General features: G+C 72.0%; 44 protein-coding genes, 1 pseudogene and 1 riboswitch. Of the genes and pseudogenes, 27 read left to right on the plus strand and 18 right to left on the minus strand.

All coding sequences use genetic code 11. From position 1 onward, the window contains the following. Positions 1–172: 172 nt before the first annotated feature. The 5 genes from AB0J36_RS08795 to AB0J36_RS08815 all read left to right on the plus strand — a co-directional run bounded on the left by AB0J36_RS08795 (position 173) and on the right by AB0J36_RS08815 (position 4,035). Positions 173–637: a bifunctional nuclease family protein gene (locus AB0J36_RS08795; RefSeq protein ID WP_007460347.1), complete on the plus strand. Its 465-nt coding sequence runs from the start codon at positions 173–175 to the stop codon at positions 635–637. A 192-nt stretch (positions 638–829) separates the two neighbouring features. Continuing rightward, complete coding sequence (locus AB0J36_RS08800; protein WP_355051042.1) at positions 830–1,411, plus strand: MerR family transcriptional regulator; 582 nt, start codon at positions 830–832, stop codon at positions 1,409–1,411. A gap of 364 nt (positions 1,412–1,775) precedes the next feature. Then, on the plus strand, positions 1,776–2,174 hold the full coding sequence (locus tag AB0J36_RS08805) for a group 1 truncated hemoglobin (RefSeq protein WP_357118765.1): 399 nt from the start codon (positions 1,776–1,778) through the stop codon (positions 2,172–2,174). Between the two features lie 2 nt (positions 2,175–2,176). Beyond that, entirely contained in the window at positions 2,177–3,343 is a 1,167-nt protein-coding gene (locus AB0J36_RS08810) for a globin domain-containing protein (protein WP_357118762.1), read from the plus strand. Continuing rightward, on the plus strand, positions 3,340–4,035 hold the full coding sequence (locus AB0J36_RS08815) for a DivIVA domain-containing protein (RefSeq protein ID WP_357118759.1): 696 nt from the start codon (positions 3,340–3,342) through the stop codon (positions 4,033–4,035). The genes AB0J36_RS08810 and AB0J36_RS08815 overlap by 4 nt, the downstream gene beginning before the upstream one ends. Positions 4,036–4,086: 51 nt before the next feature. On the opposite strand, the gene AB0J36_RS08820 is transcribed toward AB0J36_RS08815, so the two are convergent. Beyond that, positions 4,087–4,743: an NAD(P)H-binding protein gene (locus tag AB0J36_RS08820; RefSeq protein ID WP_363660367.1), complete on the minus strand. Its 657-nt coding sequence runs from the start codon at positions 4,741–4,743 to the stop codon at positions 4,087–4,089. A 102-nt stretch (positions 4,744–4,845) separates the two neighbouring features. Between AB0J36_RS08820 and AB0J36_RS08825 the strand changes: the two genes are divergently transcribed. The 3 genes from AB0J36_RS08825 to gcvP all read left to right on the plus strand — a co-directional run bounded on the left by AB0J36_RS08825 (position 4,846) and on the right by gcvP (position 9,847). After that, positions 4,846–5,901, plus strand: a complete 1,056-nt coding sequence (locus AB0J36_RS08825; RefSeq protein WP_357170171.1) for a MerR family transcriptional regulator — start codon at positions 4,846–4,848, stop codon at positions 5,899–5,901. A 44-nt stretch (positions 5,902–5,945) separates the two neighbouring features. Further along, positions 5,946–6,791, plus strand: coding sequence for an NAD-dependent protein deacetylase (locus AB0J36_RS08830; RefSeq protein ID WP_357170168.1), 846 nt, complete (start codon positions 5,946–5,948; stop codon positions 6,789–6,791). Between the two features lie 63 nt (positions 6,792–6,854). Beyond that, a riboswitch (glycine riboswitch) is annotated at positions 6,855–6,951 on the plus strand. Between the two features lie 73 nt (positions 6,952–7,024). Continuing rightward, positions 7,025–9,847, plus strand: coding sequence for an aminomethyl-transferring glycine dehydrogenase (gene gcvP, locus AB0J36_RS08835; RefSeq protein WP_357394942.1), 2,823 nt, complete (start codon positions 7,025–7,027; stop codon positions 9,845–9,847). 91 nt (positions 9,848–9,938) lie between these two features. Here gcvP and AB0J36_RS08840 read toward each other — a convergent pair whose 3' ends face one another. Next, positions 9,939–10,139, minus strand: coding sequence for a DUF5999 family protein (locus tag AB0J36_RS08840; RefSeq protein WP_234586185.1), 201 nt, complete (start codon positions 10,137–10,139; stop codon positions 9,939–9,941). Between the two features lie 96 nt (positions 10,140–10,235). Between AB0J36_RS08840 and AB0J36_RS08845 the strand changes: the two genes are divergently transcribed. Together AB0J36_RS08845 and def are read left to right on the plus strand one after the other, a co-directional pair. Further along, positions 10,236–11,450: a chorismate-binding protein gene (locus AB0J36_RS08845; protein ID WP_357170163.1), complete on the plus strand. Its 1,215-nt coding sequence runs from the start codon at positions 10,236–10,238 to the stop codon at positions 11,448–11,450. Positions 11,451–11,481: 31 nt separating this feature from the next. Further along, positions 11,482–11,991, plus strand: coding sequence for a peptide deformylase (def, locus tag AB0J36_RS08850; RefSeq protein ID WP_357118740.1), 510 nt, complete (start codon positions 11,482–11,484; stop codon positions 11,989–11,991). A 10-nt stretch (positions 11,992–12,001) separates the two neighbouring features. On the opposite strand, the gene AB0J36_RS08855 is transcribed toward def, so the two are convergent. Further along, entirely contained in the window at positions 12,002–12,775 is a 774-nt protein-coding gene (locus AB0J36_RS08855) for a TSUP family transporter (protein ID WP_357394946.1), read from the minus strand. A gap of 183 nt (positions 12,776–12,958) precedes the next feature. Here AB0J36_RS08855 and AB0J36_RS08860 point away from each other — a divergent pair, with 183 nt between their 5' ends. Further along, positions 12,959–13,738 (plus strand): endonuclease/exonuclease/phosphatase family protein, encoded by a 780-nt coding sequence (locus AB0J36_RS08860; protein ID WP_357394949.1) that lies wholly within the window; start codon positions 12,959–12,961, stop codon positions 13,736–13,738. 8 nt (positions 13,739–13,746) lie between these two features. Here AB0J36_RS08860 and AB0J36_RS08865 read toward each other — a convergent pair whose 3' ends face one another. Next, positions 13,747–14,757, minus strand: a complete 1,011-nt coding sequence (locus tag AB0J36_RS08865; protein WP_357170150.1) for a tyrosine-type recombinase/integrase — start codon at positions 14,755–14,757, stop codon at positions 13,747–13,749. A gap of 540 nt (positions 14,758–15,297) precedes the next feature. On the opposite strand from AB0J36_RS08865, the gene AB0J36_RS08870 reads away from it, so the two are divergent. Beyond that, the gene (locus AB0J36_RS08870) at positions 15,298–16,137 is read left to right on the plus strand and encodes a hypothetical protein (protein ID WP_363660368.1); all 840 of its coding nucleotides are present in this window, start codon (positions 15,298–15,300) and stop codon (positions 16,135–16,137) included. Positions 16,138–16,220: 83 nt separating this feature from the next. Here AB0J36_RS08870 and AB0J36_RS08875 read toward each other — a convergent pair whose 3' ends face one another. Beyond that, complete coding sequence (locus AB0J36_RS08875) at positions 16,221–16,811, minus strand: DinB family protein (protein WP_357118725.1); 591 nt, start codon at positions 16,809–16,811, stop codon at positions 16,221–16,223. 5 nt (positions 16,812–16,816) lie between these two features. Continuing rightward, the gene (locus tag AB0J36_RS08880; protein WP_363660369.1) at positions 16,817–17,620 is read right to left on the minus strand and encodes an alpha/beta hydrolase; all 804 of its coding nucleotides are present in this window, start codon (positions 17,618–17,620) and stop codon (positions 16,817–16,819) included. 156 nt (positions 17,621–17,776) lie between these two features. Between AB0J36_RS08880 and zwf the strand changes: the two genes are divergently transcribed. The 3 genes from zwf to AB0J36_RS08895 all read left to right on the plus strand — a co-directional run bounded on the left by zwf (position 17,777) and on the right by AB0J36_RS08895 (position 20,816). Further along, the gene (zwf, locus tag AB0J36_RS08885) at positions 17,777–19,156 is read left to right on the plus strand and encodes a glucose-6-phosphate dehydrogenase (RefSeq protein WP_357394955.1); all 1,380 of its coding nucleotides are present in this window, start codon (positions 17,777–17,779) and stop codon (positions 19,154–19,156) included. Positions 19,157–19,284: 128 nt separating this feature from the next. Then, a complete protein-coding gene (locus AB0J36_RS08890; protein ID WP_357394957.1) occupies positions 19,285–20,694 on the plus strand; it encodes an OFA family MFS transporter in 1,410 nt (469 codons plus the stop codon). Further along, entirely contained in the window at positions 20,691–20,816 is a 126-nt protein-coding gene (locus tag AB0J36_RS08895; protein WP_357118713.1) for a hypothetical protein, read from the plus strand. The genes AB0J36_RS08890 and AB0J36_RS08895 overlap by 4 nt, the downstream gene beginning before the upstream one ends. A 36-nt stretch (positions 20,817–20,852) precedes the next feature. Here the strand turns inward: AB0J36_RS08895 and AB0J36_RS08900 are convergent, their stop codons facing one another. Beyond that, positions 20,853–21,581 (minus strand): SDR family oxidoreductase, encoded by a 729-nt coding sequence (locus tag AB0J36_RS08900; RefSeq protein ID WP_357170141.1) that lies wholly within the window; start codon positions 21,579–21,581, stop codon positions 20,853–20,855. Between the two features lie 171 nt (positions 21,582–21,752). On the opposite strand from AB0J36_RS08900, the gene AB0J36_RS08905 reads away from it, so the two are divergent. Then, positions 21,753–22,214 carry a peroxiredoxin gene (locus tag AB0J36_RS08905; RefSeq protein WP_357170138.1) on the plus strand — a complete coding sequence of 154 codons (462 nt, stop codon included), beginning with the start codon at positions 21,753–21,755 and terminating at the stop codon, positions 22,212–22,214. A gap of 150 nt (positions 22,215–22,364) precedes the next feature. Continuing rightward, complete coding sequence (locus AB0J36_RS08910; protein WP_357170135.1) at positions 22,365–23,048, plus strand: hypothetical protein; 684 nt, start codon at positions 22,365–22,367, stop codon at positions 23,046–23,048. Between the two features lie 35 nt (positions 23,049–23,083). Here AB0J36_RS08910 and AB0J36_RS08915 read toward each other — a convergent pair whose 3' ends face one another. Continuing rightward, positions 23,084–23,536: a MarR family transcriptional regulator gene (locus tag AB0J36_RS08915; RefSeq protein ID WP_357170132.1), complete on the minus strand. Its 453-nt coding sequence runs from the start codon at positions 23,534–23,536 to the stop codon at positions 23,084–23,086. A 96-nt stretch (positions 23,537–23,632) separates the two neighbouring features. Between AB0J36_RS08915 and AB0J36_RS08920 the strand changes: the two genes are divergently transcribed. Beyond that, on the plus strand, positions 23,633–24,064 hold the full coding sequence (locus AB0J36_RS08920; protein ID WP_357394963.1) for a hypothetical protein: 432 nt from the start codon (positions 23,633–23,635) through the stop codon (positions 24,062–24,064). A 49-nt stretch (positions 24,065–24,113) separates the two neighbouring features. Here AB0J36_RS08920 and AB0J36_RS08925 read toward each other — a convergent pair whose 3' ends face one another. From AB0J36_RS08925 to AB0J36_RS08940, 4 genes are all read right to left on the minus strand, one after another. Beyond that, on the minus strand, positions 24,114–25,307 hold the full coding sequence (locus AB0J36_RS08925; protein ID WP_357170126.1) for a hypothetical protein: 1,194 nt from the start codon (positions 25,305–25,307) through the stop codon (positions 24,114–24,116). Between the two features lie 50 nt (positions 25,308–25,357). Further along, positions 25,358–26,536, minus strand: coding sequence for a GNAT family N-acetyltransferase (locus AB0J36_RS08930; protein WP_357394965.1), 1,179 nt, complete (start codon positions 26,534–26,536; stop codon positions 25,358–25,360). A 156-nt stretch (positions 26,537–26,692) separates the two neighbouring features. After that, positions 26,693–27,691, minus strand: a complete 999-nt coding sequence (gene cydB / locus AB0J36_RS08935) for a cytochrome d ubiquinol oxidase subunit II (RefSeq protein WP_357118690.1) — start codon at positions 27,689–27,691, stop codon at positions 26,693–26,695. A gap of 14 nt (positions 27,692–27,705) precedes the next feature. Further along, entirely contained in the window at positions 27,706–29,118 is a 1,413-nt protein-coding gene (locus AB0J36_RS08940) for a cytochrome ubiquinol oxidase subunit I (protein ID WP_357394968.1), read from the minus strand. Positions 29,119–29,282: 164 nt separating this feature from the next. Between AB0J36_RS08940 and AB0J36_RS08945 the strand changes: the two genes are divergently transcribed. From AB0J36_RS08945 to AB0J36_RS08965, 5 genes are all read left to right on the plus strand, one after another. After that, on the plus strand, positions 29,283–30,047 hold the full coding sequence (locus AB0J36_RS08945) for a lysophospholipid acyltransferase family protein (protein WP_357170116.1): 765 nt from the start codon (positions 29,283–29,285) through the stop codon (positions 30,045–30,047). 270 nt (positions 30,048–30,317) lie between these two features. Continuing rightward, a complete protein-coding gene (locus AB0J36_RS08950) occupies positions 30,318–30,875 on the plus strand; it encodes a hypothetical protein (protein ID WP_357394972.1) in 558 nt (185 codons plus the stop codon). Positions 30,876–30,985: 110 nt separating this feature from the next. Then, positions 30,986–31,753, plus strand: a complete 768-nt coding sequence (locus AB0J36_RS08955) for a glycerophosphodiester phosphodiesterase (protein ID WP_357170110.1) — start codon at positions 30,986–30,988, stop codon at positions 31,751–31,753. A 21-nt stretch (positions 31,754–31,774) separates the two neighbouring features. Beyond that, a complete protein-coding gene (locus AB0J36_RS08960) occupies positions 31,775–33,166 on the plus strand; it encodes an MFS transporter (protein WP_363660370.1) in 1,392 nt (463 codons plus the stop codon). 164 nt (positions 33,167–33,330) lie between these two features. Then, positions 33,331–33,939: a thymidine kinase gene (locus AB0J36_RS08965; RefSeq protein ID WP_357119446.1), complete on the plus strand. Its 609-nt coding sequence runs from the start codon at positions 33,331–33,333 to the stop codon at positions 33,937–33,939. Between the two features lie 52 nt (positions 33,940–33,991). On the opposite strand, the gene AB0J36_RS08970 is transcribed toward AB0J36_RS08965, so the two are convergent. Then, positions 33,992–34,840: a hypothetical protein gene (locus AB0J36_RS08970; RefSeq protein ID WP_357118675.1), complete on the minus strand. Its 849-nt coding sequence runs from the start codon at positions 34,838–34,840 to the stop codon at positions 33,992–33,994. Between the two features lie 198 nt (positions 34,841–35,038). On the opposite strand from AB0J36_RS08970, the gene AB0J36_RS08975 reads away from it, so the two are divergent. Beyond that, on the plus strand, positions 35,039–35,575 hold the full coding sequence (locus AB0J36_RS08975; RefSeq protein WP_357394974.1) for a hypothetical protein: 537 nt from the start codon (positions 35,039–35,041) through the stop codon (positions 35,573–35,575). Here AB0J36_RS08975 and AB0J36_RS08980 read toward each other — a convergent pair. After that, complete coding sequence (locus AB0J36_RS08980; protein ID WP_357394976.1) at positions 35,563–38,667, minus strand: BTAD domain-containing putative transcriptional regulator; 3,105 nt, start codon at positions 38,665–38,667, stop codon at positions 35,563–35,565. The two genes, AB0J36_RS08975 and AB0J36_RS08980, sit on opposite strands and share 13 nt — an antisense overlap. Before the next feature lie 127 nt (positions 38,668–38,794). Then, positions 38,795–39,082 (minus strand): low temperature requirement protein A, encoded by a 288-nt coding sequence (locus tag AB0J36_RS08985; RefSeq protein ID WP_357394979.1) that lies wholly within the window; start codon positions 39,080–39,082, stop codon positions 38,795–38,797. Positions 39,083–39,088: 6 nt separating this feature from the next. Here AB0J36_RS08985 and AB0J36_RS08990 point away from each other — a divergent pair. After that, positions 39,089–39,205, plus strand: a pseudogene (locus AB0J36_RS08990) (thymidine kinase); the annotation flags it as partial. On the opposite strand, the gene AB0J36_RS08995 reads toward AB0J36_RS08990, so the two are convergent. Genes AB0J36_RS08995 through AB0J36_RS09005 form a run of 3 tightly spaced genes read right to left on the minus strand, consistent with a single transcriptional unit; the run spans position 39,172 to position 41,955 of the window. Further along, positions 39,172–40,368 carry a low temperature requirement protein A gene (locus AB0J36_RS08995; protein ID WP_357394981.1) on the minus strand — a complete coding sequence of 399 codons (1,197 nt, stop codon included), beginning with the start codon at positions 40,366–40,368 and terminating at the stop codon, positions 39,172–39,174. The pseudogene AB0J36_RS08990 and the gene AB0J36_RS08995 sit on opposite strands and share 34 nt — an antisense overlap. Further along, entirely contained in the window at positions 40,365–41,558 is a 1,194-nt protein-coding gene (locus AB0J36_RS09000; RefSeq protein WP_357170093.1) for a low temperature requirement protein A, read from the minus strand. The genes AB0J36_RS08995 and AB0J36_RS09000 overlap by 4 nt, the downstream gene beginning before the upstream one ends. Beyond that, positions 41,545–41,955 carry a hypothetical protein gene (locus AB0J36_RS09005; protein ID WP_357395015.1) on the minus strand — a complete coding sequence of 137 codons (411 nt, stop codon included), beginning with the start codon at positions 41,953–41,955 and terminating at the stop codon, positions 41,545–41,547. The genes AB0J36_RS09000 and AB0J36_RS09005 overlap by 14 nt, the downstream gene beginning before the upstream one ends. 173 nt (positions 41,956–42,128) lie before the next feature. On the opposite strand from AB0J36_RS09005, the gene AB0J36_RS09010 reads away from it, so the two are divergent. Together AB0J36_RS09010 and AB0J36_RS09015 are read left to right on the plus strand one after the other, a co-directional pair. Then, positions 42,129–43,832 (plus strand): acyl-CoA dehydrogenase family protein, encoded by a 1,704-nt coding sequence (locus tag AB0J36_RS09010; protein ID WP_363660371.1) that lies wholly within the window; start codon positions 42,129–42,131, stop codon positions 43,830–43,832. Between the two features lie 94 nt (positions 43,833–43,926). Then, entirely contained in the window at positions 43,927–44,295 is a 369-nt protein-coding gene (locus AB0J36_RS09015) for a VOC family protein (protein ID WP_357118657.1), read from the plus strand. Positions 44,296–44,425 lie beyond the last annotated feature (130 nt).

The following is a 44,425-nucleotide window of genomic DNA, read 5'->3' on the forward strand; positions in this document are numbered from 1 at the left end:
CAGGTGCGGCGGAGCGGAAAGATCTCTTCTCTGAAGCGTGCCGTAGGCTTGCCGGGGTAACCCCTTTCTGGCGCGGACGTGGTGCTGTAGCGCATGGGACGGCCGTGTTGCGGTCCGTGTACCGTGCAGGGAAGGGCGCGGTGCGTAGGTTGACGACGACACGGAGGCGGCGGTGCGCGAGCTGAGCGTGGTCGGAGTTCGGGTGGAGCTGCCCAGCAACCAGCCGATCGTCCTGCTCAGGGAGGTCGAGGGCGACCGCTATCTGCCGATCTGGATCGGTGCGGTCGAGGCCACGGCTATCGCTTATGAGCAGCAGGGGGTCAAGCCGGCCCGCCCGTTGACGCATGATCTTTTGCGGGATGTGTTGGCGGCGTTGCAGGCGCCGTTGCAGGCGGTGGAGATCACCGAGCTCAAGGAGAACGTGTTCTACGCCGACTTGTTGATCGGTGACGGGGTGCGGGTTTCGGCGCGTCCGAGCGATTCGATCGCGTTGGCGTTGCGGGTTGGTGCGCCGATTCGTTGTGCCGAGCAGGTCCTCAGCGAGGCGGGGATCGTTATCCCTGATGAGCAGGAGGATGAGGTGGAGAAGTTCCGCGAGTTCCTGGAGCAGGTGCGTCCGGAGGACTTCGCGGGCTGAGCGGTTCGGGTGCCCGGCTGGTGTCACGGTGGGTGACGCTGGCGCGCGGTTGGTGATCTTTCTCGGTGGCTGCGCGGCGTGTCGCGCCGGTTCCTCCGCGGTAACCCCTGAAGGTGGCGTTAGGGTTGCCGTGTCGAGGGGTGCGCGTCGCAGGAAACGATGCGTCGCCGCACTGACGGGGAGGTTGTCCGCATGCACGAGCCGCAGGATCCCGATCCGGGTACACAGGTGAACGAGCCGGGTGTGACGCCTGAGGGTGACGGCTCGGTGGGCTACCGAGGTGTGACGGCGTGCCACGCGGTGGGCATCAGTTATCGGCAGTTGGATTACTGGGCTCGGACGACGTTGGTGGTGCCGAGCGTCCGGGACGCGTCGGGTTCGGGGACCCAGCGGTTGTACTCGTTCCGCGATCTGGTGGTGTTGAAGGTCGTGAAGCGGTTGTTGGATGCGGGGGTGTCCCTGCAGAACATCCGTAAGGCGATCGAGGCGCTGCGGTCGCGTGGTGTGGAGGATCTCGCGGGTATCACGCTGATCTCTGACGGGACGACGGTGTACGAGTGCCGGTCCCCGGAGGAGGTGGTCGACCTGTTGCAGGGTGGGCAGGGCGTGTTCGGGATCGCGATCGGTGGGGCCTTCAAGGAGATCCAGGGGTCGTTGTCGCATCTGCCGGCGGAGCCGGCGGCGAGCGGCCCGGCGGAGCCGGTGGTGGGGTCCTCGTCGGATCCGGTGGGGGACGAGTTGGCGGCGCGGCGGGCGCGGCGGCGCGCGGGCTGAGTAGCGCTGCGCGTCTGTCGGTGCGCGGTCCGTTGGTGTGGGTGACTTTTTTGGGCACGCCCGGCTGGTGACTGTGGGTCAGGGCGGTCGACGTTGGGTGGCTGTTCCCCGGTCGATGAATCCATGGTGGACACTGTCTGTGGTGCTCCGGTTGCGGTGGGTGGAATCTCGGGTGGACCGTGGTGACGGTGCGTGTCCACCAGTTGTCGGGAATCGGATAGGGGGGCCCTGACCGGAGGTTGCGGGCACGCTATGGTCCGTCACGGTCCCCGCCGTGGTGCCCCGTGGCACGCGGGTGTCGCGTCGGTGGCCGTAGCCCCTGCGCGTCACCGCGCGCGACCTTTCACCCCCGGAAGGAACGACCGTGACGGTTACGGAAGAGACCGCTGCCGCCTCGCACTATGACCGCATCGGCGGCGCGAGTTCGGTGAAGGCGGCCGTCGAACTGTTCTACGACAAGGTCCTCGCCGATCCCGAGCTGGCGGGCTATTTCGCCACTGTGGACATGGCGACGCAGCGTCGACACCTGGCGTTGATGTTGGCGGTGGTGTTGGGCGGCCCGAACGAGTACGCGGGTCGCGGTTTGGCCGAGACGCACCAGCCGCTGGGCATCCCGGCGGAGCACTACGCGAAGGTGGGCGTGCACCTGATCACGACGCTGACGGAGTTGGGTGTGCCGGCCGACGTCCTGGACCACGTGCGCGTGGTGCTGGGGCAGGTGCAGGACCAGGTGGTGTCCACCGGAGAGCGTCCGGGCGTCTGAGCGTGGACGCGGCCCGACTCAAGCAGAGTTGGTCCCTCGTCGCCGCGCACGGCGACGAGGTGCCGCTCTACTTCTATTCGACGTTGTTCCTGGCCCATCCCGAGACGCGGCAGATGTTCCCGACGAACATGGCGGGGCAGCGGGATCGCCTCGTCACCGCGTTGGGGCACATCGTGTCGCATGTGGACCAGGTCGATCGGCTGGTGGGTTTCCTGCAGGACCTCGGCGCGGACCACCGGAAGTTCGCGGTGCGCGCGGAGCACTACCCGGCGGTCGGTGAGGCGTTGCTGGCGACGTTGCAGCATTTCCTGGCCGAGCAGTGGACCGACGAGCTGGCTCAGGACTGGGCGGGCGCGTACGGGTTGGTCGCGCAGGTGATGACGGAGGCGGCGCAGGCGGCCGAGGCGGTGAACCCGCCGTGGTGGGTGGCGGAGATCGTGGCCCACGAGCGGCGGGCGTTCGACGTCGCGGTGTTGACGGTGCGTCCGCAGTACCTGTTGCCGTTCACTCCGGGTCAGTCGATCGGGGTGTCGCATCCGTCGGTGCGGTCGTGGCGGTACTACTCGCCGGCGAACGCGCCGCGCGCGGACGGCACGTTGGAGTTGCATGTGCGGGCCGCTCCGGGTGGCGCGGTGTCGTCGCGGCTGGTGTACGGCTCGGCGGTGGGTGACCGTGTCAATCTGGCCGCGCCGGTGGGGGAGCGGTTGGCGTTGTGGTCGGCGGGTTCCAGTGACCTGCTGTTGTTGACCTCGGGCACGGGTTGGGCGCCGATGAAGGCGTTGGTGGAGCAGATCGCCGCGGAGGGCTCCCGTCGGCGGGTGGACCTGTATGTGGGTGCGCGGTCGCGCAGCGAGTTCTACGACAGCGACGCGATCGACAAGATGGCGTCGTCGTTCCCGTGGTTGACGGTGACGTACGTGGTGGGCGCGGACGTGAACCGGCCGGGTGAGTTCGTGCAGGCGGTGGACCGGGCGTTGGCCGATGGTGACTGGCGTTCGCGGCACGTGTACGTGTGCGGGTCCGACGAGATGGTGTCGCATGCGGCGCAGACGTTGGCGCGGGCGGGTTACCACGAGGGTCAGGTGCATCACGAGGGTCTGGGCAAGCAGTGGTACGGCCCGGCGTGGCGTACGGCGGTCCAGCAGTCGAGTTCAGGGGGTGACCAATGAGCGCGAGCCCGATCAGCCGGTACGACGGGATTCAGGTGTCCGGCGGTGTGCAGGTGCGGATGACCTCCGACCGGGTTCGGCGGTGGGAGTTCGGTACGGCGCCGTTCGCGCGCCGGGGCTATGACCACGCGGACGTGGACCGGTTCCGGGTGCAGGTCGCCGACGAGTTGGATCTGTTGGCGACGCAGATCGCGCATCTGCGGGCGGAGAACGAGCGGCTGACCGATCGGGTGGAGTTGCACCGCCACGGGGTGATCCCGAGCGCGGGGGCGGCGGCGAAGGTGCCGGCGGCCAAGGAGGTGAACCTGCTGTCGGCGGCGCAGCGGGAGGCGGAGCAGATCATCGCGCAGGCGCACGACTACGCGCGGCGGGTCGCGGAGTACGCCCGGGTGCAGTACGAGAGTTACATGCGGGCGGCGGCGGAGGAGGCGAAGCAGGAGGCCGAGCGTGCGGTGGCGGAGTACCGCAGTTCGGCCGGGTCGAGCTTCGACGACTCGGTGGCGACCCGGGAGGCGTTGCGGATCTTCGGCGAGATGATGGTGTCGCACATGCAGGCGGCGGCGCGGCACCTGGACGACGGCAGTGAGCAGTTGGTGCGCACGATGGACCGGATCGCGAAGGAGACGCCGGGGGCGCCTTTCGTGGGTGGCGCGGCCGGGCAGACGGCGTTGCCGCGTCACCACCAGCGCTGAACACCTGGCGGGTGGGGCCTTACGTGTGAGGCCCCACCCCCGGGTTGAGGTTCAGGTGGTGGCGGCGTGGATCGCGTCGGCGATCGGGGTGGGTCCGTCGACGAGTTCCAGGGTCGCCCCGGCGGTGCGGGGTTCGTCCAGGAGCGCGGCGAGGACGAGGGCGACGTCGGCGCGGCTGATCGCGCCCCGGCCGGCGTGTGGGGTGAGGGTGACGTGCCCGGCGGGTTCGTCGTCGGTGAGCCGGCCGGGGCGCAGGATCGTCCAGGCCAGGTCGCGGGCGCGCAGGTCGTCCTCGGCGGCGCGTTTGGCGCGCAGGTAGGCGGCCCACACGTCGTCGGTGCCGGCGGCGGGCGGCCGGTCCACGCCCATCGAGGAGACCAGCAGGTAGCGGTGGACTCCGGCGCGGGTGGCGGCGTCGGCGAGCAGCGCGGCGGCGGCCCGGTCGACGGTGTCCTTGCGGGCGGCGCCGCTGCCGGGGCCGGCGCCGGCGGCGAAGATGACCGCGTCGGCGTCGTGCAGGTGCGCGGCGACCTCGTCGACGTCGGCGTGTTCCAGGTCGCAGAGGACCGGGGTGGCGCCTACGGCGCGCAGGTCGTCGACGTGGTCGGGGTTGCGGATCAGGCCGACGGCGGCGTCACCGCGCCCGGTGAGGTGCTGCTGCACGAGCAGGGCGATCTTGCCGTGGCCTCCGGCGATGACGACACGCATGGGCCCAACCTACCGGCACCCGCCGGGCTTGACCTTGACCTGTGGGCAACCCCCAGTGTGGGGTGCGCCGGTCACGGTGACCGGTGCGAGGAGGAACCCGACGTGGGGTTGCTGACGATCGGGGCGTTCGCCCGGGCGGCGGGTCTGACGCCGAAGGCGTTGCGCCTGTACGGCCGGGTGGGGGTGCTGGTGCCCGCGGCGGTGGACGCGGAGTCCGGGTACCGGCTCTACGACCCGCGGCAGGTGCCGCTGGCCCGGCTGGTGGCTCAGCTGCGTCGTATCGGCATGCCGCTGGCGCAGATCCGCACCGTGTGTGCTCTGGAGCCGGCGGCGGCGGCCGAGATGGTCACCGCGTACTGGCGGCGGGTGTCGGTCGACACCGCTGCCCGCGCGCGGCTCGCCGCCCTCCTCGTGCGGGACCTGTCCGAGGGGAGCACCACCATGTCGTCGATGAGTGTCCGTTACGCCACCGGCTGTGAGACCGGGATCGCCCGTGACAGCAACGAGGACGCCGCGTACGCCAACGAGCGGTTGCTCGCCGTCGCCGACGGTGTGCGGGGGCCCGGCGGCGCTGCCGCCAGCGCCGCCGCCATCGACGCGCTCGCGTCGCTGGACCTCACCAACGTGTCGGCGGTGGAGGTGGTGACGGCGCTGGCCGGCGCGGTCACCGACGCCGACCGGGCCGTGCGGGGGCTGGCGACCGACGAGCACCAGCCGGCGACGACGCTGACCGCGCTGCTGCACAGCGGCACCCACCTGGCGTTGGCGCACGTCGGGGACACCCGGGCGTACCTGCTGCGCGACGGCGAGCTGTCGGTGTTGACCCGGGACCACACGTGGGTGCAGGCGCAGGTGGATCAGGGCAGGCTCGACCCTGCCGAGGCGGGCGCGCACCCCCAGCGGGCGTTGCTGGTGCGCGCGCTCGGCGGCGGTCGGCAGGTGGAGGCCGATCTGGCGTTGCGGGTGGCGGTGCCCGGTGACCGGTACCTGCTGTGCTCCGACGGGCTGTGGGCGGTCGTCGACCGGGCCGCCCTGGCCTCGACGGTGGGCGCGGGAGCCGACCCGGAGCGCACGGTGCGGGAGCTGATGGCCGCCGCGCGGGCCGCGGGCGCGCCCGACAACATCGCCTGTGTCGTCGCCGACGTCGTCGCGGCGTAGGCGGGTGCTCGGCATCGGGGGGTGCGCTGAGGCAGCATGAAGGGGTGACGACGAGTGTGCAGGAACTGGCCGCGCTGGTGGCCGGCGGTCAGGTGGTCGTGCTCAGCGGGGCGGGCCTGTCCACCGAGTCGGGTATCCCGGACTATCGGGGGCCCAGCGGGGTGGCCCGCCGGCACACCCCGATGACGTTCCAGGCGTTCACCCGGGACGCGGTGGCGCGGCGGCGGTACTGGGCGCGCAGCCACCTGGGGTGGCGGTTGATCGCGCGGGCGACGCCGAACGCGGGGCATCGGGCGGTGGCGCGGTTACAGGACGCCGGCCTGGTCGACGCGGTGATCACGCAGAACGTGGACGGGTTGCACGGCGCGGCGGGCAGCGGGCGGGTGGTGGAGCTGCACGGGCGCCTGGACGAGGTGACGTGCCTGGACTGCGGCAACCTGACCTCGCGCGAGGAGGTGGACCGGCGGCTGCGCGAGGCGAACCCGGACTTCGTGGCCCGGGTCGCCGCAGTCAACCCGGACGGTGATGTTGATCTCCCGGACGAGCAGGTGGCGGGGTTCCGGCCGGTGGACTGCGGGATCTGCGGGACGGGGATGCTGAAACCGGACGTGGTGTTCTTCGGCGAGACGGTGCCGCCGCAGCGGGTGGCGCGGTGTTTCGCGCTGGTGGAACAGGCCCGGGCGGTGGTGGTGCTGGGGTCGTCGTTGACGGTCATGTCGGGCCGGCGGTTCGTGATCCGGGCCGCGAAGCAGGGCATTCCGGTAGCGATCGTCAACCAGGGTCCGACCCGGGGTGACGGGTACGCCACGGTGCGCGTCGACGCGCCGCTGGGGGAGGTGCTGCCGGTGCTCGCCGAGCGGGTCACCGGCGCGTCGGCGGTGCCGGTGTGACAGCCGCCGCGGGGTAGGACATCTGCTGGAAACACCGGCGCTGGTAGCGTTGACCATGCCGGTACCACCCACGTGGGAGAGACCGCCTCGACAGCAGGGGCGGCGCCGAAGGGGCAAATCCTCCCCGGAACCTCTCAGGCAAAAGGACCTCGTGGGCAGGCACTGTGGAGCGCTCCGGTGGGGTGTGACAGAGGGGGAGGCCGACCCGTCGACCTCGCCCGGGAGCGCCCCTGATGTCCGTAGAGCAGTTCGCCACCCGTCACATCGGCCCCGGCCCCGACGACGAGCGCCGCATGTTGGAGGTCGTCGGGCACGACTCCATCGACGAGCTGATGGACGCCGCGATCCCCGAGGTCATCCGCTGGCACGGCACCCTCGACCTGCCGGACGCCGCCACCGAGGCCGAGGCCATCGCCGAGCTGCGGGCCCTGGCGGCCCGCAACACCGTCGCCGTGTCCATGATCGGCCTGGGCTACCACGGCACGCACACCCCGGCGGTGATCCGCCGCAACGTGCTCGAAGACCCGGCCTGGTACACGGCGTACACGCCGTACCAGCCGGAGATCAGCCAGGGCCGGCTCGAGGCGCTGCTGAACTTCCAGACGATGGTCACCGACCTGACCGGCCTGGCCACCGCGAACGCCTCCATGCTCGACGAGGGCACCGCCGCGGCCGAGGCCATGACCCTCGCCCGCCGCGCCTCCAAGAGCAAGAGCGGGGTGTACGTCGTCGACGCCGACGCCCTGCCGCAGACCATCGCGGTGATCACCAGCCGGGCGGTGCCGCTCGGCATCGACGTGCGGGTCGTCGACGTCGCGCGTGACGAGCTGCCGGCCGAGTTCTTCGGCCTGCACCTGCAGTACCCGGGCGCGTCCGGCGCGGTCCGTGACCACGCCGCCCTGGTGCAGGCGGCGCACGCCGCCGGCGCCCTCGTGACGGTCGCGGCGGACCTGTTGGCGTTGACGCTGCTGCGGGCACCGGGGGAGATCGGCGCGGACATCGCCGCCGGCACCACCCAGCGCTTCGGCGTACCCATGGGCTTCGGTGGGCCGCACGCCGGCTACCTGGCGGTGCGCGCGGGCCTGGAGCGGATGCTGCCGGGACGCCTGGTCGGGGTGTCCCGCGACGCGGCCGGCAACCCGGCGTACCGGCTGGCGTTGCAGACCCGCGAGCAGCACATCCGGCGGGAGAAGGCCACCAGCAACATCTGCACCGCGCAGGTGCTCCTCGCGGTGATGGCCGGCATGTACGCCGTCTACCACGGCCCGCACGGGCTGCGGGACATCGCGGCGCGTACCCACGCCATGGCGGCGCGGCTCACGGCCGGGCTGCGCGCCGGCGGCGTGGACGTCGCGGACGTCGCGTTCTTCGACACCGTCACCGCGACGGTGCCCGGCGGCGCGGCGCGGGTCGTCGCGGCCGCCGCCGAGCGGGGCGTGAACCTGCGCCTGGTCGACGCCGACCGGGTCGGGATGTCCTGCGACGAGACGACCACCGACGCGCACCTGCGGCAGGTGTGGGCGGCGTTCGGCGTTCCCGCGTTCGACGGCGACGTCGACGCGGCCCTGCCGGGCGACCTGGCCCGCACGACCGACTTCCTGACCCACCCGGTGTTCCGCAGCCACCACTCGGAGACGGCGATGCTGCGCTACCTGCGGCGGCTGTCGGACTTCGACTACGCCCTGGACCGGGGCATGATCCCGCTGGGCTCGTGCACGATGAAGCTGAACGCGACCACCGAGATGGAGCCGGTGAGCTGGGCGGAGTTCGCCAACATCCACCCGTTCGCGCCGGACGCGCAGACCGTCGGCTACCGGGAGATGATCGGCCAGTTGGAGTCGTGGCTGGCCGAGGTGACCGGCTACGACGCGGTGAGCGTGCAACCCAACGCCGGGTCGCAGGGTGAGCTGGCCGGTCTGCTGGCCATCCGCTCATACCACGCGTCACGCGGCGAGTCGCACCGCGACGTGTGCCTCATCCCGTCGTCGGCGCACGGCACGAACGCCGCCAGCGCCGTGATGGCCGGCATGCGGGTGGTCGTGGTGGCCTGCGACGACGACGGCAACGTCGACCTCGTCGACCTCGACGCGAAGATCGACAAGCACCGGGACGCGCTCGCCGCGATCATGGTGACGTACCCGTCGACGCACGGCGTGTACGAGACGGGCATCGCGTCGCTGTGCGCGAAGGTCCACGACGCCGGCGGGCAGGTGTACGTCGACGGGGCGAACCTCAACGCCCTCGTCGGGTACGCCAAGCCCGGCCGGTTCGGCGCGGACGTGTCGCACCTCAACCTGCACAAGACGTTCTGCATCCCGCACGGCGGCGGCGGCCCCGGCGTCGGCCCGGTGGCGGTCCGCGCGCACCTCGCGCCGTTCCTGCCCGGCGACCCCCTGGGCGCCCACGTCGACGCCACCCCGGCGATCTCGGCGGCCAAGTACGGGTCCGCGGGCATCCTGCCGATCCCGTGGGCGTACCTGCGGATGATGGGCGCCGAGGGGCTGACCCGGGCCACCGGCGTGGCGGTCCTCGCCGCGAACTACGTGGCCGCGCGGCTGCGCGAGCACTACCCGGTGCTGTACGCCGGCAACAAGGGCCTGGTCGCCCACGAGTGCATCCTCGACCTGCGGCCGCTGACGAAGGCGACCGGCGTGAGCGTCGACGACGTGGCGAAGCGCCTCATCGACTACGGCTTCCACGCGCCGACGATGTCGTTCCCGGTGGCCGGGACGCTGATGGTGGAGCCGACCGAGAGTGAGGACCTCACCGAGCTGGACCGGTTCTGCGACGCGATGATCGCGATCCGCGCCGAGATCGAGCAGGTCGGCTCGGGGCAGTGGCCGGCGGGGGACAACCCCCTGGCGAACGCCCCGCACACCGCGCCGATGGTCAGCGGCGACGAGTGGCCGCACCCGTACCCGCGGTCGGTGGGCGCGTACCCGGCCGGGGCGGACCGGGCCGGGAAGTACTGGCCGCCGGTACGGCGCATCGACGGCGCGTACGGCGACCGGAACCTGGTCTGCTCGTGCCCGTCGCCGGAGGCGTTCGAGGACTGACGACGGGCGTGCCGGGGCGGGCGGTATCGGGCCGCCCCGGCAGCCGCTGTGCGATGGACAGCGACTCGGCGTGGTGACGCTGGGTGGTCGTTCAGGCCACGAGGGCGTGGCGGGCGGGGCCGCGGTGGGGTGCGATGCTGCTGCCGTCGGGAAGCAGCTCACCGGTGTCCTCGAAGACGATCACGCCGTTGCAGAGCAGGCTCCAGCCCTGCTCAGGGAAGCAGGCGAGGACGCGGGCGGCTTCCCGATCGGTGGCTTCAGCTAAGGGGCAGGTCGGTTGGTGCTGGCACATCGGGTTCTCCGGACTGTGGGGGCACTGTGTCATGGTTCACATGACCAGTGACGCACAGTACCAAGCGAAGGTGTCCAGCATCGAGCAGGTGTCGCCTTGCCGTACCGGAAATCCACTGAACGGATGAGGAAGATCGGACCATACGGCGTGGAAACGCTCCCACAGGTGCTGGTCGATGCGCCCGCGGCACCACCCGGATGCCGCGACAGCCTCGTCGAACGCGCCCGACTCCACTGGCATCGCGCCGACGGCGGCGACCCCGCCGCACTCGCCGAGGAGTTCCTGGCCGCACACGGCCTGGACCTGCGCGACCTGAACCGACCCGCCGCACACGGCCCGGTCGTCTGCGGCGCCGCGCTCTACCTGTCCGCCGCCGCCGGAACGCACCTGGCCGGCGTACCCGCCACCGCGCCCGAACCCGCGCCCACCCTGCCCGACCTCGCCGTCGTCATCTACCACCACGGACCCACCCGAGCACCCGCCGCCCCCGACGACACGCCCTGGTGGCTCGGCCCATGGACCGAGAGCTGGACACCCGCGCAACACGCCGCCGCCGTCGACGCCGTCCGCGCCGCCATCGGCCGCGGCGACATCTACCAGACCAACCTCGTCGGACACGCCGCCGCCCCCTACAGCGGCGACCCGCTACCCGCCCTGCGCCGCCTTGGCGCGCTCCCCGGCGCCCGCTACGGCGGCGTCCTCACCGGCGACGGCTGGGCCATCGGCTGCGCCTCCCCGGAAACCCTCGTCGAGGTCCACCACGGCCAGATCATCACCCGACCCATCAAGGGCACCCGCCCCGCCACCGCCACCGGCCACGCCGAACTGCTCACCAGCGCCAAAGAACGCGCCGAACACATCATGATCGTCGACCTCGAACGCAACGACCTCGCCCGCATCGCCCGCACCGGCACCGTCACCGTCGACGAACTGTTCACCGTGCGCCGCTGGTGCGACCTGTGGCAGGCCGAATCCACCGTCCGCGCCCAGGCCGCCGACGGCCTCGGCCTCGCCGACCTGCTCCGCGCCACCTGCCCCGGCGGCTCCGTCACCGGCGCGCCGAAACTCGCCGCCCTCACCCACATCGCCGCCGCCGAACCCGTCGGCCGGGGCGCCAGCATGGGCGCCCTCGGCTGGATCGCCCCCGGCCGCATCGACCTCGGCCTGACCATCCGCACCGCCGCCGCCACCGGCCACACCCTGCACACCTGGGCCGGCGGCGGCATCACCTGGGACAGCGACCCCACCGCCGAGGTCGCCGAAGCCGCCGCCAAGACCGCACCCGTACGCGCCACCCTGGCCGGACGCTGACACCACCACCACCGGCGATACGCTGACCCCCATGACCATGCGGCCCATCCGGATCATCGGCGACCCCGTCCTGCGCACCGAAGCCGAGCCGGTCACCACCTTCGACGCCGAACTGCGCGCCCTGGTCACCGACCTGATGGACACCCTGCTCGGCGCACCCGGCCGCGCCGGCGTCGCCGCACCCCAGATCGGCGTCAGCGCCCAGGTCTTCGTCTACGACGCCGACGGCCACCGAGGCCACCTCATCAACCCCACCCTCGAACTGTCCGACGAACTCCAGGACGACGAGGAAGGCTGCCTGTCCATCCCCGGGCTGTACTTCCCGACCGCGCGCGCCCTGCACGCCACCGCCCACGGCGTCGACCAGCACGGCGAACCGTTGACCATCACCGGCAGCGGATTCCTCGCCCGCGCCCTGCAACACGAGGCCGACCACCTGCGCGGCACCCTCTACGTCGACACCCTGCGCGGCGACATCCGCCGCCGGGCCCTGCGCGAGATCCGCGCCGGCCGCTTCGACTCACCCAGCCGCCGCGCCTGAACCCGCGCCCCTACCGGGCCGCCCACTGGTCGTAACCCAGCTTCGCCACCAACGCCAGCACCACCACCAGCAACACCACCCGCACGAACCCCGACCCGCGACGCAACGCCATCCGCGCACCCACCACCGCGCCCGCGATGTTGCACACCGCCATCGCCGCGCCCAACCACCACCACACATGCCCGGTCACCGCGAACACCACCAACGCACCCAGATTCGTACCCGCGTTGACGACCTTCGCCATCGCCGACCCGTGCACGAAATCCGCACCCACCAACGTCGTGAACGCCAGCACCAGAAACGTGCCCGTCCCCGGCCCGATCAACCCGTCGTACAGGGCGATGCCCACCCCGGCCACACCGATCGCCGTCGCCACCCGCACCCTCGTGCGCCGCGCCGGCACGGCCACCACCCCCAACCGGGGACGCAGCAACACGAACACGGCCACCGCCACCAGAACCACCAACACCACCGGCCGGTACGCCGCCGCCGGCACCGCCCCGGCCAACGCCGCGCCCACCCCCGCGCTGAGCACCGCCACACCCGCCGCCGGCCCCGCCACCCGCCAGTCCACCTTCGTGCGCCGCGCGTACGTCGCCGCCGCCGTCGCCGTACCGAAGATCGCCGCCAACTTGTTCGTGCCCAACGCGGTCGCCACCGGCACCCCCGGAGCCGCCACCAACAACGCCGGCAGCAGCAACAACCCGCCACCACCGACCACGGCATCCACCCACCCGGCCATCGCCGCGGCGGCCAGCAACGTACTCAGCGATACGGCGTCCACGGTCGGCAATTCTCCCCACCCGACCCACCCCACCAGCCCCGCAAGTGGCGCGACTCACCGCTCACCGGCCCCGCCTACGCCGCAACCACACCCCCCACGCCCCGACCGCCACGAACACCAGCATCGAACACAGCAACAGCTTCACCACGCGGCAACCCTGCCACGGACACGTAAGGTGCAGGAGTGCGCCTGGCCACCTTCAACCTGCTGCACGGACGATCCCTCACCGACGGCCTCGTCGACCCCGACCGACTCGCCGCCGCCGTACACGCCCTCGACGCCGACGTCCTCGCCCTGCAGGAAGTCGACCGCGACCAACACCGCAGCGGCAACCTCGACCTCACCGCCATCGCCGCCCAGGCCCTCGACGCGCCACACCACCGCTTCGCGGCCGCCGTCGTCGGCACCCCCGGCGAACGGTTCCGACCCCTGCGCCACCACGACGACGGCCACGGCGAACCCTGCTACGGCATCGGCCTCATCAGCCGCCACCCCGTGCGCAGCTGGCACATCACCCGACTCAAACCCGCGCCCGTACGCTCACCCATCTACGCCCCCGGACCCGGCGGCGGCCTCATCCTCCTCGACGACGAGCCCCGCGTCGTCCTCGCCGCCATCCTGGACACCCCCCACGGCCCCCTCACCGTCGCCGCGACCCACCTGTCCTTCGTACCCGGCTGGAACGCCCGCCAACTCCGCCAGACCGTGCGCGCCCTGCGCGCCCTACCCGGCCCCCGCGTCCTGCTCGGCGACCTCAACCTCCCCGCCGGCCCGGCCCGCCTCGTGTCCCGCTGGCAGCCACTCGGCCGACGCCCCACCTACCCCTCCGGACAACCCCGCGTCCAACTCGACCACATCCTCGCCGACCGACACGCCCTCGACGCGCTCCCGCCCGTACGGGCCGTCACCACGCCGACGTCCACCATCTCCGACCACCGACCCCTGCTCGTCGACCTCGGCTGAGGCCAGCATCAGCGCGCCGCGTCACCCTCCGCCGACACCAGAGCAGCCAACACCCGGTGGGTACGACTAGCCCGGATCGCCTCCCGCTGCTGACCCGCCGTCACCTCGATGTACGTCTGCGACGACGCCAACGACGCGTGCCCCAACAACCGCATGATCTCCGCCGCGCCCGCCCCGTCCTCCGCCAACCGGGTCGCGAACGTGTGCCGCAGCGCGTGCAACCGCGCCCCCTTGGGTACCCGGTCACCGATACCCGCCCGCCGGTAACACGACTCGACCAGATACTGCAGGCCACCGCGGCGCAGCGGCTCACCCCGCCGGTCCACCAGCAACGCCGAGTCGGGGCGAACCGACCGCGACCCGAACCGCCGCGCCCGACTGGCCAGATAGTCCGCCAGCACCCGGTCCAGGTCCGTCTCGATCGGCACCACCCGGGGACGCCCACCCTTGCCGGCCACCTCGATCCGCCGCTCACCCGGTCGACCCGCCAACGAACCGACCCGCAACGACAGCAGCTCGGACAGACGCAACCCGGCGCACAGCGCCACCGCCAACACCGCCACGTCCCGCTCCGGCCACGGGTCCCGCTGCCGGCCGTCGTCACGCGCCACCGACGCCAGCAGCACCTCGGGAGTGTCCGCGCCCCGCAGCGGCTTCGGCTCGGGCAGGACGGCCCGGGGCCGATCGACCGCCGGCATCGGGTTGCCCGCCACCACACCGTCGGTCACCAGGAAGGTGAAGAAGCTGTTCCAGGTGGACCAGGCGCGGTGCACCGAGGCGGGGGCGCGGGGAGCGGCGAACCGGGCGAACGCCGCCCGTAACACCCGGGGGGAGAGGTCGGTGATCGACACTTCGTCGAGGGGGAGGGGAGTGGCATTACCGGCGGAGACCAGGTTGGCCACCGCGAACAGGTCGCGTCGGTAGGCCGCCAGGGTGTGGGGGGAGGGCTTACGGGTGGCCCGGGCGGTCAGGAACTCCTCGATCAAGGCTCCGAGCGATTCGTCCTTTTTGTCATGCATAAGGGATATTATGCAGCATTTTCGTGTTCCCGGGAAGCGGGGGGAGTAGGGGATGGAGGCCATCCGGGCGACCGCACCGACCTCGGCGAAGGACTGTCGAGCTGCCCCGTAGGTGGGGCAGGCGTAGCGCAGCCTGGACAGCCCACCACGGCGGCCGGCAGCCCGGTCGGGGCCGGCCCGAACGGCCATAGGCTGATCGAGGAGCCACGGATCGTGTGCGGCATGACGTCGCCCGCAAGCTGTCACACCTGTGGTCGGGCGGGCACGCCCACCGTGTACCGGGACCTCGGCGGTCCGACGGAGCTGGCCTGCTCCCGCCGGTCAACGCACGCCTCGTCAGGTCGAACGAGGACGCGCGTCCACCCGGCCTGACGCGCGACTGACCCGCCCTCGGTGTGGCGGGGGGCCACCAGATCGGCCAACTTTACATAATGTTCATTATCGAATGTGGCACGGCACCCGCAGATCGACGCGGTGGGCTAGCGTGTCGTCGATCTACTGGGGAGATTCCCCGCAGCCTTGTCGGAAAGAAGCAATCACGTGTCACTGTGGAAGAAGACCGCCGTCGTCGCGGTCTCGGCGCTTACGGCGCTCACCGCCTCCGCCTGCGGCGTGGCGACCGGCTCGTCGGGCTCGTCCGACGCGCCGAAGCAGACCAGCGTCCTTGAGCTGCTGGCCAGCGACCTCAAGGGCTCGTTGCAGAAGACGATCGACGTCACCGACAAGAGCGACTCGGTGACGCTGACGATGACGGGAACGACCGGCGGCCAGAAGATCTCCATGCAGGGTGTCCTGGACCTGGGTGACCCGGTCAAGGCCGAGATGACGATGGCGGACCCGAGCGACGGTCCGACCACCGTCCGGCTGATCGGGACCGCGTTCTACGTCGAGGTGCCGGCGAAGGACCGTTCGAGCATGGGCGGTAAGCGGTGGCTGAAGATGGACATGGGCAGCATCGGCCAGCAGGCCGGGATGGACTTCAGCAAGCAGTTCGAGGACATCGACCCGACCAAGCAGGTCAAGACCCTGCTCGCGTCCGAGGGCGTGACGGTCGTCGGTGAGGAGACGGTGAACGGGGCGCGCACGGTCCACTACACCGTCACCACCCCGGTGGCGACGCAGCTGGCTCAGGTCGACGCCAAGCTGCGGGCCGCTGTCGAGAAGCAGTTCACCGCCGCGGGCGTCAAGGAGGTCAAGGTCGACCTCTGGGTCGACGAGCAGTACCGGCCGCGTCGTGCGGCCACGGTCATGGGCGCGATGGGCGACATCGTGGTCGACTACACCGACTACGGCAAGGCGGTCACCATCGAGACGCCTCCGCCGGCGGAGACCACTGACTTCGCCGAGATGTTGCAGGGGCTGAAGGGCACCGACAACTGATTTCAGGCGGTGTGACTGCCCTGCCGGTGCCCGGTAGCACCGGCAGGGCAGTGTCGTTTCCGCGGCCTTCTCCCCCAGCTCGGTCAGTCGAACTGGTCGGCTAGCTTGCGCAGCTTGTCGACGTACGCCGGCCAGTCGTATCCGTCGGCAATGCCGGTGCTGTCGCGCTGCCAGCCGATCGCCCCGTCGTGCTGCTCGCGGATGATGTCCAGGTGACCGGCGTGCCGGGCGATGTCGCTGGTGACGTGCATGATGGTCCGGGCCAGTGTCACGTCCTGGCGGCCGGGTTGCCACCAGGGCACCTGCCCCGGCGCGTCGAGCGGTAGTTGGTCGATCGTCTCGTCCGCGAAGGCGCCGACGCGGCGGTACAGGTCGATGAGGCCGTCCTTGGTCTCGTTCTCGTCCGCGTACCAGTCTGCCTGCGGGTCGTCGTCGAACGCGGTGAGCGGGACCAGCTCCTGCGGGGTGGGGAACTCGCGGCCGAAGGTGGGTCCGAAGTAGGCGGCCTCGACGTTGAGGCAGTGTTTGACGACGCCGAGCATGTTGTTGCCGGTGGTGGTGCGGGGCGTTCTGGCCTGGCGTTCGCTGATGCCGTCGAGTTTCCAGATGAGGTCGTCGCGGTTCCTGCGAAGGTAGTAGTGCATCGCGGCCTTGGTGTCGTCCAGGTCAGCCATGGCGGTCATTGTCGCGTACCGGCCTCAGGTTGTGGGGTTCGGCGGAGCCAGGCCCGGGTGTGGGCGCGGAGCAGGGCTGGTTGTTCGAAGGGCAGGTAGTGCCCGGCCTGGTCGACGGTGCTGTAGGTGCCTCGGGGGTAGCGGCGCATGGCGTGGAACTGGTCGGCGAAGCCGACGATGCCGTCCTGGCGGCCGGTGAGCACGCTGACGGGCCCGTCGAAGGGGGTGTCGGCGGTCTCGTCGGGGAGCGCGTACCCGGGGCCTGTGCGCAGTTCCTGTTGGAAGGTGTGGTCGCCGGGGCCGCCCGTGTTCAGGGCGCGCAGGACGGTGGCGACGACGCTCGGGGTGCGGTGGCCGAGCGCGGTGTCGAGGTGTGGGCGCAGGTCGGTGGGCGCGTCGTCGAGCCAGCCGGTGGGTCCTGGCGGCGGGCGGTGCTCGGGCAGGGTGCGGCTGGCCGGTGCGATGGTGATGCCGGGGCAGATCAGGAGTAGGCCGCGGACGAGGTCGGGGCGTTGGCGGGCGATGCCGGCGGCGAGGTAGGCGCCGTAGGAGGCGCCGGCCAGCAGGGCCGGTCCGTCGATGTGGTGGTCGAGCCAGGCGCAGATGGTGGTGAGCAGGGCCTGGGAGGTGGGCGGGCAGGTGGGTGGGGTGTCGCCGTGGCCGGGCAGGTCCAGGTATGTCTCCCGGAGGCCGGTGCCGGCGAGGGCGGGGTGCAAGGCGGCGGCGGTGGCGGCGCGGGTCGTGCCGAACATTGGCAGGCACACCACGTCGGGGCCGGTTTCCTGTGAGCGGTCGGCGGCCAGGGTCATTCTGGTCCTTCCTGGGGGTGTGCGGAGCGCTGTGGGGTCATCTTCCGTTGTGGCGTTGTCGCCGACCTCACGTGGGCCGTTCGCGGGGAATTCCTCCGGTGGGGCGCGCCGTTGTCCGTTCGGAAGATCAGGTCCACATGATCGGATGGAAGTGTCATGCGCGTGCGTTCAGACGCGGTTGTGCTGTTCGGTGTGACAGGTGATCTTGTCTCGAAGAAGCTGTTTCCGGCGTTGTACGAGTTGACGCGGCGGGGGCGTCTCGACGTTCCGGTGATCGGGGTGGCCCGCTCCCCCTGGGATGATCAGCAGTTGGTGGCGACCGCCCGTAAGTCGGTGGCGGAGGCTTCTGACGAGGTGGATGACGAGACGTTCGACGCGTTGGCGGCCAACCTGTCGATGATCTCCGGGGACTATGCGGATCCGGCGACGTACGAGCGGCTGGCGGAGCGTCTGGGTGCGGCGCGGCGGCCGATCTTCTATCTGGCGATTCCGCCCATGGTGTTCGGTTCGGTGGTGCGGGGCTTGGCGGCGGTCGGGTTGGCCGACCGTGGTCGGGTGATCGTGGAGAAGCCGTTCGGGCGTGACCTGGCGTCGTCCGAGGAGTTGGATCGGACGTTGGGTGCGGCTTTCGACGCGAGTCGGGTGTTCCGGATCGACCACTACCTCGGCAAGGAGGCGGTGGAGGGGTTGTACGCGTTCCGGTTCGCCAACCGGCTGTTTGAGCCGTTGTGGAACCGTGAGCACGTCGACAACGTGCAGGTGACCCTCGCTGAGGGTTTCGGTACGCAGGGTCGGGCCGGTTTCTATGACACGGTGGGTGCGACGCGGGACGTGTTGCAGAACCACATTTTGCAGGTCGTGGCGTTGATCGCGATGGACGCGCCGGCTGGTGACGACGTGGATTCGTTCCGGGAGGCGGAGGCGGCGGTGTTGCGGCAGGTCGTGCCGTTGTCGCCGGAGTCGACGGTGCGGGGGCAGTACGCGGGTTACCGGGATGAGCCGGGTGTCGCGCCGGATTCGAACACGGAGACGTTCGTGGCGACGCGGTTGACGGTGGATTCGCCCCGGTGGGCGGGTGTGCCGTTCTATCTGCGGACGGGCAAGTCGTTGCCGGGGACGGCGACGGAGGTGGTGGTCGAGTTCAAGCGGCCGCAGCGGTCGTTGATCCCCGCCGAGGGTGGGGCGGAGGCGCCGGCGAACCTGTTGCGGTTCCGGTTGGGTCGTGGGGATGGCATCACGATGTCGATCCAGGCGAAGAGTCCGGGCGCGGCGGTGGCGAGTCGGCCGGTGGATCTGTCGGTGGACTTCGGTGCGGCGTTGGGTCGGCGTCAGGAGGCGTACGAGCGGTTGCTCGACGACGCGATGGACGGGCAGCATCTGCGGTTCGCGCGGGCGGAGACGATTCGGCAGGAGTGGCGGATCGTGGCGCCGATCCTGGATCTGGCGGCGCCGGTGCGCTCGTACGACAGGGGTAGTTGGGGTCCGGCGGACGCGGATGCGTTGGCGGGTGGCTGGCATGCGCCGGAGCTGGGGTAGGTGCGGCGTGGGCTGAGTGACCGCTCAGCTCACGGGAGGGACCGTCCGGCGATGGTGAGGTTTGCTCCTTGGGTACGGGGTGGGCACGTTGTGACCACGTTTCGTCCGCCTCGGAGAGGAAGCAGCGCATGCTGTCCGCACTCGATCGTCGGCATACCGTCGCGCCGCCCGGCTACAGCCGGTGGCTCATTCCCCCGGCGGCGTTGGCCATCCACCTCTGTATCGGCCAGGTCTACGCCACGAGCGTCTACAAGAATTCGTTGATCGCCCATTTCGACACGGGTCAGACCGCGATCGGGGTGATCTTCAGTATCGCGATCGTGATGCTGGGGTTGTCCGCGGCGGTGGCCGGGACGTGGGTGGAGGCGAACGGGCCGCGTAAGGCGATGTTCGTGTCGGCCTGCTTCTGGGCGGCGGGTTTCCTGGTGGGGTCGCTGGGCATCGCCACGAAGCAGTTGTGGCTGCTGTACCTGGGGTACGGCCTGCTCGGCGGCATCGGTCTGGGTATCGGGTACATCTCCCCCGTGTCCACGCTGATCAAGTGGTTCCCGGATCGGCCGGGTCTGGCGACCGGTTTGGCGATCATGGGGTTCGGTGGTGGGGCGATGGTGGCCTCTCCCCTGTCGCGGCAGTTGCTGTCGTTCTACGACCCGGGTTACGACCCGTCGAACGCGGGTTCGACGGCGTCGGGCAGCGCGCTGGTGTGGTTGTTCGTGACGTTGGGCCTGGGCTACTTCGTGATCATGATGTTCGGGGTGGCGAACGTGCGGGTGCCGGCCGAGGACTGGCGTCCGGCGGGCTTCGATCCCGCGTCGGTGGCGGCGAAGCCGCTGGTCACCACGGCGAACGTGTCGGCGGCGAACGCGGTGAAGACGCGGTCGTTCTGGTTGTTGTGGGTGGTGTTGTTCTGCAACGTGACGGCCGGCATCGGCATCCTGGAGCAGGCCAGCCCGATGATCCAGGACTTCTTCCGGGAGAACGGGACGTCGGCGGTGTCGGTGGCGGCGGCCGGTGGGTTCGTGGGTCTGCTGTCGTTGTTCAACATGGCGGGCCGGTTCGTGTGGTCGTCGACGTCGGACGTCATCGGCCGTAAGCCGATCTACCTGGTGTATCTCGGCGTGGGCATGGCGATGTACGCGCTGCTGGCGCTGTTCGGGCACACGGCGACGGCGTTGTTCGTGCTGTTCGCGTGCGTGATCCTGTCGTTCTACGGTGGCGGCTTCGCGACCGTGCCGGCGTACCTGCGGGACCTGTTCGGCACGTACCAGGTGGGGGCGATCCACGGCCGGTTGTTGACGGCCTGGTCGGCGGCGGGTGTCGCGGGGCCGTTGATCGTTAACGGGTTCCTCGACGCGCAGGGCAAGCCGGGGACGTTGACGGCGGCGGCGTACCGGCCGGCGCTGCTGACGATGGTGGGTGTCCTCGCGGTGGGCTTCGTGGCGAACCTGCTGGTGCGACCGGTGCCGCAGCGCTATCACGAGCCGGTGGAGCAGGACGTGGACGAGGTCACGGCGGCGGCAAGGAGTGGTACGCGATGAGCGACGACGGTCGGAGCGGGCAGCAGGCCCGGTTGTGGATTTCCTGGCTGGTGGTGGCGGTGCTGCTCGGCTACGGGGTCGTGCAGACGGTGATCACGGCGGCGAAGCTGTTCACCCACTGAGGGCGGTGAGCCGGGGCGCGTGTCGCGCGCCCCGGCTCACAGGGCGCCGGAGACCCGTAGCACGGCGCCGGCGGTGTAGGAGGCGTCCGGGCTGAGGAGCCAGGCGATGGCGGCGGCGATCTCGTCGGGTTCGCCGGCGCGGCCCATCGGGATGCGACCGGCGGCGGTGTCGGCGCGGTCGGGTACGCCGGAGTCGGTGTGGATGTCGGTGCGGACGAGGCCGGGGGCGACGCCGTTGACGCGGATGCCGCGCGGGGCGAGTTCCTTGGCCAGGCCGACGGTGAGGGTGTCGGTGGCGGCCTTGACGGCGGCGTAGTGCACGTACTCCCCCGGGCTGCCGAGGGTCGCGGCGGCGGAGGAGACGTTGACGATGGCGCCGCCGTCGGTGAGGCGGCGGGCGGCCTGCTGGGCGCAGAGGACGTACCCGATGAGGTTGACGTCGACGACGCGGCGCAGGTCGTCCACGCGCAGGTCGGTGAACGGGCCGATGAGGCTGGTGACGCCGGCGTTGTTGACCAGGCCGGTGAGGGGGCCGAGCTGCGCGGCGGCGTCGAACAGGGCGGTGACCTGGTCGGGGTCGGTGGTGTCGGCGCGTACGGCGATGGCCTGGACGCCGGTGGCGTGCAGGTCGGCCAGGACGGTCGCGGCGGCGGCGTCGTCGCGGCGGTAGCACAGGGCGATGTGGTGGCCGGCCGTGGCGAGGCGGCGGGCGGTGGCCGCGCCGATGCCGCGGCCTCCGCCGGTGATGACGGTGACGGGTGCCATGGCGCCTCCGGGTCTGTCGGGCGGGTTGGGCCGACGCTACCGTGACCGGCGCGGACGAGTCGTCGTAAGGAGGGTCACATGCTGCGGGCCGTGGTGCTGGTGGCGCACGAGGCGCTGCGGGTGTGATCGCTTACGCTTCCCGCGCGGTCGTTCGGACTACGGAGGTGCGCGGTGGCGGGTGTGGGTGTCGGCGATGTCGTGGACGACTTCGAGTTGCCGGATGAGACGGGCACGCCGCGTCGGCTGTCGGAGTTCCTGGCGTCGGGGCCGGTGGTGCTGTTCTTCTATCCCGGTGCGATGACGCGGGGGTGCACGGCGGAGAGTTGCCACTTCCGGGACCTGGCGGCGGAGTTCACGGCGCTGGGCGCGTCGCGGGTGGGTATCAGCCGCGACGAGGTGGCGAAGCAGGCGGAGTTCTCGACGATGCACGGCTTCGACTATCCGCTGCTGTCGGATGTGGACGGGACGGTCGCGCGGGCGTTCGGGGTCCGGCGGCGGGTGCCGCTGGGGGCGTTGAGCACGAAGCGGATGACGTTCGTGATCGGAACGGACCGGCGGGTCATCGAGGTGATCCACAGCGAGGTCAGCATGAACGACCACGCCGATCGGGCGTTGCGGGCCCTCGGCGGCTAGGGCGTGTCTGAAAGTCCTCGGTCGAGCCGAGGCGGAGTCCAGCCAACGGCCGGCCAGGGGCTTCACACACGCCCTAAGCCCCGTGCGGCGGGTGTCGCAGTCGACTGGTATCAAGACAGCAATCAAACAGGTGTACGGAAGAGGGTTGTGATGGATGCCGGCCAGGGTTTGTCCACTGACGAGGTGCAAAGCATCCGGGAGGCGTTGGCGGCCGGCCGTAAGCCGAGGGTGGTGTTCACCGCGTCGGCGGGGCAGATCGCCGGTCAGGTCGGCCAGGTGGTCGAGTTGACCGATCCGGACGTGTCCGACGAGTTCGTCGTGGTGCGGTTCGGTCGTGACGAGTTGCCGTTCTCCCCCGCCGATCTGGCGGTCGCGCCCAAGGGCGCGGGCCGGCGGGTGGCGGAGCCGAAACCGGAGCCGGAACCGGAGGCGCCCGCGGTGGCGGCGCCGGAGTTCGTGTTGGACACGCCGCGGGTGCCCGCGCAGCGACAGGAGGAGCCGAAGGTGGAGCAGGTCGAGAAGCCGCCGGCGCGGCGGGCGGTCAAGGCCGCGAAGCCCAAGGGGCCCGCGGGCCTCACGGTGACCCTGGCGTACGCGGACGGCGAGTGGACGGTCGCCGCGCAGCAGGGCAGCAAGGCCCTGGCGAAGCCGTACGTGGTGAAGCCGGCCGAGGCGTTGAAGATGGTGGCGCTGGTGGACGTGCCGGGTGTGCAGGAGGCGGTGGAGCAGATCCTGGGCGCCGAGCGGGCCGAGGCGGAGCAGCAGGCGGAGAAGCTGCGCGCGGAGTTGGCCGAGATCGAGGCCCGGTTGGCGGAGTTGCGCGAGGCGAGCTGAGCGCTGCCTTGCGGTGGGGCGGGCCCGAGCGGCGGTCAGTGGCCGTTGTGGTGCTCGAGCAGTCGGGTGAGCAGGCGGGTCAGCTGCGCGCGTTCGGCGCTCGACAGGGGCGCGAGCAGGTCGTCCTGGACGCGGGCGACGGTGTCGGCCATCCGGTGGGCTTCGTCGGTGCCGGCGTCGGTGAGGCTGATGACGTTGCGGCGGCGGTCGGCCGGGTCGGGGGCGCGTACGACGAGTTCCCGGCCGGCCAGGTCGTTGATGGCGGCCACGACGTCGCTGCGGTCGATGCCGCAGCGGCGGCCCAGGTCGGCCTGGCTCGCGGGGCCGTCCTCGGCCAGCGAGGCGAGGAGCCGGAAGTGGTAGCCGCGTAGGTCGTGTGCGGCGAAGCCCGCGCTGGCGAGTCGGCCGGCGTGGGCGGCGACCTGGTTGAGCAGCCAGCTCGCGGTGGTACGCAGCCCGGCGGGTGACTGCGGGGCGGTGGCGTCCATGGCGGGAGCCTAACAGTAATCGTTGGCGTGACCCACAAACCATGTTACGTTGGTTCTACCAACGTTGGTTCAGCCAACGTTTTCGAAGGAGGCAACGTGTCCACTCTCAACGGTCAGGTCATCGGTCAGGCCCACTTCGCCACCCGGGCCCTGCTCGACCGCGCCGTCGCGCCCCTGGGCATCGACTTCGCCCAGGTCATCGCCCTCAACGCCCTCACCGCCGGCCCCGTCGACCGGACCTCGCTCGTGCGGCGCCTCGCGAGCGCCCGAAGGGTCGACGAGTCGGCCGTGCACGAGGTGATCGCCGGCCTCGTCGACGCCGGCCTGGCGCGGCTCGACGACACCACCGAGCCGCGGGTGTCGCTCACCGATGCCGGCCAGAGCACGCAGGCCCGTGTCGCCGAGGCCGTCGGGGGTATCACCGCCCGGCTGTACGGGGACATCCCGCCCGCCGAGGCCGACGTCGCCGCCCGCGTCCTCACGCTCGTCACCGAGCGGGCCAACGACGAGCTGGCGGGCGTCGCCTGACGCCGGAACGCGGTTCAACCGGCGGGCGTGGCTTGACGCCGGAAGCGACTCAGGTGCGTCGGTTCATGGCCGCCCGGATCCGCAGCCAGGACGGGTCGGTCGCGGAGGTCTCGCTGACCGGCGCCAGGTCGCCGGACTGCCAGTCCCGCGTGCCGTCGGTGAGGTCGAGCTGGTCCATGTCGACGACCGACGCCTCGCGGGTGCCGGCGAGGAACGCGGTCACTGAGGCCCCGGCTGCCTCGCCCGGGTCGGCCGTGCCCACCGACAGGACAAGAAGCTCGTCGTTGCCGGCGACAACGAGCTCACCGGTGGCGGTGGCCGCCAGCGCGGTCACCGCTGCCCCAGGCAGCACCTCGTGCTCGACTACCCGAGCGCCGTCGACGTCCAGCTCGACGACCACGCCTTCGGGTGTCCCGATCCAGAGGACCCGCGGCGACGGACCGAACGCGACGTTGTGGCGGGACCAGGCCCGCATCTCATCCAACCACTCCTGCGGGTACGGGTACCCCGGGCTCGGCTCCCCCAGCGTCATGCCCAGGACGCGCCGCAGCGAGGGAAACGCGAACACCTCAAGCGAGTTGTTGTACGCGTTGCCCCGTACCGCGAGGTGCCGGCCGTCCGAGCTGAAGATCGGCGCTTCGTAGCCGTCACAGTCCAGGACCAGCGCACGGCGCACCGGCCGCAGCACCGGCCCAGTGTCCGCGCAGAAGAGCACCAGCGTGGCACCCTGGTCGCTCACGAGGGAGCAGACCAGGCCACCCGCCGGATGCGCCACCACCCCGGTGTCCCACCGAGGGCCGATCAGGGTCGTTCCCGAGGCGAGATCGAGCGCGACGGAGTGCTCCCAGCCGTCCGTTCCGGCGGCGGGCGACAACCAGAGCGTGCGACCGTCGGGGCTGAACGCCACCTTCCGCCGGTACTCGGTCGACGGGACGCCGTCGACCGGCGACGTGCCCGAGGGGGTCCAGAGAACAACGCTCTCGGCGTCCGCCACCGCCAACAACGGGTCGCGGGGGTGCCAGGCGGCGGAGGGTGTCCGCTTCAACCGTTCGTAGCCGACGTCCTCGACGTAGCCGGCCGAATCCACGCCGACGACTCCGCGCTGCCGCAGTTCTCCGTCCCGGTACTCCCAGATCCGGATCGCCGGACCGTCGGCGTCCCAGGCCGCCACCAACGCAAGGCGCGGATGGGGCAGCAGCCGCTGCGCCGTCGCTCCAGAGTGGACGCGGGTCAGGATCTGCACCGACACACCCTACCGGCGCGCCGGACTGCCACCCGTCCCCGAAGGGGCCGTCAGAAGTAGTCGAGCAGGTGTGCCGGACCGCCGGCGCCCAGCAGGTCCAGGGCGTCCGGCTCGACGCCCACGGTGTGCAGCAGGCCGGCCTGGGCCACCGAGCGGGCACCCGCCGCGCCCGCGTACAGCAGCGCGAAACCGCGCACGTCCAGCCGCAGATCCGCCTCGCCGTCGAGTCTGGTCAGCTCGGCTTCGCCGTCGGCGACGGCCAACCGCCAGGTGCCGGTGTTCCAGTCGGCGAGCGGGTCGGTGAGGTGGAAGTCGACGACGCCCCGGGCGTGGGTGGGCCAGCCGCGCTCACCCACCGCCCGTACGACGTCGACCGGGCGGTGCATCCACAGGTCCCGCTCGTGGTCCCGGGCCGCCTCCAACGGCAGGTGGACGCTGACGGCGTCACCGTCGAGCGGGCACAGCCGCAGGGTCGGCGCGACGCTGGCCCAGCTCCCGAGCACCCCGACGAGTTCCCGGGCCGCGTCGGCGGTGGTGGCCAGAGCCTCGTCGACGGTGAGGACCGAGTCGGCGCCGTAGCCCCGGCCGCGCTGCCAGGTGGCGTAGCCGACGAGGTCGCCGTCGTCCTCGACGAGGGTGATCCCGTCACCGGGCAGTTTCGCGTCGGCGGCGAAGAAGTCGAACAGCTTGCCCCGGCGCGTCAACATGCCGTTGCGGTGGCGGCTGACCCGCTCGTAGAGGGCAGCGACGGCGTCCAGGTCGGCGGGCGTGCCGGCGCGGACGGTCAGGTGCGACGCGGGCCGGTGCCGGGGCAGCGCGGCGGTGACGACGTTGACGGTGCGCAGCACACCGGCGGCCTCCCAGCCGCAGGCCCGGTAGGGGGCGGCGACGGTCGGGTACAGGGCGCTGATCGCCGCGCCACGCTCGTGGGCCCCGGCCAGCAGGGCGGTGAGCAGGGCTCGGGCCACACCCCGGCCCCGCGCCTCGGGGGCGACCGCCACCCCGGCGACGTCGGCCGCCGCGACGGCCCGACCGGACCACCACTGGTCGTGGTGCAGGTCGACGGCCTTGCCGACGAGCCGGCCGGTGTCGTCGAACGCGCCGTAGCGGGTCATGCCGGGCACCTCGACGGTGGTGTGCGGGGACCGCTGAGCATCAGAGCCGAACGCGAACCGGCCCAGTTCCCAGGCGTCGTCCAGGTCGTCGATGGTGAGTTCACGAACGCGCATCGGCACACCGTAGCGGCCCGCCCCGACACCGACCAGCCGATAACCTCCCCGGCCGGACTCCCGTCGATCATGGAGTCGTGGTGGGTGACGAAGCGCCCTTGATGCCCCAGGTCGGGCACCACAAGTCCATGATCGGTGGCGGGTGGGGGGTGGGGGTCAGTGTTGGGGGATGTTGGCTATGCCGATGCGCTTGCGGAACACCCAGTACGTCCAGGCCTGGTAGGCCAGCACCACCGGAGTGAAGATCACCGCCACCCAGGTCATGATCTTCAGGGTGTACGGGGTGGAGGCCGCGTTGGTGGCCGTGAGCGTGCCCGCCGCGTCGAGGGTGGACGGCAGCACGTTCGGGAACAGCGCCGCGAACAGGGTCGCTACGGCCAGGCCGATCGCCACGGCCGTACCCGTGAACGCCCAGCCCTCCCGGCGTACCCGGGCGGCGGCGAGGCCACCGAGCAGGGCGAGGGCCGCGCCGACGGCGAGCACGACGGCGGCCGCGCTGGAGCGGATGCTCAACGTCCAGGCCAGGAAGCCGACCGCGAGCACGGCGGCGCCGACGCCGAGGCGCACCGCCAGGGCGCCCGCGCGGTCGCGGATGTCGCCGGTGGTCTTCAGGGCCAGGAACACCGCGCCGTGGGTCAGGAACAGCGCGAGCGTGGTCGCGCCACCGAGCAGGGCGTACGGGTTGAGCAGGTCGACGAGGCCACCGACGTACTCGTGGTCGGCGTCCAGGGGCACGCCGCGCAGGATGTTGGCGAAGGCGACGCCCCACAGGATCGCCGGCAGCAGCGAGCCGACCACGATCGCGGCGTCCCAGCGGCGCTTCCAGGACGCCTCGGGGCGCTTGTGCCGGTACTCGAAGGCCACCCCGCGGGCGATCAGGGCCAGCAGGATCAGCAGCAGCGGCAGGTAGAAGCCGGAGAAGAGGGTGGCGTACCACTCGGGGAACGCGGCGAACATCGCCCCGCCGGCGGTGATCAGCCACACCTCGTTGCCGTCCCAGACCGGGCCGATGGTGTTGATCAGGACCCGGCGTTCCCGGTCGTCGCGGCCGAGCACGGGCAGCAGCATGCCGACGCCGAAGTCGAAGCCCTCCAGGATGAAGTAGCCGGTGAACAGCACGGCGACGAGGAGAAACCAGATAGTGGTCAGGTCCACGATGGGCTCCGGGATCAGTAGGCGAAGGCGAGCGGACGCTCGGCGTCGTCGGTGTCGTCGGTGGGGGGCTGTTCGCTGACGTCCGGCACGCCGGCTCTGGCGTAGCGCAGCAGCAACTTGACCTCGATCACGGCGAGGGTGGCGTAGATCAGCGTGAAGGCGGTGAAGGAGGTCAGCACCTCGGTGAGCGAGACGCTGCGGGACACGCCGTTGCGGGTGAGCATCTCGCCGAAGACGATCCACGGCTGGCGGCCCATCTCGGTGAAAATCCAGCCGAAGGAGTTGGCCAGCAGCGGCAGCACCGGCATGGCCAGGCCGGCGCGCAGTAGCCATTTGCTGCGCGGGGTACGGCCCCTGCGCTGGCTCCAGAGCACCAGCAGGGCGATCGCGCCCGCCGCCAACCCGAAGCCGACCATGAAGCGGAAACTCCAGTAGGTGACCGGGATGATCGGGGTGTAGCTGCCCGCGCCGTACTGGGTGGCGTACTGGGCCTGCAGGTCGTTGATGCCGTGCACGGTGCCGTTCGGGTCGCCGGTGCCCAGGTACGACAGCAGGTACGGGATCTTGAGGGCGAACACCTCGCGGCTGCCGTCGAGGCTGCCGATGGTGAGCACGGAGAACGAGGCGGGGCTCTCGGTGGTGTAGAGACCCTCGGCGGCGGCCATCTTCATGGGCTGCACATCCGTCATGATCTTGCCCTGGATGTCGCCGGTGAACAGCACGGCCGCCGAGGCGACCAGGACCACCCACGAGCCGAACTTCGTGGCGAAGCGGTACGCGCCGGTGTCGGCGGAGTCCCGGTTGCGGATCACGTGCCACAGGCCGACCGCCACGATCAGCGACCCGGCGACCAGGAACGAGCCGGCCAGGGTGTGCGGGAAGGTGATCAGGGCGACCTTGTTGGTGAGCACGGCCGGGAAGTCGGTCAGCTCGGCGCGTCCGCTGTCGGGGTTGATGCGGTAGCCGACGGGGTTCTGCATGAACGAGTTCGCGGCGAGGATGAAGTACGCGGACAGGTTCGTGCCGATGGCGGCGGCCCAGATGCTGGCCAGGTGCGCGCGCTTGGGCAGCCGGTCCCAGCCGAAGATCCACAGGCCGATGAACGTGGACTCGAGGAAGAACGCCACGAGCGCCTCGATGGCCAGGGGCGCGCCGAAGATGTCGCCGACGAAGCGGGAGTAGTCGCTCCAGTTCATGCCGAACTGGAACTCCTGCACGATGCCGGTGACCACGCCCATGGCGAAGTTGATCAGGAACAGCTTGCCGTAGAACTTGGTCAGCTTGAGGTAGCGCTCGTTGCCGGTGCGGTGCCACATCGTCTGCAGGATCGCCACCAGCACGGACAGGCCGATGGTCAGTGGCACGAACAGGAAGTGGTAGACGGTCGTGACACCGAACTGCCACCGGGCGACGTCCAACGCGTCCACCTGAACCCCCAACTATGCGTACTACGAGACGTAGTAAATACTACTGCTCGTCGTAGAGAAAGGGGCAGGGCCGGGCGGCCCAAAGCGGCCCGGGACCAATGACCCTGATCACTCCGGCCACTCGCCCTCGCGGCCCCACCGCCTCGTGCGAGGATGGCGCGCTGATGGACACGACGACCTGGCAGCCACCACTGCTCTGGCGGGCCGCCCTCATGCTGGCCCGCGCCCTGGTGGCCCTGCTCGCCCGCCTGGAGGTCACCGGCGACGTCCCCGCGCACCTGCGCCGGGGACCGCTCGTGCTGGCCGCCAACCACATCAGCCCGTTCGACCCCCTGGTCATGATCGCCGCTTGCCGGGAACGGGGCATCGCCCCACGGATCATGGCGACCGCCGGCCTGTTCCGCGCCCCCGTGCTCGGCGCCGCGATGCGCCACGTCGGGCACATCCGGGTCGACCGGGGCACCAGCGCCGTCCACCAGGCCCTCGACGACGCGGCCCAGGCCGTCGCGGCCGGCTCGGTGATCCTCATCTACCCCGAGGGACGCATCGGCCTGGACCCCGGCATGTGGCCCGAACGCGGCAAGACCGGCGTCGCCCGGCTCGCGTTGGCCTGCGGCGCACCCGTCATCCCGGTCGCCCAGTGGGGCGCGCACGAGGTGCTGCCCTACCTGACGCCGAAGGGAATGCTGCCCGGCATCGCCCGCTCCCTGTGGCGTCGCCCGGTGATCCGGGTGCACTTCGGCGAACCCGTCGACCTGGGCGAGTCAAACGCCGCCACCCCCGGGGCGGCCCGTCGAGCCACCGACCGAATCATCGACGCCCTCACCGACACCCTCGCTCCCCTGCGCCCCGACGAACCCGACCTCCCCCACCACGTCGACCCCGGCCGCCCCACCGACACGAGCCGCACCCACCGCCGCACCCCCTGAAGCCCCGCGCCCGAGGCCCACCCCCGCCCCACCCACGCCCCGCCCACCCCCGCGATCTTGCACTTTCTGTGGCGACATACCGGGCCGAGCCGGCCATAACGGCGACACAAACCGCAAGATCGGCGCGGGCTGCGGGGGTCGCGCGCCGCCTCGGCGCGGGCCCACGGCTCCCCCGGGCAGGGGAGGCGGTTGGCTCGGCGTGGGGATCAGCGCGATCAGGGCTGCGACGAGGCTGAAGAGCGTCAAGCCATCGACGCGAGGGAGTTTTCCATGCTCTGGTACGCACGGGTCGGGACGGCATCGGCGGCGACAGTCGCGCTGGTCGCCGCCGGGTCGACGACGGTGTGGGCGCAGCCCACCGCGCCGAACGGGACGTCGCCTCCGAGGCCCGTGGCGCTGGTCGCCGGCTCGGGGCATTTCGTGTACGACGAGCCGAACATGGTCGGGCACCGGATCTGGTTCGGCGTCGCGGCGGTCACGACCGTCGACGGGTCGACGCGTGGCGAGTTCCGTTACCGGCACGCGCTGCCGGACGGCACCGAGGTTGCCCGGGGACGGGCCGACGTGACCTGCCTTCGGGTGGTCGGGAACGTCGCGGTGTTCACGGCGATCGTTCCCGACGGCGTCGACCCGGTCCGCAACCACGGCTACTACGTCAAGATCATCGACGGTGGTCGGCAGCCCGACGTGATCGTCGACGCCCAGACGCAGAACGGGACTCAGCCGCCACCCACCGGCTGCCTCGACCCCGAGACGGAACTGCCCCCGGAAGCGCCCCCACGCCCCCGGTACCCGATCCTCACCGGCGGGTACGTGGTGCGCCCGTGAGCCCCCTGGCGCTCCCGCCCCACGGGGGTGACGGGGGCGCCAGGGCCCGCGCGGACGAATGTCGCCGACAGGCCATCTGCGCTCCACCGGCCGCGTGCATACTGCGTCGCGTGCTCAACCGATCCGCCTACCTCGACGCGCCCGCGCCGCTGGCGTTCGCCCACCGCGGCGGGGCCGCCGAGGGCGACGAGAACACCACTGCGGCGTTCGCCCGTGCCGTCGGGCTCGGTTACCGGTACGTGGAGACCGACGTGCACGCCACCGCCGACGGCGTCCCGGTGATCTTCCACGACCCGACGCTCGCGCGGGTCACCGGTGAGGCGGGGCGCATCGCCGACCTGAGCTGGGCCGACCTCGCCTCGGTACGCGTCGGCGGCGCCGCCGTCGTACCCCGGCTCGACGAGGTGCTGGACGCCTGGCCGCAGGTCCGCTTCAACATCGACGTGAAGGCCGACGGCGGCGTCGCGCCGACGGTCGCCACCCTGACCCGGGTCGGCGCGGCCGACCGGGTGCTGCTCGCCTCGTTCAGCGACGCCCGACTGACCCGGCTGCGGGCGCTCACCCAGGGGCGCGTCGCCACCAGCCTCGGCATGCGGGGAGTCGCCCGGCTGCGGCTGGCCTCGCTGCACGGCCGGCCGCTGCGGCTGCCCCCGTCGGTGGTGGCCGCGCAGGTGCCGCCCCGCTACGGACGGGTGCCGGTGGTGGACCGCCGATTCGTCGACTACTGCCACCGGCTCGGCCTTCAGGTGCACGTCTGGACGATCGACGATGCGGACCAGATGCACGACTTACTGGATCGTGGCGTGGATGGCATCATGACCGATCACGTCGGCGTGCTGCGCGACGTCTACCGCAGCCGCGGCCACTGGACCGCCTGACCAGCACCGAAGGAACCCCCGATGGCCGAGACCGTGACCCCCACGGTGACCGACACCCCGCCTCCGGCGAGCACCCCCCGCGAGCGCCGAGGCTGGTACATCTACGACTGGGCGAACTCCGCGTTCCAGTCCACGGTGATCACCGTGTTCCTCGGCCCGTTCCTGACCACCGTCGCCGAGACGGCCGCCGGCTGCGAGCTGGGCGCGGACACCTGCGACGGGTACGTGCACCCGCTGGGCATCCGGGTCGCGGCCGGGTCGTACTACCCGTACCTGATCTCGCTGTCGGTGTTCCTGACCGTGTTCGCGCTGCCGGTCATCGGGGCGATCGCCGACCGGTCGGCGCACAAGAAACGCCTACTCGGCGGGGCCGCGTTCACCGGCGCCGGGGCGACCATCGCGATGGCCTTCGTCACCGGCGACCGGTACCTGCTCGGCGGCGCGTTGTTCCTGGTCGCCAACATCTCCTTCGGCGCCGCGATCGTGGTCTACAACTCGTTCCTGCCGCAGCTCGGCGGCCCGGACGAACGGGACGGCATCTCCAGTCGTGGCTGGGCGCTGGGCTACCTCGGCGGTGGCCTGCTGCTGGCGGTGAACCTGGCCACCGTCTCCCTGCTCAGCGAGGACGACAACCCGCAGCGCACCCTGGACCTGGCCCGCTGGTCGATCGTGTCCGCCGGCGTGTGGTGGGCGGCGTTCACCCTGGTGCCGCTGCGCTGGCTGCGCGACCGTCCCGTGACAGCGGCCGTGGCCGCGCGGGGCAACGTGCTCACCGACGGGTTCCGGCAGCTCGGGCACACCCTGCGCGAGATCCGGGCGTACCCGCTGACGTTGTTCTTCCTGCTCGCGTTCCTCGTCTTCAACGACGGCATCCAGACCGTCATCACGATGGCCAGCCAGTACGGCACCGAGGAGCTGCGGCTGGAGCAGAGCACCCTGATCGTCACGATCCTGCTGGTGCAGTTCCTCGCCTTCGGCGGCGCGTTGCTCCTCGGCGCGCTGGCCCGGCGCATCGGCGCGCGCAAGACGGTGCTGATCAGCCTGGTGCTCTGGACCGGTGTGATCCTCGGCGTGTTCTGGCTGCCCGCCGAGGCGCCGCTGCCGTTCATGGCGCTCGGCGCCTGCATCGGTCTGGTCCTGGGGGGCAGTCAGGCGCTGAGCCGGTCCCTGTTCAGCCAGCTCATCCCCGCCGGCAAGGAGGGCGAGTACTACGGCTTCTACGAGATCAGCGACAGGGGTACGAGCTGGCTGGGCCCGCTCGCGTTCGGCATCGTGTTCCAACTCACCGCCTCCTACCGCGTGGGCCTGGTCTCACTGGTGGGCTTCTTCGTGGTCGGGTTCCTGCTGCTGTTGGCGGTGCCGATGCGCCGGGCCATCATCGGGGCCGGCAACACCCCACCACGGGTGCTCTGAGCACGTGCGACGCACCTGACAGATCCGGGCCGGTCGATCGGCTAGGCTGCCCGACCGTGACCGACGACGCCGCTGCCACCCCGACCTGCCTGGCCCACCCGTTCCCCGGCCAGCCGCACGCTCCCGCCGCCTGCGCGGCCGCGCGCGGGCTCGACGGGCGGCCGGTGCACGCCGCGGCGTTGAAGTTCTTCTGGGGGCCGATGGACTGCGGTAAGTCCACGATGGCGTTGCAGATGAACTACAACCACGCCCGGCAGGGCCGCCGAGGCCTGGTCACCACCCGCATCGACCGGTCGCTGGGTCCACAGGTCACCACCCGCATCGGCCTGGCCCACGAGGCCATCGAGGTCACCGACGACCTGGACCTGCGGGCGCTGGTGCGCGGCCGCTGGGCCGACGGGGTACGCGTCGACTACCTGATCTGCGACGAGGCCTGCTTCTACACCGTCGAGCACGTCGAGCAGATGGCCGAGTTGGTGGACAGCTACGACGTGGACGTGTTCGCGTTCGGCCTCGCCACCGACTTCCGGTCCTGCCTGTTCCCCGCCGCGCAGCGCCTGTTCGAGTTGGCCGACGAGGTGGCCCGCATCCAGGTCGAGGTGCTGTGCTGGTGCGGCCGGGAGGGGCTGCTCAACGCTCGGGTCGTCGACGATCGGGTGGTCCGCGAGGGCGAACAGGTCGTCATCGGCGACACCGTGGAGACCGCCGACGTGCGCTACCAGGTGCTCTGCCGGCGGCACTACCGCAGCGGCGACCTCGGCCCCCGCGACTGACGCGGTGGCCGGCCGCCCCGTGCTGGGGACGGCCGGCCGTGGTACGGGTGGGTCAGCCCACGCAGACCTGCTGCGCCCTGATGTTCCACGGCGTGGCGAACGCGACGATCTCCCGTCCGGTCGCCTCGGCGGTGTCCAGTGCCGGCCGGGGCACCAACGTCGCCACCGAGCCGGCCCCGGAGAGCCCGGTCAACACCGCGCCGACCCCGGCGGTCTGCGATCCCGCCGGGCAGGCCGGCGTCGTCACGGACTTCGGCGAGTTCGCGTTGAACGCGCTCGTCGCCTCCGTCAACGCCATCGCCGGCAGCGCGGTGGCGCAGAACGCCTGGGTCTGCAACGTGAAGTTGCCCGGAGCGCCGAACACGTACGCGGTGCTCGACACCGAACCGAGCGCCGCGGTGAACGCCAGCTCGTCGATCGCCACCGCTGCGTTGGCGTTGTCGATCCGGTACCCACCGCCGAAGGTCTTCTTGCCCGGCGGGCACACGGCGGTGATCCCCACCTTGTCCAGCGCGTTGCTCGCCGACGTGGTGGTGACCAGTTGCAGGCCGGACACCGCCCCGGCCGGGGCGCAGACCGCGAACGCGTCCACCGACCAGGGCACGTTCGTGGCGTTGGCCTCCACCCCGAACACCGTCACCGTACGCAGGGTCGCGTCGGCGTAGACCCGGGTCATCAGGACGTCACCCTGACCGTCGTTGATCCGTCCACCCGCGCCGACCACCTGGTCGACGCCGTTGCACGAGATGGTCATCGTCTTGGCGTTCGTCGCGTCCAGGACGCTCGTCGCGGCGACCCGGTACAGGCCGACCGACGCCTGCGCCGCTGTGCTCGGCGCGAGCAGCGTCGTGGCCGCCGCCACGCTGGTCAGCACTGCCAGACCAGCCAGTTTCCGGTTCATTGGATTCCCTCCGCCCTGCCTCGTCGACGATCGACGACGGCGTTGCGACCAGACTCCGCACCCTCGTCAGGGGCCGGTCATCGGCGCGGACGCGGACGGCGTACTGACGCCACGATGACGGGCGGCTGCGACCCTGCCGGCGACGTCACCGTGGCGTCACCGGACTCCGGACGGGGTCCACGAACGGGAGGTCCCATCATGCGTATCCGAGCGGCGGCGCTGGCCGCCCTCCTGGTCAGCGGCGCTCTGATCGGCGTCGGCGGTGGCACGGCGTACGCCGACCCGGACGCGAACCCGTGCGCCACCACCGCCGGCGACCCGATCATGGGCACCGAGGGCGACGACGTCATCTACGGCGGCGCCGGTCCCGACGAGATCCACGGGCTCGGCGGCAACGACACCATCTACGGCGGCGGTGGCGTCGACACGATCTACGGCGGCGCCGGCAACGACATCCTGTTCGGTGAGGGCTGCGGTGACACCCTCGTCGGCGGTCCGAACGACGACGTGCTGGCCGGTCTCGACGGCAACGACCATCTCAACGGGTCGCACGGCGCGGACCTGCTGATCGGCAAGGCCGGCGTCATCGTCTGGGGCGTTGCCACCAACGGCGACATATTCGACGGCGGGGGCGGGGCGGACACCTGCGCCCAGGACGACAACCCCGACGCCAGCGTGATCTTCTACGCGTACGTGGACACCAACGCGGGCAACGAGAACCTCTACCCCTGCTGACCGGCCCTGGCGCGCAGCACATCCGGGTGCGGGGGCGGTGCGTCGATCGCGCGCATCGCCCCGCCCCACCTGTCGAACGCCCGCCGGGCCTCCCCGTGCCGGCCGGCCCCGACAAGCGTCGCGACCAGCGCCCGGTGCGCCCACTCGTCGTAGCAGTCGGCGTCGAGCAGCCGGACCAGGGTGGTCGCGGCCCGGTCGGAGTCGCCGTCGCGCCGGTACTGCCGGGCCAGTTCCCGCAGCGCCCGCAACCACATCGAGCGGGCCTGTTCCCGCAGCCCGTCGGCCCAGTCCTCGTAGGGCTCGTCGGTGAAGGCGTCACCCCGGTAGGCGGCGTCCACGTCGGCGAGCACCGCGCGGGCCCGCGCCGGGTCACCCTCGCGGGCGAGCCGCTCCGCCCGGGGCACGTCGGCCAGCAGGGTCTCCGCGTCGACGACCACCCGGGTCAGGTCGACGCGTACGCCGGTCAGGTCGGCGCGCACGTACCGGTCGACGGGCCACCGCCGGGGCGGGTCGAGCACGGCACGCACGGCGGACAGCAACACCGACAGGCGGTGCGCGGTGCGCCGCGGCTCGTCGTCGGGCCACAGCAGTTCGCACAGCTCGGCCCGTCCTACGGCGCGGCCACGCCGGGCGACGAGGATCTTCAGCAGCGTGCGGGCCTGCCGCGACCGCCACGCCGGCAGCGGGACCTCCCGCCCACCGACGATGACTTCGAACCGGCCGAGCACCCGCACCTCGACGGTTCCACCGTCGACGGACAGCTCGGACAACTGCCGGCCGTCGACCGTCTCGATTCCGAGCGCCAGCAACCGGTTGGCCGCGGCCCGCGCCGCCGAGCGCTGCGCGGCGTCCGCGCCCGGCACCCGGCCCAGCAGGACGACTGTCCGTTCGGCGGCCGGACCCGCGCCCGCCGCCTGCCAGATCGCGCCGGCCTCCACCAGGGCGTCGCGACTCGCGGCCGGGTCGGCGGCGACCGCGGCGGTGAGTTCCAACGCCTCGGCCAACGCGTCGGCCTGCCGTCCGGTCCGGGCCGCCCGTACCGCTTCGGCCGCCCGCCGCCGGGCCACCTCCAGGTCACCTTCGGCGTACGCCACCCAGCCCGTCGCGGCCAGCGCGCAGGAGAGCAGGAACGCCGGCGCCAGCCGGTGTGCCTCGTCGGCGGCGGCACGGGCGGCGTCGAGGTCGGCGGCGTTGCTCTCGCAGCGCAGCCGGGCCAGGCCGGCCAGCGCCGGGATGCGTACCTGCAGGTCCCCCACGTCACGGGCCAGTTCGGCGGCCTCGGCGAAGGCGGCCAGCGCCTCCTCGCGCCGGCCGAGACGGCGACTGACCTCGGCCAACCCGTAGACCCCGGCGGCCGCCCGGTTGAGCCCCAACCGTTGCGAGACCAGTTTGGACCGGGTGAAGTGCAGGGTCGCCTCGTCGTAGCGGCCCAGCCGGACCAGCGCCTCACCCGCGTTGTGCAGGGCGGTCACCAGCACTCCGGGCGGGCCGGCGAGCTCCGCCGCGCGGACCGCCCGTACCGCGGTGGCCAGCGCCGACGGGTACCGGGCCTCCCGCAGCAGGCAGTGCGCCTGGTTGACCAGGACCCTTGCCTGCTGAACCAGGTCACCCGCGCGTTCGGCCGCGGCGAGGGCGTCGGCGAGGTGCCCGTCGCGGCGGGTGCCGGACGAGGTGAGCGCGGCCGCGATGTGCGCCGCCGCCAACGGGGCGTCCTCGTTCACCCGCTGGGCGGCGACGAGCGCGCGGGCCCCGGTGGTGACCGCGTCGTCGACCCGGCCGAGTTGGGCGAGGGTGCTGGCGCGGCAGGCCAGCAGCAGGACGTCGTCGGGGCCCGGTGGGGCGGGCGTCGGCGCGGCGTCCGCCCGGTCGAGCACCGCGAGCGCGCCGGCGTAGTCGGTCCGCAGGTACGGCACCATCGCGGCCCGCCAGAGCAGCCGCGCCGGCCACCGGCGGTCGTGGTCCGCCTGGGCCAGCAGCGGGGCGAAGACGCGCGACGCCCAGGTCACCGAGCCGGACATCCGCAGCGCGTCGCCGAGGATCAGTTGCAGGTCGGGGTGCTGCTCGGCCGGCGGCAGCGCGCTGATCAGGTCGGTGACGTCGGACGCCCCACCGCCGGCGAGCATCTCCACGCCGTGGCTGACGATCAGCGCCGCGCACCGGGCGGTGTCGTTCGCGTCGCGCAGGGCTCGGGCGGCGGCGAGGGGGTACGCGTGGGCGAGGTACCAGTCGGCGGCGGCGGACAACCGGCGGCGGCCCGAGGCGTCCGGGCGGCCTTCCTGTTGGGCCAGCACCGCCGCGAGCACCGGTACCAGCCGCACCGTCGCGGCGGTGAGGTCGGACCGCCGGCGGGGGTGAGCCACCAGCAACCCGGTGCGGGTCGCCCACCGCAGCGCCTGCGCGGTGGCGTCGGCTGGCGCGTCGGCGTCGATGACCACGCACAGCGGCGCGCTGATCGTGTCGAGGTGGTGGATGTCGCCGAGCAGACGCGCCACCTGCGCGGGCAGGTCGGTGAGGATCTCGTCGCGGGCGAACTGCCCGCCGGCGGTGCCGGGTTCGGTCAGGGCCGCGAGCAGCTCCCGCCGGCCGACCCCTTGGCGGCCGAGCGCGTCACCGGCGAGGTGCACCCACGCCGGCCAGCCGGCGGTCAGCTCGTAGACCAGGTAGGCCAGGTCACTGTCGGGGACCGCGTGTTCGTCGCGCAGGATCCGGGCGACCTGGTCCCGACCGAGGGCGAGGGTTTCCGGTCCCCGGTGCACCACGGGTCCGGCACAGGCGCTGCGGGCCGCGTCGGCGAGGGGGTGTCGAGCGGCCAGCGTCACCGCGGGCTGACCCGGCAGCGCGCCCAACAGCCGCACCAGGGCCAGTTGCTCGTCCCCGGTGAGCGCGGACACCTCGTCCACGGCGACCCGGGCGGGCGGGTGCGCGTCCGACGGGCCGCTCGGGTGCGACAGCGCGTCGATCAGATCCGCCGCCCGGTGACAGGCCGTCGGACCGTCCCCGCCGATGACCTCCAGGGCGGTGCTCTTGCCGTAACCGGCGGCGGCCACCAGCAGCAGCCAGCGCTGTGGTCGGGTCCGCCGGTCGGTTGCCATCACGTCGCCTCCACTCGACCGAGCACCGAGGAAGGCCACCCGGAGGGCCGGTGACCCCACGCTAACCATCGTGCGGCCCGCCCACGGTGGCGTTGTCCGAGAACCGACGCAGTGCCGCCGGCCGGGGTCAAGACGGCTCTCGGGCGGCGGACCGGGCCCGCGACCGGTCGGCCACGATGACGGCGACGGTCACCGCCAACGCCAGCGCGGCGCACACCGCGACGGGCACTTCCAGCCCCACGCAGACCGGCACCAACGCCAGCAGCACCAGCACGGCGGTGATCCGGCTGGTCGGCAGGCGGCGCCACAGCAACGCCTTGTAGGCGGCGTGCCCGGCGAGGAACAACGCCGGACCACCCAGGGTGAACAGCGCGGCGAACGGGGTGGCGGGCTCGCCGGGCTGCCGCAGCAACACCTCCGGGTGGTCCGCGAGGGTGAACAGGTCGTCATCGGCGACACCGTGGAGACCGCCGACGTGCGCTACCAGGTGCTCTGGCGGCGGAACTACCGCAGCGGCGACCTGGGCCCCCGCGACTGAGACGCCCGTCGTTCCGACATCCGGTCGGCCACAATCACCGCGGCCGTCACCAGCAGCGCCGCCCCGGCGGTGACCGCTGTCGGCGTGGCCAGCGCGACCGTCCCGGGGATCAGCGCGAGCAGCAGCAGCGTCGCCGTGACGCGGCCCGCCACCCCGACGAAGCCCAGAACCAGCTGGTAGGCGGCGTGCCCGGCCAGGAACAGTGCCGGGCCGCCGAGTACGACAAGCGCGTCCGCCCAGCCGACCGCGTGGCCGGGAGCGTGCAGCAACTGCTCGTCGCCGACCGCGGTGATCACGATGCCGCCCACCATCACCGGGTGCAGGTAGTTGAACACCAGCCGCGACAGCCGTCCGGCCCGTTCACCGGCCTGGGCCAGGGCTCGCATGACGGTGTCCGCCCGGTCGAAGTACACCCACCACAGGGCCACCGATCCCGCGAAGGCGAGCAGGAATGCGAAGATGCCCACCCGGTCCAGGCGCTGCGTCAACGTGCCGCCGGTGATGAGGATCGACTCCCCCAGCGCGATGAGGACGAACGCCTGGCAGCGTTCGGCCAGGTGCCCACCCTCGACCTCCCAACGTTCCGGGGTGCTGCGGCCCAAGCCGGGCACCGGGAATCCGGTGGCCAACCCGAGCGCGTCGACGGCGATCACACCGATCCAGATCACCTCGCGGGCTGGGGGGTCCACCAGGCCGCCGACGAGAGCCAACAACCCGGTGGCGGTGATCCAGACGACGCACTGGCGGAAACTGTCACTGACGTACGGCTGGCCGCGGATCGCCCACATGGCGAAGACCGTCCGACCGATCTGCACCACCGCGTGCGCTCCGGCGAAGAGCAGACCGTCGCCGCCGAACGCGGTGGGCAACGCCGCCGCGAGCAGCAGACTGCCCAGCGTCACCACCAGCAGCGTGGCGCGCACCGGCGCGCGGTCCGGGCGTAGCCAGTTGCCCATCCACACGGTGTAGATCCAGACCAGCCAGACCATGCCCAGCAGCACCGCGGTACGCCCCACACCCGGCCAGTCGAGGTACGCGCTGAGGTACTGGGACAACTGGGTGATCGTGAAGACGTAGACCAGGTCGAAGAACAATTCGGTGGACGTGGTCCGCTCCACCCCGCGGCGGGGACGCAGCAACTGCGGGTGCGCCGGCCGGCTCACGACGTGCCCCGCCGGGCCCGCAGGCGATCCGCCATGATCACCGCGACGGTCACCGCCGTTGCCAGCGCCGCGCAGGTCACCACCGTGGCGCCCAGACCTACGCAGGCCGGTATCAGGGCCAGCAGCACCACCACAGCGGCGATCCGGCTGGTGGGCAGCGCCCGCCACAGCACCGCCTGGTAGGCGGCGTGCCCGGCGAGGAACAGCGCCGGGCCGGCCAGGGTGAACAGGGCGGTGACCGTGGTGGCCGTCGCGCCCGGAGCGTGCAGCAGCCGTTCGTCGCCGGCCGAGGTGACGACGATGCCGGCGACCATCACCGGGTGCAGGTAGTTGAACGCGAGCCGGCCCAGCGCCCCGGTACGCGTGCCCGCGCGGGCGACGACCTCCGCGGCGGCCGGGGCGGACCGCGCGAAGTACACCCACCACAGCGCCACCGAGCCGGCGAACGCCACACCGAACGCGCCGAGGCGCACCACGTCCACGTGTGACGTCAGGGTGTTGCCGGTGACCAGGATCGACTCGCCGAGCGCGATGAGCACGAACGCCGCGCAGCGCTCCGCCAGGTGCCCACCCTCCACCATCCACCGCTCCGGGCGGCTGCGTGCACGCCCCGGCAGGGGGTAGCCGGTCGACAGGCCCACCACCTCGAGCACGATCACGGCCGTCCACACCACCTCCCGGGCCGGGGTGTCGAGCAGGCCGCCGACCACCACGAGCACCGACGTGGCGGCGATCCAGGGCAACGACTTCTGGAACCCGTCGACCAGCCACGGATTGCCCTGCGCCGCCCACAACGCGAACGCGGTCCGGCCCACCTGCACGCTGACGTAGACCACCGCGAAGAGCAGACCCATCCCGGCGAACGCCTGTGGGATCGTCGCCGACAACAGCAGGCTGCCCAGCGTCACCCCGATCAGCATCGCCCGTACCGGGCCCTGGTCCGGTTGCAGCCAGTTGGTCACCCAGGTGGTGTAGACCCAGACGAACCAGACCAGCGCCAACAGCAGCGCGGTGCGGGCTGCGCCACGCCAGTCCGGGTGCGCGATCAGGTAGTGCGACACCTGGGTGATCGTGAAGATGAAGACCAGGTCGAAGAACAACTCGGTCGAGGTGGTCGGCTCGACGCCCTGCCGCCGGCGCAAGAGCCGGGGGTGCGCCAGCTCCGGGGCCGGCGGCTCAGAAGGGGTCACCGCACACCCGCCAGTCGCCGCCCTCGCGGACCACCGGCAGGCGGCGTTCCTCGCTGATGCCGCCGGCGCGGGTCACCTTCGCGGTCACGGTGCCGCGCGGACGCCCACCCTTGGTGGACACCGACACGTCGGTGATCTCGTAGTCGGTCACCATGGGCGGGGTCCGCACCCAACTGGTGAACCCGATCGCGCTCCACCGGGTACGGGCGTCGGCGCACAGCCGTTCGTACGCACGATCGCTGTCACCGAGGGACACCTCGCTGAGGAACCCGTCGGCGGTCTCCCGGATCGGGCCGGCGGCCTGCCGCACGGTCTGCAGGTTCCACGCTCCCAGTCCGGCGACTCCGACGCAGCACAGCGCCATGCCGAACCCGGCGAAGACCAGCCCGGCACGCATCGGGCGGCGCTGCCGGGCCGGTCGGCTCCACGACTGGCCGGCACCCACGACTACCGACCGTAGAGAAAGCCGTCGCGGTGAGGCATGGCAAGCCGGAAACTGGGCCTTCTTTCGGTGCGGCGACGCATCGTCTACCGTCGGCGCACACCCCCGTAGCGTCAGGGAGCCGATCGATGAGCCGCTTCGTGCAGCCGGTACCACCCCCTGCCGACCCGTACGCCGGTGATGCCCTGCTGCGGTCCTGGCTGGAGCGTCACCTCGGGGCGGCCGGTCACGCCGCCGCGAAGGGCCGCCTGGCCGACCTGGCCGCCGATGTGAGCGGGCCGCTGCGCGCGGCGCACGCCGATGCCGAGGCGCACCCGCCGACGCTGGTCCGGTACGACCCGTGGGGCGCCCGCGTCGACCGCATCGAGGTGTCCGCCGGTTGGCGGGCGCAGCGGGCCGCCGCCGCCCGGCACGCGGTGGTGGCGCTGCCCTACCTGCCCGACGCCCGGGGCACCTGGGGCGCTGCCGCGCGGGTCGTGCAGCATGCGCTGCTGCACCTGTACGGGCCGGAGTCGGCGACGTTCTCCTGCCCGGTGGCGATGGCCGACGGCGCGGCGGCGCTGCTCAGCCTGCCCGACGTCGACGCGGGTGTCCGCGACGCGTGGCTGCCCCGGTTGACCTCCACCGATCCGGACACCGCGATCACCAGCGGGCAGTGGATGACCGAGTCGCAGGGCGGCTCGGACCTGGGCCGCTCCAGCACGATCGGCCGGCCGGCGGCGGACGGTTCGTGGCGGCTGACCGGGGAGACGTGGTTCTGCTCCGCGGCCGACGCGGCGATGGCGGTGGCGCTGGCCCGTCCCGAGGGCGCCGGGCGGGGCAGCCGGGTGCTCGCTCCGTTCCTCGTACCCCGGTACGCGGTCGACTCGCCGCTGGCCACCGGCGCGGCCCCGGACGCGCCCGCTCCCGGTGTCGTCGTGCACCGGCTCAAGGACAAGCTCGGCACCCGGGCGCTGCCGACCGCCGAGATCGGCCTGCGCGACGCGTACGCGGTGCCGTTGGGCGACCCGGCGGTGCCCGGCCTGGTCCGGGCCATGACGCTGGTCGTGGTGACCCGGGTGCACAACGCCGCCGCCGCTGCCGGCGGGATGCGACGGGGGCTCGCCTACGCCCGCGCGTTCGCCGACGCGCGGCACGTCGCGGGCGGCCCGCTGTCGTCCTCGCCCCTGCACCGCGCCACGCTCGGCACCCTCGCGGTCGACGCGGCGGGCGCGTTCGCCCTGGCCGGACACGCGTTCGCGCTGCTCGGGCGGGTGGAGGTCGGCGCCGACCCGGAGGCGGTCGCGGAGCTGCGCATCGTCGCGCCGCTGGCCAAGCTCGCCACCGGCCGGCTCGCCGTCAGCTCCGCCAGCGAGTACGTGGAGAGCTTCGGCGGCGCCGGGTATGTGGAGGACACCGGGGTGCCCCGGCTGCTGCGCGACGCGCAGGTGCTGCCGATCTGGGAGGGCACCACAAACGTCCTGTCCCTGGACGTGCTGCGCGCGTTGACCCGGGAGGACGCCGGGTCGCCGCTGCTGCGACGGCTGACCGCCGCCGTTGACCTGGCCCGGCCGCTGTCGCCCGCGCTGGCCGACACCCTGGCCACGGTCGCCGGGCAGCTCCGCGACACCATCGTCGCGGTGACGGCCGACCCGGGCGCGGCGACGGTCATCGCCGGTGCCCGTGCGCTGGCGCTGCGTCTGGCGTACGCGCTGACCGCCGCGCTGCTCGTGGAGCACGCCGCCTGGGGTGACGAGCAGGCGGAGCTGGCGGCCCGGCTGTGGGCGCGGCGGTGGCTGCGGCACGAGGACATCGCCGAGGACGCCCACCACCACCTGGACCTGCTCTGCTGACCGGTCGACGGGAGCGGGGGTGACGGTCGCCGGCGTCGAGAAAAGTCGACGTACCTGACAGGAGTTGGCAGGTACGTCGGCGCAGACTGCACGCATGACGACAACCGCCGACCTCGCGATGGTCAACCTGGACAGCTCCGACCCTGCCGCGCACGCCGCCTTCTACCACCGGGCGTTGGGCTGGGAGATCACCCACAGCCAAGCCGAGTACGCCATGATCCGCAACGGCGGCGTGTCCATCGGGTTCGGCCTCGTCGAGGGCTACCAACCGCCGGCCTGGCCGGATTCGGCCGGGCAGAAGCGGTACCACCTCGACCTCTACGTCGACGATCTGGCCGTGGCCGAGAAGGAGTTCGTGGCCGCGGGCGCGTCGAAGCCGGAGTTCCAGCCCGGCGAGACGTGGGTGGTGCTGCTCGACCCGATCGGGCAGCCGTTCTGCCTCTGCCGCCGACCGCAGGGCTGAGGCCCGGCCCTCGGCGCGTCACCCGTGGCCTGCCGTCCGGCGCGGCCCCGGGGTGGCCGCCGGGGGGGAGCGGGGGGGAGGGCAGCGGGCCGCGGGGCCCCGCGGGGCGCCGCGGCCCCCGGGGGGCGCC

It is taken from the genome of Micromonospora sp. NPDC049662 (genome assembly GCF_040675055.1).
In the GTDB taxonomy this organism is placed as follows: Bacteria; Actinomycetota; Actinomycetes; order Mycobacteriales; family Micromonosporaceae; genus Micromonospora.

Bases quoted from the DNA above. Each gene is read 5' to 3' on its own strand.
- AB0J36_RS08900 (WP_357170141.1), bottom strand. From the start codon at position 21,581: ATGGCACCCGTCACCGTCATCACCGGCGGAGGCCGCGGCATCGGCGCG.
- AB0J36_RS09010 (WP_363660371.1), top strand. From the start codon at position 42,129: ATGAGCCGCTTCGTGCAGCCGGTACCACCCCCTGCCGACCCGTACGCC.
- AB0J36_RS08960 (WP_363660370.1), top strand. From the start codon at position 31,775: ATGGCCGAGACCGTGACCCCCACGGTGACCGACACCCCGCCTCCGGCG.
- gcvP (WP_357394942.1), top strand. From the start codon at position 7,025: ATGTCCGTAGAGCAGTTCGCCACCCGTCACATCGGCCCCGGCCCCGAC.
- AB0J36_RS09015 (WP_357118657.1), top strand. From the start codon at position 43,927: ATGACGACAACCGCCGACCTCGCGATGGTCAACCTGGACAGCTCCGAC.
- AB0J36_RS08945 (WP_357170116.1), top strand. From the start codon at position 29,283: ATGGACACGACGACCTGGCAGCCACCACTGCTCTGGCGGGCCGCCCTC.
- AB0J36_RS08820 (WP_363660367.1), bottom strand. From the start codon at position 4,743: ATGCGTGTCGTCATCGCCGGAGGCCACGGCAAGATCGCCCTGCTCGTG.
- AB0J36_RS08840 (WP_234586185.1), bottom strand. From the start codon at position 10,139: ATGTGCCAGCACCAACCGACCTGCCCCTTAGCTGAAGCCACCGATCGG.
- AB0J36_RS08950 (WP_357394972.1), top strand. From the start codon at position 30,318: ATGCTCTGGTACGCACGGGTCGGGACGGCATCGGCGGCGACAGTCGCG.
- def (WP_357118740.1), top strand. From the start codon at position 11,482: ATGACCATGCGGCCCATCCGGATCATCGGCGACCCCGTCCTGCGCACC.
- AB0J36_RS08800 (WP_355051042.1), top strand. From the start codon at position 830: ATGCACGAGCCGCAGGATCCCGATCCGGGTACACAGGTGAACGAGCCG.
- AB0J36_RS08980 (WP_357394976.1), bottom strand. From the start codon at position 38,667: ATGGCAACCGACCGGCGGACCCGACCACAGCGCTGGCTGCTGCTGGTG.
- AB0J36_RS08910 (WP_357170135.1), top strand. From the start codon at position 22,365: ATGGATGCCGGCCAGGGTTTGTCCACTGACGAGGTGCAAAGCATCCGG.
- AB0J36_RS08815 (WP_357118759.1), top strand. From the start codon at position 3,340: ATGAGCGCGAGCCCGATCAGCCGGTACGACGGGATTCAGGTGTCCGGC.
- AB0J36_RS08975 (WP_357394974.1), top strand. From the start codon at position 35,039: ATGCGTATCCGAGCGGCGGCGCTGGCCGCCCTCCTGGTCAGCGGCGCT.
- AB0J36_RS08890 (WP_357394957.1), top strand. From the start codon at position 19,285: ATGCTGTCCGCACTCGATCGTCGGCATACCGTCGCGCCGCCCGGCTAC.
- AB0J36_RS08865 (WP_357170150.1), bottom strand. From the start codon at position 14,757: ATGCATGACAAAAAGGACGAATCGCTCGGAGCCTTGATCGAGGAGTTC.
- AB0J36_RS08875 (WP_357118725.1), bottom strand. From the start codon at position 16,811: ATGGCTGACCTGGACGACACCAAGGCCGCGATGCACTACTACCTTCGC.
- AB0J36_RS08970 (WP_357118675.1), bottom strand. From the start codon at position 34,840: ATGAACCGGAAACTGGCTGGTCTGGCAGTGCTGACCAGCGTGGCGGCG.
- AB0J36_RS08930 (WP_357394965.1), bottom strand. From the start codon at position 26,536: ATGCGCGTTCGTGAACTCACCATCGACGACCTGGACGACGCCTGGGAA.
- zwf (WP_357394955.1), top strand. From the start codon at position 17,777: ATGCGCGTGCGTTCAGACGCGGTTGTGCTGTTCGGTGTGACAGGTGAT.
- AB0J36_RS09005 (WP_357395015.1), bottom strand. From the start codon at position 41,955: ATGCGTGCCGGGCTGGTCTTCGCCGGGTTCGGCATGGCGCTGTGCTGC.
- AB0J36_RS08895 (WP_357118713.1), top strand. From the start codon at position 20,691: ATGAGCGACGACGGTCGGAGCGGGCAGCAGGCCCGGTTGTGGATTTCC.
- AB0J36_RS08915 (WP_357170132.1), bottom strand. From the start codon at position 23,536: ATGGACGCCACCGCCCCGCAGTCACCCGCCGGGCTGCGTACCACCGCG.
- AB0J36_RS08880 (WP_363660369.1), bottom strand. From the start codon at position 17,620: ATGACCCTGGCCGCCGACCGCTCACAGGAAACCGGCCCCGACGTGGTG.